This window comes from Runella aurantiaca, from assembly GCF_003339505.1.
GTDB classification, from domain to species: Bacteria; Bacteroidota; Bacteroidia; order Cytophagales; family Spirosomataceae; genus Runella; species Runella aurantiaca.
In genome coordinates this window covers 57,672-103,216 of the sequence record NZ_QPIW01000026.1, presented here as the reverse complement: position 1 = coordinate 103,216, position 45,545 = coordinate 57,672, and the positions used below count along the sequence as shown (strand labels likewise).

Annotated in this window: 40 protein-coding genes (1 of these 40 only partly in view); 21 read left to right on the top strand and 19 right to left on the bottom strand. The window is 44.6% G+C overall.

From position 1 onward, the window contains the following. Positions 1-266 precede the first annotated feature (266 nt). The 5 genes from DVG78_RS23660 to DVG78_RS23630 all read right to left on the bottom strand — a co-directional run bounded on the left by DVG78_RS23660 (position 267) and on the right by DVG78_RS23630 (position 4,328). Positions 267-941, bottom strand: a complete 675-nt coding sequence (locus tag DVG78_RS23660) for a hypothetical protein (RefSeq protein ID WP_114463503.1) — start codon at positions 939-941, stop codon at positions 267-269. A 415-nt stretch (positions 942-1,356) separates the two neighbouring features. Beyond that, positions 1,357-1,959: a hypothetical protein gene (locus tag DVG78_RS23650; protein WP_147277162.1), complete on the bottom strand. Its 603-nt coding sequence runs from the start codon at positions 1,957-1,959 to the stop codon at positions 1,357-1,359. Between the two features lie 323 nt (positions 1,960-2,282). Continuing rightward, positions 2,283-2,819: a DinB family protein gene (locus DVG78_RS23640; RefSeq protein ID WP_114463499.1), complete on the bottom strand. Its 537-nt coding sequence runs from the start codon at positions 2,817-2,819 to the stop codon at positions 2,283-2,285. Between the two features lie 5 nt (positions 2,820-2,824). Next, positions 2,825-3,733, bottom strand: a complete 909-nt coding sequence (locus DVG78_RS23635) for an alpha/beta hydrolase family protein (protein WP_158550082.1) — start codon at positions 3,731-3,733, stop codon at positions 2,825-2,827. Positions 3,734-3,737: 4 nt separating this feature from the next. Further along, positions 3,738-4,328, bottom strand: a complete 591-nt coding sequence (locus tag DVG78_RS23630) for a TetR/AcrR family transcriptional regulator (protein ID WP_114463497.1) — start codon at positions 4,326-4,328, stop codon at positions 3,738-3,740. Positions 4,329-4,488: 160 nt separating this feature from the next. Here DVG78_RS23630 and DVG78_RS23625 point away from each other — a divergent pair, with 160 nt between their 5' ends. Then, positions 4,489-5,805 (top strand): metal-dependent hydrolase family protein, encoded by a 1,317-nt coding sequence (locus tag DVG78_RS23625; protein WP_114463496.1) that lies wholly within the window; start codon positions 4,489-4,491, stop codon positions 5,803-5,805. Positions 5,806-5,993: 188 nt separating this feature from the next. Then, positions 5,994-7,280 carry a citrate synthase gene (locus DVG78_RS23620; protein ID WP_114463495.1) on the top strand — a complete coding sequence of 429 codons (1,287 nt, stop codon included), beginning with the start codon at positions 5,994-5,996 and terminating at the stop codon, positions 7,278-7,280. 71 nt (positions 7,281-7,351) lie between these two features. Here DVG78_RS23620 and DVG78_RS23615 read toward each other — a convergent pair whose 3' ends face one another. Both DVG78_RS23615 and DVG78_RS23610 read right to left on the bottom strand, forming a co-directional pair. After that, entirely contained in the window at positions 7,352-8,173 is an 822-nt protein-coding gene (locus DVG78_RS23615; RefSeq protein ID WP_114463494.1) for an RpnC/YadD family protein, read from the bottom strand. A gap of 170 nt (positions 8,174-8,343) precedes the next feature. After that, the gene (locus tag DVG78_RS23610) at positions 8,344-9,687 is read right to left on the bottom strand and encodes an amidohydrolase (protein ID WP_114463493.1); all 1,344 of its coding nucleotides are present in this window, start codon (positions 9,685-9,687) and stop codon (positions 8,344-8,346) included. 93 nt (positions 9,688-9,780) lie between these two features. Here DVG78_RS23610 and hisB point away from each other — a divergent pair, with 93 nt between their 5' ends. Then, positions 9,781-10,902 carry a bifunctional histidinol-phosphatase/imidazoleglycerol-phosphate dehydratase HisB gene (gene hisB / locus DVG78_RS23605; protein WP_114463492.1) on the top strand — a complete coding sequence of 374 codons (1,122 nt, stop codon included), beginning with the start codon at positions 9,781-9,783 and terminating at the stop codon, positions 10,900-10,902. 342 nt (positions 10,903-11,244) lie between these two features. Then, positions 11,245-11,628, top strand: coding sequence for a DUF3127 domain-containing protein (locus DVG78_RS23600; RefSeq protein ID WP_114463491.1), 384 nt, complete (start codon positions 11,245-11,247; stop codon positions 11,626-11,628). Between the two features lie 88 nt (positions 11,629-11,716). Here the strand turns inward: DVG78_RS23600 and treA are convergent, their stop codons facing one another. Both treA and DVG78_RS23590 read right to left on the bottom strand, forming a co-directional pair. Further along, positions 11,717-13,234 (bottom strand): alpha,alpha-trehalase TreA, encoded by a 1,518-nt coding sequence (gene treA / locus DVG78_RS23595; protein ID WP_114463490.1) that lies wholly within the window; start codon positions 13,232-13,234, stop codon positions 11,717-11,719. Between the two features lie 39 nt (positions 13,235-13,273). Next, positions 13,274-14,530, bottom strand: coding sequence for an MFS transporter (locus DVG78_RS23590; protein WP_114463489.1), 1,257 nt, complete (start codon positions 14,528-14,530; stop codon positions 13,274-13,276). A gap of 255 nt (positions 14,531-14,785) precedes the next feature. On the opposite strand from DVG78_RS23590, the gene DVG78_RS23585 reads away from it, so the two are divergent. Further along, the gene (locus DVG78_RS23585; RefSeq protein ID WP_114463488.1) at positions 14,786-15,637 is read left to right on the top strand and encodes a helix-turn-helix domain-containing protein; all 852 of its coding nucleotides are present in this window, start codon (positions 14,786-14,788) and stop codon (positions 15,635-15,637) included. Positions 15,638-15,658: 21 nt separating this feature from the next. Here the strand turns inward: DVG78_RS23585 and guaB are convergent, their stop codons facing one another. Continuing rightward, positions 15,659-17,131 (bottom strand): IMP dehydrogenase, encoded by a 1,473-nt coding sequence (gene guaB, locus DVG78_RS23580; protein WP_114069659.1) that lies wholly within the window; start codon positions 17,129-17,131, stop codon positions 15,659-15,661. 370 nt (positions 17,132-17,501) lie between these two features. Between guaB and tyrS the strand changes: the two genes are divergently transcribed. The 5 genes from tyrS to DVG78_RS23555 all read left to right on the top strand — a co-directional run bounded on the left by tyrS (position 17,502) and on the right by DVG78_RS23555 (position 22,482). Further along, positions 17,502-18,806 carry a tyrosine--tRNA ligase gene (tyrS, locus tag DVG78_RS23575; RefSeq protein WP_114463487.1) on the top strand — a complete coding sequence of 435 codons (1,305 nt, stop codon included), beginning with the start codon at positions 17,502-17,504 and terminating at the stop codon, positions 18,804-18,806. A 226-nt stretch (positions 18,807-19,032) separates the two neighbouring features. Then, positions 19,033-20,487, top strand: a complete 1,455-nt coding sequence (gene rpoN, locus DVG78_RS23570) for an RNA polymerase factor sigma-54 (protein ID WP_114463486.1) — start codon at positions 19,033-19,035, stop codon at positions 20,485-20,487. A 101-nt stretch (positions 20,488-20,588) separates the two neighbouring features. Beyond that, the gene (locus DVG78_RS23565; protein ID WP_229598304.1) at positions 20,589-21,227 is read left to right on the top strand and encodes a hypothetical protein; all 639 of its coding nucleotides are present in this window, start codon (positions 20,589-20,591) and stop codon (positions 21,225-21,227) included. A 55-nt stretch (positions 21,228-21,282) separates the two neighbouring features. Then, complete coding sequence (locus DVG78_RS23560; protein WP_114463511.1) at positions 21,283-22,065, top strand: enoyl-CoA hydratase/isomerase family protein; 783 nt, start codon at positions 21,283-21,285, stop codon at positions 22,063-22,065. Between the two features lie 123 nt (positions 22,066-22,188). After that, positions 22,189-22,482: a putative quinol monooxygenase gene (locus DVG78_RS23555; protein WP_114463484.1), complete on the top strand. Its 294-nt coding sequence runs from the start codon at positions 22,189-22,191 to the stop codon at positions 22,480-22,482. 4 nt (positions 22,483-22,486) lie between these two features. Here DVG78_RS23555 and DVG78_RS23550 read toward each other — a convergent pair whose 3' ends face one another. Then, on the bottom strand, positions 22,487-23,005 hold the full coding sequence (locus tag DVG78_RS23550; protein ID WP_114463510.1) for an acyl-CoA thioesterase: 519 nt from the start codon (positions 23,003-23,005) through the stop codon (positions 22,487-22,489). A gap of 215 nt (positions 23,006-23,220) precedes the next feature. Here DVG78_RS23550 and DVG78_RS23545 point away from each other — a divergent pair, with 215 nt between their 5' ends. From DVG78_RS23545 to htpG, 3 genes are all read left to right on the top strand, one after another. Next, positions 23,221-23,520, top strand: a complete 300-nt coding sequence (locus tag DVG78_RS23545; protein ID WP_114069652.1) for a muconolactone Delta-isomerase family protein — start codon at positions 23,221-23,223, stop codon at positions 23,518-23,520. 66 nt (positions 23,521-23,586) lie between these two features. Beyond that, the gene (locus DVG78_RS23540) at positions 23,587-25,374 is read left to right on the top strand and encodes a MutS-related protein (RefSeq protein ID WP_229598303.1); all 1,788 of its coding nucleotides are present in this window, start codon (positions 23,587-23,589) and stop codon (positions 25,372-25,374) included. A gap of 129 nt (positions 25,375-25,503) precedes the next feature. Continuing rightward, positions 25,504-27,354, top strand: a complete 1,851-nt coding sequence (gene htpG / locus DVG78_RS23535; RefSeq protein ID WP_114463483.1) for a molecular chaperone HtpG — start codon at positions 25,504-25,506, stop codon at positions 27,352-27,354. Between the two features lie 152 nt (positions 27,355-27,506). Here htpG and DVG78_RS23530 read toward each other — a convergent pair whose 3' ends face one another. From DVG78_RS23530 to DVG78_RS23515, 4 genes are all read right to left on the bottom strand, one after another. Further along, positions 27,507-27,956, bottom strand: coding sequence for a GNAT family N-acetyltransferase (locus tag DVG78_RS23530; protein ID WP_114463482.1), 450 nt, complete (start codon positions 27,954-27,956; stop codon positions 27,507-27,509). 45 nt (positions 27,957-28,001) lie between these two features. Next, entirely contained in the window at positions 28,002-29,060 is a 1,059-nt protein-coding gene (locus tag DVG78_RS23525) for a ferredoxin--NADP reductase (protein WP_114463508.1), read from the bottom strand. Positions 29,061-29,173: 113 nt separating this feature from the next. Then, the gene (locus DVG78_RS23520; RefSeq protein WP_114463481.1) at positions 29,174-31,516 is read right to left on the bottom strand and encodes an ATP-binding protein; all 2,343 of its coding nucleotides are present in this window, start codon (positions 31,514-31,516) and stop codon (positions 29,174-29,176) included. Next, positions 31,492-32,721 (bottom strand): ATP-binding protein, encoded by a 1,230-nt coding sequence (locus DVG78_RS23515; protein WP_114463480.1) that lies wholly within the window; start codon positions 32,719-32,721, stop codon positions 31,492-31,494. Before DVG78_RS23515 ends, DVG78_RS23520 begins: the two co-directional genes overlap by 25 nt. A 208-nt stretch (positions 32,722-32,929) precedes the next feature. Between DVG78_RS23515 and DVG78_RS23510 the strand changes: the two genes are divergently transcribed. Next, positions 32,930-33,256: a HesB/IscA family protein gene (locus DVG78_RS23510; RefSeq protein WP_114463479.1), complete on the top strand. Its 327-nt coding sequence runs from the start codon at positions 32,930-32,932 to the stop codon at positions 33,254-33,256. Positions 33,257-33,369: 113 nt separating this feature from the next. Here DVG78_RS23510 and DVG78_RS23505 read toward each other — a convergent pair whose 3' ends face one another. The 3 genes from DVG78_RS23505 to DVG78_RS23495 all read right to left on the bottom strand — a co-directional run bounded on the left by DVG78_RS23505 (position 33,370) and on the right by DVG78_RS23495 (position 36,036). Beyond that, a complete protein-coding gene (locus tag DVG78_RS23505; protein WP_114463478.1) occupies positions 33,370-34,713 on the bottom strand; it encodes an FAD-binding protein in 1,344 nt (447 codons plus the stop codon). 13 nt (positions 34,714-34,726) lie between these two features. Continuing rightward, positions 34,727-35,368 (bottom strand): 3-keto-disaccharide hydrolase, encoded by a 642-nt coding sequence (locus DVG78_RS23500; protein WP_114463477.1) that lies wholly within the window; start codon positions 35,366-35,368, stop codon positions 34,727-34,729. A gap of 164 nt (positions 35,369-35,532) precedes the next feature. Further along, positions 35,533-36,036: a DUF4231 domain-containing protein gene (locus DVG78_RS23495; RefSeq protein ID WP_114463476.1), complete on the bottom strand. Its 504-nt coding sequence runs from the start codon at positions 36,034-36,036 to the stop codon at positions 35,533-35,535. 478 nt (positions 36,037-36,514) lie between these two features. Here DVG78_RS23495 and DVG78_RS23490 point away from each other — a divergent pair, with 478 nt between their 5' ends. The 7 genes from DVG78_RS23490 to DVG78_RS23460 all read left to right on the top strand — a co-directional run bounded on the left by DVG78_RS23490 (position 36,515) and on the right by DVG78_RS23460 (position 45,373). Beyond that, positions 36,515-39,484: a 3-coathanger stack domain-containing protein gene (locus DVG78_RS23490; RefSeq protein ID WP_158550081.1), complete on the top strand. Its 2,970-nt coding sequence runs from the start codon at positions 36,515-36,517 to the stop codon at positions 39,482-39,484. Positions 39,485-39,780: 296 nt separating this feature from the next. Next, complete coding sequence (locus DVG78_RS23485; RefSeq protein ID WP_114069637.1) at positions 39,781-40,584, top strand: ParA family protein; 804 nt, start codon at positions 39,781-39,783, stop codon at positions 40,582-40,584. A 103-nt stretch (positions 40,585-40,687) separates the two neighbouring features. Beyond that, complete coding sequence (locus DVG78_RS23480) at positions 40,688-41,608, top strand: ParB/RepB/Spo0J family partition protein (RefSeq protein ID WP_114069636.1); 921 nt, start codon at positions 40,688-40,690, stop codon at positions 41,606-41,608. Beyond that, positions 41,605-42,297 (top strand): DUF5683 domain-containing protein, encoded by a 693-nt coding sequence (locus DVG78_RS23475; RefSeq protein WP_147277161.1) that lies wholly within the window; start codon positions 41,605-41,607, stop codon positions 42,295-42,297. The genes DVG78_RS23480 and DVG78_RS23475 overlap by 4 nt, the downstream gene beginning before the upstream one ends. Positions 42,298-42,370: 73 nt before the next feature. Then, positions 42,371-43,090: a 4-hydroxy-tetrahydrodipicolinate reductase gene (dapB, locus tag DVG78_RS23470; RefSeq protein ID WP_114463474.1), complete on the top strand. Its 720-nt coding sequence runs from the start codon at positions 42,371-42,373 to the stop codon at positions 43,088-43,090. 39 nt (positions 43,091-43,129) lie between these two features. Beyond that, a complete protein-coding gene (lepB, locus tag DVG78_RS23465; protein ID WP_114463473.1) occupies positions 43,130-44,269 on the top strand; it encodes a signal peptidase I in 1,140 nt (379 codons plus the stop codon). 552 nt (positions 44,270-44,821) lie between these two features. Further along, a complete protein-coding gene (locus DVG78_RS23460) occupies positions 44,822-45,373 on the top strand; it encodes a hypothetical protein (protein WP_114463472.1) in 552 nt (183 codons plus the stop codon). Positions 45,374-45,438: 65 nt separating this feature from the next. Here the strand turns inward: DVG78_RS23460 and DVG78_RS23455 are convergent, their stop codons facing one another. After that, a protein-coding gene (locus DVG78_RS23455) for a prolyl oligopeptidase family serine peptidase (RefSeq protein ID WP_114463471.1) crosses the window boundary here: on the bottom strand, positions 45,439-45,545 show its 3' portion. The gene runs 2,245 nt beyond the window's last position; the window shows 107 of its 2,352 coding nt (coding positions 2,246-2,352); the start codon falls outside the window, past its right edge — the gene reads right to left on this strand; the stop codon is at positions 45,439-45,441.

The following is a 45,545-nucleotide window of genomic DNA, read 5'->3' as shown; positions in this document are numbered from 1 at the left end:
AGGTATTTAACTGTAAGAACATCCATGCACTCAAACGCGAGCTGCTGCGCTCAATGAATTTAACTTCTCTACCCAATTGCTCTAAAGCGGATGCCTCAAAAAAAGAGGATAAGTCTGAAAAACACGACGAGGATAGGTCGAGGTCTTGAAAATCAATCTTTTGCATCCGACAAATTTATGCCTTTTTTCCTTAGCCTGACGGCTATGGTGATAACACCAACAACGGATAAGAAAACGCACAACGGTTTTACTTTTTTAGGGCTCAATTAAAAATTAAATAAAGATTTTCTAAATGAATCAGCAGCTAATGTCTTAACCATGTGTTTATTTATAGACAGATTTGATTCAGATAAAACAATCTCTGCGGCCTTAAACCATACAATCGGTATATCGTCTAAGGATTTTATAGGTAAAAACTTGAAATCATGGTCAATTTTATCTGACTTTATTTTCTCAATTACCTTATTTGAAAGTAATAGGAACTCAGTTATTTCTTTACTATCTTCTATTTGGGCAATTAATTCAGGTTGATTTATAAATCTTTCCTCTGTTAATTTTAAAATCTTATAAAATGATTCCATTTCATCGTTATTATTGGGGTTCCACCAAATATCTTTTTTAAGTTTATTACCAGCTATATCTTTAGGATATATTTGTAATTCTTCATTTGTTAGTAAATATGATGGCCTTTCATACGACTTTGGAGGTATATCACCCCAAATAGCAGACCATCTGGTACTTTTAGATAAATAATAAGCGCAAGTAAATTTTTCTTCATAATATCTTGAAACTATCATACCTAAGGTTAAAAAATAACCTGTGTTGATTTTTTTAATAAATAACCCGCTAGAGCCCATTATAGAATCCTTAAATTCTACATAATTCATTTTCAACAAATTACCCCTGACAATTTTCATCAACGTTGATTTGGATAATGGCATATAGAATAAGTTTTTGGGGCTAACATATGTAGATAAAGCTGAGGTACCCAGAGTTTAGGCTTTGATGCAGGTCTGAAGGCACTTTATATATTTTCAGTAGGCAGTCTTCCTCTGGAATTCAACTCACAACAGTGTAAATCTAGCTAACGACCTCAAAACTATCAAATCTATTTTGCTAGGCTTTGAGGTTTTACCGTTGTTAAACTATTACCTTGAAGGCTTTTCTGATATTCCACTTCGCGCAGGCGGCCCGTCGAGCCGAGCGAAAACGGGGCTTGACTTTTAACGAAAATTAGGCTACTTTTTTTGTCTTTAACAACAAAAAAACCCGTCAGATATTCTGACGGGCTCTCGCAAAATCGAATTGTCAAGATGGAGTGGTTATAGTAATTTGTTGATGAATGAAGACATTATGTTATTTCACATTAACGAATTGCTTGAAAGATTTATCGGCTACTACAAATTCAAAAGAATACTCGCCGCTTGGCAAATGTCCCAAATTGAAACGTGATGCGGTAGATAAATAACCTTTGTAAACAACTTCTCCCGCACGGTCAGCAATGATTACTTCCATGTCGGCTACGTTCTTCACCACGGTTGATACTTCAAAACGGTTGATTGCAATCATTTCAACTTTAGGAGCCAACGACTCTTTGTAGCTGTTTTCGTTGATTTCAATGTTACCGTTTGAGATCGCAAGTTGCTGAGAAGACCAGAAATTGTTGTTGAAGCAATTCAAGGTATACTCACCGCTTGGCAAAGCGTTCAGGTTAAACTGAGTCGCTACGTTTTCGCCTCCCTTAATTTCGCCTTCGTATATGAGTACTCCTTCTTTGTCTCTTAACTCTACATCCAAAATTCCAACGTTAGGTTGGTTGACGCGAACTTCTACTTTCTTAGCGTCGCGTTTTACGATTTTCACGTCTTTTGTGAAAAGGTGACTCTCGGCCATTGCGTTTCCTGTGCTTACAAAAAACATGGCGGCAAATATTGACAGAAGCATTGTGTTCTTTTTCATTGTTTTATTGTTTTTGTACCATCTTGTCTCACCAGCTGTGATGACTTCGTTTTGACAATGCAAAGGTGTGAGGTTTTAAATTACAAAAAAATAGGGCAAAAACCCCCTCTTGTTAAATTCATATACCCAATTTCAACCTTTTCTCAGAATAGTACAAATCTTAAAATAATACAACCAGAAAATTCAAACCTCGCTGTGTTCCGTCCAATTATTTTTTTTACAAAAATGAAAAGTTCTTTAAATAGTACAACGAAAATAGAAAAAGTACAACTATTTAAAATCCTGTTCACTAACCAAAATGTGCAAAAACGTCATTTTGACAATTAAAATTGATGCACCAAGTTCACCCTGCTCACCATAATTTGGTGATGGTGACGGATATGATGGGCCGTAAAAAAGAGCATCTCCCGCACCGTAAGCGGTCCCATCAAAGGGTGCGGAATCACGTGTTCATCCAATTCTTGCTCGTCCCACTCCGAAAGATGCGCAATGAGGGAGAGATAATCCTGCTTAAATTCAGTCGCCAGCGCCACGGCGTCTGGCGTGGGAGTCAGCGGCGCAAACGCCCCTGCGGCTCCTTGGCGGCCGTTCAATGCCGCATGATAGGCCCCAACAACCTCCTCGTAGGAGCGCGAAAGATGAGCGGCGGGCCCCCATTTTTCTAGAAGATAGGTTTTGGGACGACCAAAGAGGCGATTCAGAGGCTGAACCGATTGTGATAAATGCTGCACATTCTCGGCCGCCGACCAGACATTTTCGGCAGGTTTGAAATAAAAAGCCTCCGCAGGGCTGGCGTGGGCAAAAGCGACAACTTCGTCTATGCCTTCGTTCAGGAAATCAATCAAGGTAGTTTTGTTCATGGCCGTTAAAGAGTAGTTTTTTTGAGCGCGGGATTATTATAGGTAAGTGTCGTGGAGACCATCGCTTCCAAATCTGCCACGACTTTGGTCCAGAATTGGGTTTTTAGTTTTCGGGAAAACAACCCGAAATGCCCGATTTGCTTCAACCCAAAATCAGCGGGACGAATCGCCTCGGTCATAATATCGGCTTTTCGAAAATGGCGAAGCAGAGCAGGCACCGTTACGGCGTTGGCAATCGGGTCGTCGGTAGTCCAGTAGGCCTTGATGGGCAAAGCAAGTTCGTTGTATGCATTATAAGGAATACTTTTGCCCAGAAAATCAAACAGATAGTTTTCGGAATTGCACCATTCGCGCCATTCCAACATCAATGCTCCTGGTAAATCTTCCATAATTTTCATTTTTTTGACTGGGACATACCCCAGAAAAGGAACCGTCAACGTGGGTAGAATATTAAAAAAGAAATACGACTTGAGGCGATACGGAAAAGTATGACGCCACCAAGTGCCCGTCGAAGCCGTAATCATGACCATTCCTTTCAGAACGTGGTGATTGGGCATCAGGCCCACAAGCTGCCCCCCAATGCTGTGGCCTATCATCAGCTTGGGCCAGTCAGGATACCTTGATTCCAGAAAGTCAAGCACGGCCCGCATGTCAATCGCCCAGTCTTGCATGGTAATGGCGGCAAAATCTTCTTTATCCGAGGGGCGCGACTCCCCCATGCCACGGTATTCCCAGAGGCAAACGATGAAGCCATTTTCGGCCAAGTACCGCGCAAAATTTGTGTAAAATCCTTTGCGCATCCCCGTTCCGATGTTCAGCTGCACCACGGCTTTGGGCGCACCGTGGTATTCATACAGGATGCCCGCCAGTTCAAATCCATCGGGCGTGGGGATGTTTATTTTGAGCTCTTTCATTGGTTTATAGTTTTTCAGTAACGTTATTGCTTTCTGCCGCATCAAAACGCGTCATGGCGCGCTCCAGCACATCCTGTAAATAATGGGAGCTGTCGGTCAGCTTCACCATTACCCAAGCACCTTCGTATTCGACCATTGCCTGTTCGGCCATTTGACGCGCTTTTTTGGCGTCATATTTATAAGAATACACGTGCGCGAGCGCATCTAAGTATTCATCAAAAAAAGTACGCATGGCGGGCCGAAATTCATCCGTGACGAGTGCCGTTTCGATGGCCATGTTTCCCATCAAACAGCCACCTTCCGTGCTCGATGCCACCCGGATTTGCTTGGCAAGCATTTTTTCGAGGCGCTCACGCGGCAAAAGCGTTTCATCGTAGGCAATCACAAAGATTTTTGCTTTAAAATACGAATGAACGGCCCCGAGCACTTCTTTCATCAAGGCTTCTTTTCCGCTGAAATAGTGGTAAAAACTTCCTTTCAACAAACCGCAAGCTTCCGCCAGATCGGCCATGCTGGTGCGGTGATAGCCCCTTTTTTTAAACAGCAAAAGCGCTTGGTTAACGACTTCTTCTTTGGTTACTTTTTGAATCGGCATCGTAAGGTGTATTCAGTTTCGAAATACAAAGTTGGAGATAATTTTAATTTTACCAAACAAACGTTTGGTAAAACATTTTCTTCAAACTTTCTTCTTCCATTTCGGTTCAGGATAACGAGTCCTTAAGTACCTTTGCTTACTTAACCCCCTCTTTACGCACTTGAAACAATTACTCGCATTTATTGGATTTTTATTCTTCATTCAGGGGAATGGTTTCACCCAAAAGTTGTATCTGTTAAAACCCGACCGTGTTTTTGACGGAACAGCCATCCACGAAGGTTGGAGTGTATTGGTGGAAGGCGAAAAAATCATCGCCGTAGGCGAACCCAAAAACGTAGAAGAGGCCGCCCAAAAGTTACAAACGTCGGGCAAACCTGCCCCCCAAATCATTGATTTGAAGGGATGTACCTTACTGCCGGGCTTTATCGAAGGACATTCACATTTGTTTTTACATCCTTATAATGAAACCACTTGGGACGACCAAGTGCTGAAAGAGGCGCGTTCATTGCGCACCGTGCGGGCTACCCTACACGCCAAACAAACGCTCATGGCAGGTTTTACCACCGTTCGGGATTTGGGTACAGAAGGTGCTGAATTTGATGATGTAGGACTTAAACAGGCCATCAATCAGGGAATCATCCCTGGTCCACGCATGGTTATTGCCACCAAAGCGCTCATTGCCACGGGCAGCTACGCCCCAAAAGGTTTCAGCCCCGACATTGAAGTACCCCAAGGTGCCGAAGAAGCCGACGGCCACGACCGCCTCATCCAAGCCGTGCGTCGGCAAATCGGGAAAGGTGCCGATGTGGTCAAAATTTACGCTGATTATCGTTGGGGTTTAATGGGCGACGCCCGCCCTACTTTTTTGGTGGACGAAATAAAACTCATTGTCGAAACCGCCCGCAGCAGCGGTCGTCCCACCATCGCCCATGCCGGCAGTACCGAAGGAATGCGACGGGCTATTTTGGGCGGCTGCGAAACCCTCGAACACGGCGACGCAGGCACGCCTGAAATTTTTTCGCTCATGCACGATAAAGGCGTGGCTTTGTGCCCTACCTTAGCGGCAGGCGATGCCGTCAGCCAATACCGAGGCTGGAAAAAAGGCGTTGAACCAGAGCCGGAACGCATTAAGAACAAACGGGTTACCTTTAAGCAGGCACTTGACGCGGGCGTAACGATTTGCTTCGGCGGCGATGTGGGGGTATTTTCGCACGGCGACAACGCCCGAGAAATGGAAATGATGGTCGACTATGGCATGAAGCCCCTTGACGTATTGCGCTCGGCCACGTCCGTCAATGCAAACGTATTTCATTTGAGTCAATTAGGAAACGTCAAAACCAACTTTTGGGCCGATTTGGTAGCGGTAGAAGGCCGTCCAGAAGAGCGCATCAGCGACGTTAGAAAGATAAAATTTGTGATGAAAAATGGAGAGATTTTTCGCAATGAACCCATTCTTAGTCCGAAGTCTTCGAAATAATAGTTATTAAAAAGGGTTAAAAACAATCAAAGCAAGTCTTTTGTTTTCGAGTTGTTTAACCATCGTCTATTTCTTTTTAACAAGAAATTTTGAAATAATTACCCTATAAAGTTTCATAGAAAAAAGTTTTTTATGAAAATTGTACCTTTATCCCAAATCCATCGAATATTTTAACCTACCACCACTGTATGTCAGATAAAGCCCAACTCATAGTAGACGGAAAAACGTACGAATTTCCGACCACCCAAGGAACTGAGCAAGAAAAAGCAATTGATATTAATTCATTAAGGGATTCAACGGGCTATATTACCATTGATAGTGGATACAAAAACACCGGAGCCACCAAAAGTGCCATCACTTTTTTGGACGGTGAAGAAGGCATATTGCGCTATCGTGGCTATTCCATTGAAGAATTGGCCGAAAAAGCTACTTTTTTAGAAGTGGCTTATCTGTTGATTTACGGTGAATTGCCGACCCAATCTCAATACGAAAACTTCGAGCACGAAATCCGAACGCATACGCTGGTCAACGAAGACATGCGCAAGATTTTTGAAGGTTTCCCCGTCAATGCACACCCCATGGGCGTTTTGTCTTCGTTGGTAAGTGCCATGAGCGCCTTCTATCCTGATTCTTACGATGATAAGGCTCCCGACAGCACCGAAACGCACATCATTCGATTGATGGCAAAATTGCCAACGATTGCCACTTGGTCGTTCAAAAAATCACAAGGTCATCCCGTCAATTACCCTAAAAACGACTTGGATTACTGCTCAAACTTCCTTCACATGATGTTTGCGTTGCCAGTTGAAGATTACAAAGTAGACCCGGTGGTTTCTAAGGCCTTGAATAAATTGTTGATTCTTCACGCTGACCACGAGCAAAACTGCTCGACCTCGACCGTCCGTTTGGTAGGCTCGTCAAAAGCCAACATTTATTCTTCCATTTCGGCGGGTATCTGTGCGCTATGGGGACCACTCCACGGCGGTGCCAACCAAGAAGTAATCGAAATGCTGGAAGACATCAAAGCCGACGGTGGCGATGTAGCCAAATACGTAGACATGGCCAAAAATGCCAAAACGAGCGGTTTCCGTTTGTTCGGTTTTGGTCACCGTGTTTACAAGAACTTTGACCCACGGGCCAAAATCATCAAAAAAGCGGCCGACGATGTATTGGCAAAATTAGGGGTTAATGACCCCGTTTTGGAAATTGCCAAAGGATTAGAGGAGGCAGCATTGCACGACGAGTACTTTGTAAGCCGTCGTTTGTATCCAAACGTTGACTTTTATTCAGGAATCATTTACCGAGCCCTCGGTATTCCTACCAATATGTTCACGGTAATGTTTGCCTTAGGTCGTCTGCCGGGCTGGATTGCGCAGTGGAAAGAAATGCGCGAAAACAAAGAGCCTATCGGTCGTCCGCGTCAGATTTACACTGGAGCAACATTGCGGTCTTTTGTTCCGATGAACGAAAGATAAATCATAAACAAGCGTAAACAGCAAGAGCGTCGAGGAAACCCGACGCTCTTGCTGTGTTTATAAGACCAAAGCTATTTTTCGGAACTCAATTTTTGTTTAATAGCTTTTACAAAATCAACGGAGACTCCCGCAATATCTGCAATTTGCTCGATGCTCAGTTCCAATTTATTAAGCAAATTAGAAACGAATTTTGTTTGTTCTTCTTGACGTGCTTTATCTTTTCCTCTCAAATAGAGTACATCCCTCTCCTCACTTATATATTTCGCAATACTTTCCATAGCGGTTTTTAATTGTAATTCCAAATTACGCAATTGTGCCAAAATACGCAACTGCTGAAAATACCTTTTCAACGAAAAGTCACCTTCTGTAGTTTCTTCAATACGGTAAATTATTCTTTTTATGACATTTTCTTGGTCTTCTTCCTTGAAATTTGCCAAAATCCCTAATACAATTTCTTCTGGTTTCGAGGATTTTAGAAAAATTTTGTAGTCTAACTCGGAAAAAGAAATAAGAGAAAAGTTATAGCTCATAAAATGGCTTTTGTACTCTGTAGACATTTTTGGTACGTCAGAGCCAAGAAAAAGAACAAACTGACGAATAGGTAATTTATACTTTCGCGCAAGCATGATATAGTATTCGGCCATACGATATACCATTTCCTGTTCGTCAAGGACTTGAAATTCAATTTGCAGGATAAATATGTTTCCATGCAAATCAGTTATTTGTTTCAAAGCGTCTGGTTTCCGTTCTTTTGTGTGCTGTATATCGTCAGGTAATTCCTCTGATGAGACTACCGTAATTCCCAACACATTTTGTATCAAGTTGGGAATTACAGCTTCAATATTTTCTTTTAAAATCTTATCGTATTGGTTGCTTTGGTATTTTTTTTCCATGCCATGAAGCCGGCTAGAAGGTGATTATTTAAAAAAATAACTTTTAAAATTTTATAAATGACTCGAAAAAGACAATAAGTAACTTATTTCACATTGGTCTTATAACAGCAAGAGCGTCGGGAAAACCCCGACGCTCTTGCTGTTATAAGACCAATAAAACTAACTAGAAGCTACTTGCTTACTTTCTTCGCCTTAGCGCTTGTGGGTGTGGGTTTTGAGTTCATTTCCATATAATCCACCACCAAATGACTCAGGGCTTTCACGCCCAAAGTAAAGCCACTTTCGTCAATGTAAAAATCAGGGGTGTGGTGAGGGGCTACGTCGTAAGGACTTTTGCCTTTGGCCATACCGCCCAGAAAAAAGAAGAAGCCTGGGATTTTCTTTTGGAAATAACTAAAATCCTCCGCTCCTGTTGCCACGGGAGAGATTATCACATTTTCCTTTCCCGCGAGAGCCTCAAGCGTCGGAATCATCTTGTCGGTCAGCGCTGGGTCATTGACCGTGGCGGGATAACCGATGCCGATTTCTACGTCGGCTTTCGCACCCGCACTTTCCGCAATGTGCGTAGAAACTTCTTTAATACGACGATGAACCAACGCCTGTTGGGCATCCCCGAATGTCCGAATCGTGCCAATCATTTCCAGAGATTCAGGAATAATGTTGTAGCGAATTCCGCCGTGAATAGCTCCCACGGTGACCACGGCCGGGTTTTCGGTAATATCCACATTCCGACTTACGATGGTTTGCAATCCCATCACAATCTGAGAAGCCGTCACGATGGGGTCAACGCCCGACCACGGCGACGCGCCGTGCGTTTGTTTGCCTTTGAGCTTAATCGTCAACTGGTCCACGGCGGCCATCGTGGCACCCGGACGATAGCGAATCTTACCTACTTCCGTTTGCGAATTGATGTGCAACCCAAAAATAGCGTCCACTTTTGGGTTTTCCAGCGCTCCTTCTTCAATCATTCGGTTGGCACCAAAGGTTCCCCCCGTGTAAACGCCTTCTTCCGCTGGTTGAAAAATAAGTTTAACGGTGCCTGCCAAATCCTTTTGCATTGACGCAAACACTTCCGCAACTCCCATCAAAATCGCGACGTGGCTATCGTGGCCGCACGCGTGCATCACACCCGTTTTTTGGTTATTGAATTCCGTCATCACTTTCGATTTAAACGGCACATCCACCCTTTCGGTCACGGGCAGGCCGTCCATATCGGCCCTTAAAGCTACTACTGGGCCGGGCTTTCCTCCTTTAAGAACCGCCACAACGCCCGTTACCGCTACTTTTTCGCGGACTTCATAGCCCAATTTACGCAGATGTTCGGCCACAATATTGGCCGTTCTGAACTCTTGATTCCCCAATTCGGGGTGCTCGTGCAAATCGCGACGCCACGCAATGACTTTACTTTCGATGGCATCGGCCGATTGATTAATAACGGGTTTGAGGCCGCTTTGGGCAAAGCCTGTCGAGAGGCTCAATCCCGCCACAAGGCCATACAGGATAGGTCTGTTCATGAAGTGATTAGTTGAGGTTAACAAAATTTTTAGGCAATTTATAAAAATTCGGGATGGGATGTTCGATATTCGCGGTTTAAACCATTGAGAGTAATGCAAAAACTTCTTTTTATAGACCGCGACGGAACCATCATTGTGGAACCTCCCGTCGATTTTCAAGTGGATTCATTAGAAAAACTGGCATTTTTACCCAAAGCGATTTCCAATTTACGGCGTTTGGCCGAGGAAACCGACTTCGGTTTTGTCATGGTCACCAATCAGGATGGCTTAGGAACAGATTCTTTTCCCGAAGATACTTTTTGGCCCGCCCAAAATAAAATGCTCCAAACGCTGGAGGGCGAAGGAGTATCGTTTCAAAAAATCCACATTGACCGCAGTTTCCCGCACGAAAACGCCCCCACGCGCAAACCCGGCACGGCACTATTGACCGAATATTTCAGTGAAACATACGATTTGGCCAACAGCTACGTCATTGGCGACCGCCTGACGGATGTACAGTTAGCGGTGAATTTGGGCGCAAAAGCGATTTTTCTGGCCGCTGAATGGCCCAAAGATTTGCCCAAAGAACTGAACGACGCCATTACACTCGTCAGCACCGATTGGGATAAAATTTACGAACACTTGCGCTTGCCCGCCCGCATCGCTTCGGTAGAGCGCAACACCCGCGAAACCCAAATCAAAATTGAATTAAATCTCGACGGCAACGGTCATTCTGCCATCCACACGGGCATCGGTTTTTTTGACCACATGCTCGACCAGCTCGCCAAACACTCGGGCGCAGATTTAAAAATAACGGTCGAAGGTGACCTCCACATCGACGAGCACCACACCATCGAAGATACCGCACTTGCCCTTGGCGACGCCTACCGCAAGGCAATCGGCGACAAACGGGGCATCAGTCGATACGGTTTTTTGTTGCCGATGGACGAAGCGTTGGCGCAAGTTGCCATTGATTTTTCTGGGCGCCCGTGGCTGGTATGGGATGCCGAATTTAAACGGGAAAAAATCGGAGAGATGCCCACGGAGATGTTTTATCACTTCTTCAAGTCTTTTTCCGACACGGCACTGTGCAATCTCAACATCCAATGCAGCGGCTCCAACGAGCACCATAAAATCGAGGCCATCTTTAAAGGATGGGCCAAAGCCATCAAAATGGCGGTAAAACGTGACTTAAAAGCGCTGGATGTATTGCCCTCCACCAAAGGTGTTTTATAATTCATAAAAAAAACGCATTATGTTTGGGGCGAAAGCCCTTACATTCTTACTTTTGTAGGGAATACAAAAAAGGTTTCACTAATTTAAATTCAACATAATGGACTTAAGAACGATTGGTACAATTATATTTTACGTTGTGTTGCTTGGAATCGCGTTTTGGGTTGGAAGTCTTTTGGAAGGCCAAGAGCGCAACTACAAGAAATTCTTCAAAGACTAGGTACATTCGTACAAAGCTGAAAATGCTCATTGTACGTTGAAAAGAGCGAGCGATTGGAAACATCCAATGGCTCGCATTTTTTTATAAGCAACTTTAAATCGCATCGGCGTTCCGATATACTAATCATGGACATTAAAGGAAGAGTCATTCAGCTATTGGCCTTACAGACGGGTGAAGGCAAAAACGGCACGTGGAAAAAGCAGGATTTTGTGATTGAAACCGACGGACAGTATCCCAAAAAGATATGTATTTCGGCGTGGGGCGACAAAATCAACGAAAGTGCTTTGCAGGTGGGCAACGAAGTGAACGTTTCGTTTGACGTGGAAAGCCGCGAATACAACGGTCGTTGGTACACTGACGTAAAAGCGTGGAAAATTGACGCACTCGGTGCGGGTGGTTATGAATCGGCTCCAGTTGCTTCTGGCACGGGTAGCACTTCTTCTACACGCCCACCAACGGAACTCCCTTCTACGTTCCAAAGCGGCGACGAAGATAATTTGCCGTTCTAATCAACAGTACAAAGCCTTGGCAAGTTTGTCTTTTAAATTTGCCAAGGCAAAAAAAATCAGCGAAAAAATCTTCTCCGCTGATTCGTCATCACTCCTTCATTTTTAAATATACGCCGTTCGTCCAACCAAAACCATCTTGGTTGGGGTACTCGCCGTCCTGGGCAGAAACATCATCTGTCAGCACGTTGTATTTTTCCATCATTTTGCCCGTTTTGGCATAATAAGTCTCATTATTGCTCATCCAGTTGCTTTTGACTCTGGTGGCCAAGGCATCAAGTTGATAATTTTTAAGTCCCTGATAAGCAATCCATTGTAGCGGTGCCCAGCCGTTGGGCGCGTCCCACTGCTCATGTGTAAATTGGAGCGTGGTCAGCAAACCGTTTTTCTGCAAAAACTTTTCTTCCAATACCTGTGCCACCCGTCCCGCTTGCGCTGAGCTGGAGAGGGAGAAAAACAAAGGGAAGGCGGCCGCCAGAGTATAGTTATCTTTTTGCTGGTTTAGTTTCCAATCATAATCGAAGTAAAACCCCGCCGCTTCGTTCCAACAAACGCTTTGAATGGCCGTGTGCCGCTGCGCTGCTTTTTCCCCATACGTGTTGGCTAAAAGCACATTTCCCCCTAATTCATAGGCGCGTTGTAATCTTTTTTCAAGAAACCACAGCAGGCAATTCAAATCGACCGGAATCAGGTCAGTAGTATGGATGGTTTGCATGGTTTGGCTATCCTTAAACCATCGACTGCTAAAATCCCAGCCCGACTCGGCAGCCGCCCGGAGGTGGCGATACACTTCTTCGGGAGATTGGTCATGCACCTGCGCGGCCAATGCCACGTCTTCTTTGTAGGCTTCGGGCCGAGGCAACGAAATATCGTCCCAATACCGATTCAAAATGCTCCCGTCGGGCAGCCTCACCACACGATTTTGTACCGTTAGTGTAGGCGATAATTGTTCGCAGCCACGCATCCAAAACGCGTATTCTTTTTCCAATTGGGGCAAATAATGTTGCCAAATTTGTTCTCCTTTGCTTTCGGCCAACAGATTGACCATCAAGGCAAAAAAGGGCGGTTGCGACCGACCCAAATAATAGGTGCGGTTTCCGTTGGGGATAAACCCTATCGTATCAATCAAATGCGCAAAGTTGTTGACCATGCTTTCGACCAATGCGTCCCGCCCCGAAACCTGCAAGCCCAACATTGTGAAATACGAATCCCAGTAATAAATTTCCCGAAAACGCCCCCCTGGCACCACATAACTAAAAGGAAGCGGAATGAGCGAGCCTTGCGCTTCTGAGGTAGACGGTTGACGGGTCAATACCTCCCACAAATCATCCAAATGCTGTTGAATCGGCTTATTGAGGTCACTTTGATATTCGGTGACTTGTTCGGCAGGAAGGATAAAGTTTTGTTCAATGAAGGCTTTTAAATCAAAATTCGCTTCATTTTTTCGCCGATGATAACTATCCAAAATCTGAGCCAACGGCTCTTTGGCAATGGCATCCGAAAACGTCTTGGAGTCGGGAAATAAAGAACTGCGCTGCACCGTATCAAACAACGTCTGAAAGTTTTCCGCAAGGTTACGGTCTGCCATTTGAGTTTCGGGTAAAGTCATTCTTAATCAACGGTTTTAACAAAAACAATCCATGTTTGCTCAATGTCCACCCACCGAGCTGATTTCGACCGTGGCGTTTTTCCCCTGCAAACGGCTGAATAAAATCAATGCTAGAATCAACAATCCGATAGGAATCAGCGAAAAGTAAAAGGCCGTTTGCCCGCCGTAATGTTCAAATACATAGCCCGTAATCAGCGACCCAGTGGTGCCTCCCAAGGCCGAAAAAATCACAATCAAGCCCGACATCAGCCCGTGTTTTTTCACGGGCAACGAACTCAATATCAACGAATTAATAGCAGGATAAATAGGCGCTAAGAACAAACCTATCATGGGAAAAATAAAAGCCGCCAACGGCGCATTCCCCCATCCAGTTACCCCACTTGTGGCGGCATTTTGGGCCAAAGGCAGTGCGACCAACACCAAAGCAGCCGAAACGACAAGACAACCCGTTAAAACAAATAGCCAATTGAGTTTTTTCAATAACACTCCCGCCAAAAATCGCCCCAAGGCCGTGGCAATGGCCAACAGGCTTGCCATTTGAATACTCAATGCGTTGGGCAAATGAAGCACTTTGCTATTGAACGTTGGCAACCAACTCATGATGCTCTGTTCAATCAAAACATACGTAAACGCACAAATGACAAATACCAATACCAAAGGCAGAATCATCAGGCGAAACATCTCGGCAAAATCGTCGGTAAAAGGCTTGGCGGTATCTATTTTCAACGATGATTCATCCAGCGGAGTCGACAATAACAAAACAAAAGCAACCAAGGCAATTCCTCCTAGAAGATAATACACTTTCAGCCAAGCCGTTGGGGTAGAATCATCAATAAACCCACTGAATAAGAAATATCCAGCCAAAATCCCCACCATAAAGAACGATTCGATAAAATTCATGAGGCTGATGTGCTCTTTTTTGTCGGCCGTAACCAATCCGATGGTGCCATATACCGAAACCTTAATGAGCGCAAAGCCTGCTCCCGCAACCGCAAAAACCACTTTGGTCATCCCAAAAGAATGAATGGATGGCATAAGCAAACAGATAAGCGCATTGAAGCCCAATGCCACGAGCATTGCGTTTTTATATCCCAATCGGTTGATGTAAGAAGCGATTAAAAAAGACACCCCTGCAATGCTTAAATCCTTGAATGCCTCCAGAATAGAAGCCGAAGTTTCGGAGACGTTGTAGGTACTCTGGACTTGTAAAATAACGGTGCCGACACTATTGAGCAGAATGGCAAAAACAAAATAATTCAGAAATATCGAAAGCTTTACTTTCCAATACGATTGCATAGGGTTTAGGTTAAAACGATGGAAGTGGAAATTGGGAATCAAGGAACGAAACGGGTTGTCGGTGGCTTATAAAAAAAAGAAGCGGGACAAAGCCCGCTCTTCAATCATCATAGGGAAGCGAGATAAAGCCAAGACAATTTTTTCATGACAAAGTTCTACTTTTATCTCAAAAAAAAATAGGCTTCTATTGCGCACTTTTTATCCTACATTAAGATTTTTTACCCTATTTTTGGTACAAATAGCTTAACACAGGCGATGAAAACCGAATTTGAAGTCATTCGTCCCGACGAAGGGAGCTCGTTTCGCATCCTTCACAACGTTGTTTTGCCGGAGCTTTTCCGGTGGCAATTTCATTATCACCCCGAATACGAAATTGTCTGTGTCTTCCACGGCTCTGGGCGCCGGCACGTTGGAATGCATTTGAGCCACTATGAAGACGGCGATTTGGTGTTTATCGGCCCCAACGTCCCGCATTCGGGCTTTGGTCAGGAAGCCGTAGGGCCGCACGAAGAAATCGTGGTGCAATTGAAGGAAAATTTATTGGGCGAACATTTTTTGGAAATGCCCGAAATGAAAGCCGTTAAAAGGCTTTTTGAGCGTTCTCATTTTGGGGTATGCTTTCACGGAGAAACCAAAATTCACGTCAAACAAAGGCTCAAAAAACTACTTGGCCTACCACCGTTTGAACGGTTGATGGAGTTGGTCAATATTCTTCAAATATTGGCCACAACTTCTGAGTCTACCCTATTAAATACCGAAGGAATCAAACTCGAAGTAAGTCCTAAAGATGAGCTTCGTCTGAATAAAATCTTAAAATACGTTGAAGAAAACTACCAAAAACCCATTGATATTCAAGAGATTGCCTCTATTACCCATTTAACCGTCCCTTCTTTTTGTCATTATTTCAAAAAGATGATGAACATAACTTTTACCGACTTTGTCAATCGCTACCGTGTCAACCAAGCGTGTCGGCTACTTTCGACCGGCAAAAGCATTACGGATATTGGCTACGAAAGTGGTTTTGGAAACGTGGCCTACTTTAATCGTGTTTTTAAAGCCCATAAACAGCAAAACCCTTCGGAATACCGAAAGGCTTTGCAGAAATAATGGTTTTGAAAAATTACGACCCTACTTAGTTGTATAGTTGGGAGCTTCTTTCGCAATTTGAATATCGTGCGGGTGGCTTTCGCGCATCCCTGCCGCGCTGATTCTGACAAATTGGGCTTGCTTGAGTGCATCAATGTCGGGGGCACCGCAATATCCCATTCCCGCTTTCAGTCCGCCTACCAATTGGTAGACGATGTCTGACACTTTGCCCTTAAACGGTACCCGACCCACAATTCCTTCAGGAACCAGCTTTTTGATGTCATCTTCTGCATCTTGGAAATAACGGTCTTTAGACCCATCTTCCATCGCTTCTACCGAGCCCATGCCCCGATAAGATTTAAAGCGACGTCCTTCGTATAAGATTTCTTCACCGGGTGCTTCGTCCGTACCAGCGAGTAGCGAGCCAATCATCACGGTACTTGCGCCGCCCGCGATGGCCTTCACAACGTCGCCAGAATACCGAATACCGCCATCGGCAATGACTGGAACGCCCGTGCCTTCAATCGCCTTCGCGGCCTCATAAACGGCCGAAAGTTGCGGCATCCCGATTCCCGCAATGATCCGGGTTGTACAAATACTGCCCGGCCCTACGCCTACTTTGACGGCATCGGCACCTGCATCTACCAATGCTTTGGCCGCCGCTCCCGTAGCGATATTTCCGACAATTACGTCCAATTTAGGGAATTGTGCTTTTACACCTTTCAGCGCCTCAATCACCCCGAGCGAATGGCCGTGGGCGGTATCGATGCTTACTACATCTACGCCCGCTTTAAGCAGCGCTTCCACCCGGCGAATCAGGTCGGCCGTGACGCCCACCGCTGCCCCTACGCGCAAACGTCCAAGGGCATCCTTGCAAGCATTAGGGTGGTCTTTGCGCTTGATAATGTCGCGGTACGTGACCAATCCTACCAGTTTATTGTCTTTGTCAACAATCGGTAATTTTTCAATTTTATATTCCTGAAGTGTGCTTTCAGCTTCTTCTAAGCTGATGCCTTCGCGGGCCGTAATGAGGTTTTCCTTCGTCATTATTTGGGCAACCCCTTTTGCCATATCCTTCTGAAAACGTAAATCACGGTTGGTGACAATTCCGATGAGTTTACTGTTTTTGTCAACCACGGGAATACCGCCGATTTTGAATTCGGCCATGATGCGCATTGCATCCCTAAGGGTAGCATCTTCGTTGAGGGTGATTGGGTCAACAATCATTCCGCTTTCAGAACGCTTCACTTTACGAACCTGAGCGGCCTGATCTTCAACGCTCATGTTTTTGTGAATCATTCCGATTCCTCCCTCCTGCGCCATGGCAATGGCTAACTGGAATTCAGTGACGGTATCCATCGCTGCTGAAATCAGCGGCACGTTGAGACGGATGTGACGGGTAAGTTGTGATTGCGTGTTGGTATCGCGCGGGAGTACTTCGGAGTAGGCAGGTACGAGGAGTACGTCGTCGTACGTTAGAGCTTCGTAAAGGAACTTAGTTGTGTCTGAGAGCATAGCAAATAAACGATTCGTTATTTGCCGCGTAAAATTATGAGAAATTTTCGGGATTGTAAAATCTGGATTGTTTTTAACAAAAAAATAAAATAGCGAATTAGGGATATAAAAAAGCAATTAGCTATTTGTTCAAGCCTACTTTGTGGTATATATTCTTCATAACAATCTCAAAATCATCAATTTTAACCTTGCTTTCTAGGTCGTCATAATCATCGTTAAAACACGAAGCGGAAATAAACACCACTTGTTCTTCATCCAAACGCCCACCAATGCTTTCGCTCAAATTTGCTACGCTGAACGCTACGACTTGATTTTTAAGTAAAGATAGTAAAATACCATTATTTTTGCGGCTTCAATGGTAAAGACAACAATGCAAAAGAATTTTATTGAAGAACTTCGTTGGCGCGGAATGCTCAACGACATGATGCCCGGGACGGAAGAGCAATTGCAAAAAGAAATTACGGCTGCCTATATTGGTTTTGACCCGACTGCCTCGTCGTTGCACATCGGGAATTTAGCTACTATTATGTTGCTGAAACATTTCCAGCTGTGCGGCCACAAGCCCTATGCCCTCGTGGGTGGTGCCACTGGTATGGTCGGCGACCCTTCGGGCAAAGCCGCCGAACGGTCGTTTTTGTCGGAAGAAACCTTACGTCACAACGAGTCGTGTATCAAAAAACAACTGGAAAAATTCCTCGACTTTGATGGCGGTTCAAATTCGGCCGAAATCGTAAATAACTACGACTGGTTTAAAGGCATTAGCTTTTTGGATTTTTTACGGGATGCGGGAAAATACATTACCGTCAATTATATGTCGGCCAAAGATTCGGTCAAAAAACGCCTTGAAACAGGAATTTCTTTTACTGAATTCAGCTACCAATTATTACAGGGCTACGATTTTTATTGGTTATACAAAAACAAGCACGTTCGTCTGCAAATGGGCGGATCCGATCAGTGGGGCAACATCACCACGGGGACGGAGCTTATTCGTCGCAAAGAATCCAACAACGACGAAACCTCCGAGCACCGGGCGTTTGCGCTTACTACGCCGCTTGTAACCAAAGCCGACGGCACTAAATTCGGAAAAAGCGAGGGTGGCAACGTGTGGTTGGATGCATCCATGACGTCCCCTTTCCAGTTTTACCAGTTTTGGATTAACTGCACCGATGCCGATTGTCCGCGTTTATTGCGGGTGTTTACGCTTTATTCAAAAGAAGAAATCGAAACCTTTGAACAGCAACATGCCGAAGCGCCACATTTACGAATTATGCAGAAAGCCTTGGCCAAAGATGTTACGATACGTGTGCACTCGCTACACGACTATGAGATGGCCATTGCGGCCTCAGAAGTGCTGTTCGGAAAAGGCACCCTTGAAACGCTCCAACGAATGGATGCGGCCACCTTTACATCCGTTTTTGAGGGCGTTCCTCAAACCATTATCAAACGTACTGAATTAGAAAATTGCGCGACCGTTACCGATTTATTGTCCACTTCGACCCACAATGAGATTTATCCTTCCAAAAGTGAAGCTCGTCGTGCCATTCAGGGAAATGCAGTGGGGATTAACAAAACCAAAGTAACCGACGAAAACGCTCAACCCGACTTCGTGTTGCTCCAAGACAAATATTTACTGGTTTCAAAAGGAAAGAAAAACCACCTCATTTTAGTAGAGTAAAAGAGTACCAAAAAAAATATTTTCTAAAAAACGCCTCTTCGAGGCGTTTTTTTTGTCACTTTTTTGAAAAGTAACGTCAAAAGTCAACAAAAAATGAGCGTATTCTTTTTTTGCAAAAAATATTTTCGACATTTATAAAAATTTGGCACGACTATTGAGAACGTCACTTTGTTGGTAAATCATCTTCTAAACAAACGCATGGCAAATCTCTATAACCTTTAGTATCATGCAGAAATTAAGCCTAAACCAAACGCTACAGCAAAAGCTGTCGCCTCAGCAGATACAGTTCATTAAGTTATTGCAAATTCCCACGGCAGAGTTGGAAACGCGCATTGAAGAGGAGCTAGAGATTAATCCAGCGTTGGAAGAAGGGATGGAAGATGATATTCTCCCGAAAGATGAATACAATAATGACTCGGAAGATGATTACGCTGATGATTATAACCATCGCGACGACATCAGTCTAGATGATTATCTTCATCATGATGAATACGCAGGTTATAAAATGTACAGCGACGGCAACCACCCAGACGAAGACCGGGATATGCCGATTGCTACCATGAGTACACTTCATGATGCTTTGATTCAACAATTCGGTTTTTTACGACTCAATGACCGCCAAACCGTTATTGGCCTGCAATTGTTGGGAAGCATTGAAAACGACGGCTACATCCGACGATCACTGCAAGCTATCGTCAATGATTTGGCGTTTTCACAAGGTTTTAATTCTACCATTGAAGAAGTTGAAACCGTTTTAAAGAAAATCCAGACGTTTGATCCTCCCGGCATTGGGGCCCGTAATTTACAGGAATGCTTGCTACTTCAACTAGACCGCAAAGACCCTTTAGACCCCAACGTAACGTTTGCCATTAAGATAATCGAAGACTTTTTTGAAGAGTTTTCGAAAAAACACTACGAAAAAATCCAGAAACGACTTGGCATCAATGATGAGCAAATGAAAAATGTGATTTGTCTCATCACCAAGCTGAATCCCAAACCAGGCTCGGTTGAGGGCGAAGATGGTTTGGCGCATTATTTATTGCCTGACTTTTGGGTGAGCAATACAAATGGTAAGTTGGAAGTGCATCTTAATTCCAAAAATGCCCCTGAACTGCGCATCAGCCGTTCGTTTGCCGATATGCTTGACACCTACGATAAAAGCGACAAAACAAACCGTCATATCCGCGAAACGGTGACCTTCGTCAAACAAAAATTAGATGCTGCCAAATGGTTTATTGATGCCATCAAGCAACGTCAGAATACGCTTCAGCGGACGATGAACGCCATTGTCAATTACCAATATGAATTCTTTGTTGATGGTGACGAAACCCGCCTAAAGCCCATGATTCTGAAGGACATAGCCAATCGAATTGAAATGGATGTTTCGACCGTATCTCGCGTGGCAAACAGCAAATCCGTCCAAACAGAGTTTGGGGTTTATCCCCTGAAATATTTCTTTTCCGAAGGGATTTCAACCGATTACGGCGAAGATGCCAGCAGCCGGGAAGTAAAATCTATATTGAAAGAATTTATCGAAAATGAGCCCAAAAGCAATCCGCTTTCGGATGATAAATTAGAAAAACTCCTCAACGACCGTGGGTACAACATTGCCCGCCGAACCGTGGCTAAATACCGCGAACAACTCAACATTCCGGTAGCCCGATTGAGAAAGCAACTTTAGCGATTTAGTAGTAGTTATCTGTTAATAATGTAATTTTACGCCCTGATAGGTTTGGCAGTGCCCAAACAGTAACCAGTAACAGATAACCACCTACGCTACCCTTGAATACACGCCTTGCACAGGTCATTTCTGTCCTGTTTCACCCATTGTTGATGCCCACTTTCTTGTTGGGCCTGTTGTTTTTTTTCGCGCCTGATGTTTTGGGTATCGACGTACTCGCCCCCTCTGTCCGTATCACACTGTTGGGGTTTGTCAGCATGACTACCTTTGTGATACCCTCCTTGGGAATTTACTATCTCTACCGCGCCAAATACATCAAAAGTCTACACTTGGATGACTTGGCAGACCGTCGACTCCCGTATTTCCTTTCGACACTTTTTTATGCTTTTGCTACTTATTTTTTCAGTTTCAGCCTCCCCCCCTTGTCAGAAATTGCCCCCGAAATCGGTATTGTATTGGGAAGTATCACCGTCTCGATTGGGATGGTGGGACTGATTAGTCTTTATTGGAAAATCAGCGCCCATTCCGTCGGTATAGGCGGGATGTTGGGAGCGGTGTTGGGTATTATTGTAAAATTTGGTCATACCAATCTCATGTATTCGTTCATTGCGCTCATTTTGATGACTGGCTTTTTAATCAGCGCTCGCCTCAAACTCAACGCCCATACCCCTGCGCAAGTGGCGGCTGGGCTTTTTTTGGGCGTTTCTATAAGTTTGGTTACAGTTTGGTGGTTTGTATAACAAACACCTCATTGCCAACGTTTTACTATTGCTTTATTTTGTAAATAACCTATCGATGAACTTCGACAATATTTTGTTTGAACCCTTCGGCGGCGTAGCACGCATCACGCTCAACCGCCCCCAAGTCTACAATGCCCTCAGTCCGGGTTTATTGCAGGATATTACGGCCGCAATCAATGCCGCCGCCGAAGACGATGCCGTTCGGGTGGTGGTCATTACAGGAGCGGGAGAAAAAGCCTTTTGTTCAGGAGCCGATTTGAAAGAAGGGATGGTAGGGGCTAAAAGTTTAGGCGACTCACTCCGTGCCAACTACAATCCCATGATTCTGGCCATTCGTTCCATTCCCAAGCCCGTTATTTGCCGATTGAACGGGGTAGCGGCGGGGGCTGGATGCTCCTTAGCGCTCGCCTGCGACGTGGTCATTGCCGCAGAAGACGCTTATTTAAGTCAAATTTTTGTCAACATCGGCCTAATGCCCGATGCTGGCTCAACATTCTTTTTACCGCGATTGGTCGGGATGCAACGCGCCTTTGAGTTGGCAAGTACCGGGCGCAAAGTTTCGGCATTAGAAGCCGTTCAGATGGGGCTTATTTCCCGGGCGGTTCCTTCAAGTGAGTTAGATTTGGTCGTTAGCGAAGTCGTAAGTTATTACCGAAATGCGCCCACCAAGGCGATTGGGGCCATGAAACAGGTACTTAATCAGTCACTCAATTCCAATCTGGAGCAAATGCTTGAACTCGAAGCCGAGCGTCAAGATGAACTAAGCCGCACCTACGATGCATCCGAAGGAATTATGGCATTTTTACAGAAAAGAAAAGCCGTTTATCGGGGAAAGTAAATTCAGGAAAAAGGAGTGCGAAACGAGAAGATAGAAGTTTAAAAAGTTGCTTTTAGCATTTGTTATATTTCATTTTACACGCTTTGCTCCCTAAACACTGCCCCTTCAAACCCTCCTCACAACATGCTTATCCGAATTGTCCGTATGACTTTTCAACCCGAAAAAGTCGATGAATTTTTAGACATTTTTGACCGCTCAAAACACAAGATTCGCGCCATGCCTGGCTGCCAGCACCTTGAATTGTTGTGCGATTACGATCATCCCAACATTTTCATCACCAACAGTCATTGGGACGATGCTACCGCTTTGAACAACTACCGTAATTCGGAATTATTCAAAGAAACATGGGCAAAGACCAAGGTGCTTTTTTCTGAAAAACCCCTTGCCTTTTCGTCCCGAAAAATAGGAACGATTTAATGGCTTATTCGCCAAAAAGTGCTTTCAACTCGGTAGCTTCTGATGGCTTCATACGCCCCGCCAATACCAAACGCAACTGACGGCGGCGCAAAGCACTTTGAAACAGTTCTTTTTCTTCTTCGGTTTCGGTAATTACCGGCGCTACTTCAATCGGGCGACCACTTTGGTCAACAGCCACAAAGGTGTAGAAAGCGGCGTTGGTATGAATGGCTTTTTCGCCCGCTGAAAGATTCTGCGCGCTTACTTTGATATGTACTTCCATCGAAGACGTAAAAGCGCGCGTTACCTGCGCCTCAAACGTTACAATATTTCCCAGTTTAATGGGTTCAGCAAACGACACATTATCTACCGAAGCGGTAACGACCGTTCTGTGGGCGTGTTTTTGGGCGGTAATGGCCGCGCAAATATCCATCCAATGCAGCAAGCGCCCGCCCATTAGGTTGTTGAGGGTATTGGTATCGTTGGGCAATACCATTTCGGTCATAATAGTGTGAGATTCGCTGGCTTTTCTGGGCAGTGGCATGAAAAAATCAATGGTTTTAATGGTTGACAACGCAAAACAACAAAAAAATAAATGATTATTTCGGTCTGCGAACGTAATTCTGACGAAGCAAATACAGTCTTACGAACCATTTCATTCGTACGGCTGTTACGTTGAAGTCCACGTATTCTTGCCCTAAACAATACAAGGTGGATTAATAAGGCAGTTTATAATTCACCCCCAAACTTGCATCCAATATGAGCCAATTTATGGTTGAGTTTATTCTTCCTGAGGAAACAACGGAGGAATTTATCGCAAAAATCCCTCGTCAACGATTGAAAATCAACAAGTTGATGGAAAAGGGGAAAATAACATCGTATTCACTCGCTTCCGACCGCTCCAAGTTGTGGTGCGTTATCAAAGCTGAAAACGACATAGAAGTGATGGAGATTATTGCCGAGTTTCCGCTGATTGGCTATATGCAGGCGACTATTAGCGAATTGATGTTTAACAATACCGCTACCGCCGTAAAACTCCCTCTTTATTCGCTGAATTAAGCCATTTTATCGCCAGAGTTCTGATAATCCGAAAGGGTATTGCTACCTTTGCGGGCAAAAACAGCCGTGACCCCTTCCGAAATTTTCCTCCATCGTCAAGCCCAATTTAAAGAGCAGGCTGACGTTTTTCAGAAAACCTATAATCAACTCTCGACCATCCGCCTCATTGTATTCGTTGGGGCAATCGTTGCCGTTTGGCAATCACTCACTTTTTCTTTGTGGATTCCCGTCACGGCGGGGGTTGTGGGTTTGGTCATTTTTGCCTTTATTCTACGTAAGCATCAAGCCACTAGACATCAACTGAAGCTGCACCGCGCCTTGGCCGCCCTCAACGCCGACGAAACAGAGCGCCTTTCTCTGCGTTTTTCCCGCCCGCAGACGGGTGAAGAGTTTGCCATCAAAAACCACATTTATAGCAACGACCTCGATATTTTTGGGCCTCATTCTTTGTTTAGGCTGCTCAACCGAGCACACACGCGGGTAGGGATGCAAACTTTAGCCAATTGGCTACTCGCCCCTGCCGACCCCATCGAAATTGCGGTACGGCAGGTAGCGATAAAAGAGCTTACACCCTTGTTGGATTGGCGTCAGGAGCTGGAAGCAAATGCCCGGCTGGAAAAACAAATTGCCGAGCCAACTGATTTTTTGGAACATTGGCTTCATGCTGGTGAAAATGAGTCTATACTGAGATGGAAAAAACTCCGTTGGCTGCCGTTGCTCACCATCGGCTTTATTATCGGGGCATTTACAGGTTTTATCCCTTGGTCGGTCGTACTGCTTTTGTTAGGTTTCCACAGCTTTATTTTGAGTAAATTAAACCCTTCGGTCAAAGCCTATGCGGAGCAATCACAGGGGATTGTAGACACCCTGAAAACCCTTGGTGTGTTACTCAAAAAGATTGAAAATCAACCTTTTCAGTCGGTAAAACTCAAACAACTTCAGTATCAGTTACAATCGGGAAGCACCACCGCATCTAAGCAAATAGACACCCTCGCCTCTGTCACCGAAAGCCTCAACTTTCGACTTAACCCCTATTTTATGCTGGCCATTGGATTGCCGTCTTTATGGGATTTGCAATGGATGACGAAGCTAGAAGCTTGGAAAAAAACGCACCGCCACGACCTTGCCAAGTGGCTCTCGGTGGCAGGTGAGATGGAGACCTTGTGCAGTTTGGCGGGTTTTTCCTACGCTAATCCGCAATATCCGTTTGCGGAAATTTCTCCCGAATCCTTTGAATTTAAAGCACAACAGGCGGGGCATCCGCTGATACACCCCGACAAAAGGGTTTGTAATGATTTTGAGCTTAGCCACGTGGGGCAAACGGCCATCATCACGGGGTCCAACATGTCGGGGAAAAGTACTTTTTTACGAACATTAAGCCTCAACACGGTACTTGCGCTGGCAGGCTCAACGGTTTGCGCAGCGGCGTTTACGTGTTCACCCGTTCGGGTATTTACGAGTATGCGAACGCAGGATTCACTCGAAGAAAATACCTCTTCTTTTTATGCCGAACTCAAACGGTTGGAAGCGTTGCTGCAACTTGCCAAATCATCCCACATTCCCGTTTTTTACTTTTTAGACGAAATCCTGAAAGGCACCAATTCGGTCGACCGCCACAAAGGAGCGGAAGCCTTGATTCGGCAACTGCATTTACTGCACTGCTCAGGGTTTGTTTCCACGCATGATTTAGAACTGGGAATGATGTCGTCGGTGCATGATTACATCCACAATTACAGCTTTTATTCAACATTTGCCAACGGTCAGCTTCACTTCGATTATCGCCTGCAAGAGGGCGTTTGTCGGGAGTTCAACGCCACGGCTTTGATGCGACAAATTGGGATTGAGATTCAGTAATCCATCCCTTTATGACTGCTTATTTCTGTATAATAACTAATTTCTGACAATCTGTCAGAAATCCACGCCTTGGAATAAAAATTGACCGGTTGTCAATCGTCATAACATTTAATCACTTAAACATTGATTATGGAAGCAACTACATCAGCGGCCGAAAAAGGTCAATTGTCGATTCATACCGACAATATTTTCCCAATTATCAAAAAATTCCTCTATTCTGATCACGAAATATTTTTGCGTGAGTTGGTTTCTAACGCCGTAGACGCCACCCAAAAACTCAAAAAACTGGCAGGTTTCGGTGAATTCAATGGTGAATTGGGCGAGCTGAAAGTAACGGTAAAACTGGATGAAGAAGCCAAAACCATTACCATCAGCGACCGGGGTATCGGGATGACGGCCGACGAAATCAAGAAATACATCAATCAGATTGCGTTTTCGGGAGCCGCCGAATTTGTGGAGAAATACAAAGAAAAAGAAGACACACGCGGCAACATCATCGGAAACTTCGGACTTGGATTCTATTCTTCGTTCATGGTGGCGCGAGAAGTAGAAATCATCACAAAATCGTTTCAGGAAGGGGCCGAAGCAGTTCGCTGGACCTGCGATGGCTCAACAGAGTTTAGCATCGAACCCGCCCAAAAAGAAGACCGAGGCACCGACATCATTCTGCACATTGCCGAAGATTCAGAAGAATTTTTGATGAAATACCGCCTCAACGAGATTTTAGAAAAATACGGCAAATTCTTGCCCGTTGAGATTGAATTTGACGAAAAAATCATCAACAACCCCAACCCAATCTGGACCAAGCAACCTTCTGAACTGAAAGACGAAGATTACATTGCGTTCTACAAGGAATTGCACCCGATGAGCGAAGATCCTTTGTTCTGGATTCACCTCAACGTAGATTATCCGTTCAACCTTACGGGTGTTTTGTATTTCCCAAAACTCAAAAACGACTTCTCCATTAAGAAGGAAAAAATCCAACTCTATAGCCGTCAGGTGTTTATCACGGATGAGGTGAAAGATGTGGTACCCGATTTTTTACAATTGCTCCACGGCGTGATTGATTCACCGGATATTCCGCTCAACGTGTCGCGCAGTTATTTGCAGTCGGATTCAAACGTCAAGAAAATCAACGGCTACATTACGCGTAAGGTAGCCGACAAGCTTTCTGAAATCTTCCGTAACGACCGTGAAGGCTTCCAGAAGAAGTTTGACGACATCGGACTGTTTGTAAAATACGGTATGATTTCAGACGAAAAATTTGGCGAAAAAGCCAAAGAATTCTGCCTCGTTAAAAACCTCGCGGGCAAGCACTTTACGTTTGAAGAATACACCGAAAAAGTCAAAGAAAATCAAACCGATAAAGGCGAAACCGTAGTATGGCTATACGCAAGCGACGTGCAAAAGCAAGATACGTACATTCAATCTGCGCAAAAACGCGGCTACGATGTGCTGATTTTTGACAGCGTCATTGACCCACACTTTATCAACGGGATTGAGTACAAAATCGAGAAAACCAGCATCAAGCGCGTCGATGCCGATACGTTAGATAAATTGATTGAGAAAGAAATCAAGCTCGAAAGTGTACTTTCAAAAGACGACGAAGAGCGCGCCAAAAAGCTGTTTGAAGAAACCCTCGGCGGAGCGCCTAAGCTCACGATTACGGTTGAGGCTATGCCAACGGACGAAATGCCCGTGGTCATTACGATTCCCGAGTTTATTCGTCGGATGAACGATATGGCAGCTACTTCTGGACAAAAATCAATGTTTGGCGATATGCCAACGATGCTCAATTTAGCCATCAACGCAAACCACCCTGTTACGCAGAAAATCCTGAACGCTGCGTCCGACGGTTCTGAACCGTCAGACGCCTCTGCGCTGATTCGTCACGCTTACAACTTGGCGCTGTTGTCGCAGGGAATGTTGTCGGGCAGCGACCTGACGGCTTTCGTTCAGCAAGCCGTTTCGAGATTGTAATTCTAAACGCCAACGCTTCTTTATCGTCTGACGGTTCGGAACCGTTGGACGATAAAGAAGTCTTCTGCCAAAAAAAGCCGCGTTGCACCCATTGTGCGTCGCGGCTTTTTCTGTATTGATAGAAATTTGTTAATGACTTAATCTGAGCATATCTACTCCAATTCCAGCACCGCTGAGTACAAATCAATGCCCGGAGCCCAATAGTCGGGCTGTTGAGAAAGGAGTTTAAACCCGAGTTTTTCGTAAAACCCAAAGGAATGTTGCGAAGTCTCCACCAAAATCATTTTGGCTTCACCCGAAGCTTTAATCTGTTCAATTCGATAAACGGCAAGGGCTTTCCCTACGCCAGTTCCCTGAAAATCAGGACGTAAAAACGCCCACGAAAGCCCTCCCTGATGGTCGGAAGAGCGAATCCAGTATCCGCCACCGCCCACGATTCGGCCGTCCACTACTGCCACCACATAATCGTCGCCGAATATATCGAGGTATTCCAAAAAATCCCCTAATTCTTCGGGAGCGAAATACTTTGGGGTGTTCTGTAAAAAAATTTCTTCCAACTCGGTGCGGTCACTGAGTTCGTAGGTGCGAAACGTAATATCCATCTTTAAAACAGTTAATTCATGTATTAGGGCAAAAAAAGTGCCGGGTTACTCGATTTCCACCACCACATCTTTCGACAACGGATGCGCCACGCAGGTAAGAATATACCCCGCCGCTAACTCTGACTTGGTCAGGCCGTCGTCCTCGTCCAAGTGCACCTTGCCCGACGTGCATTTGCCCATGCAGGCCGTACACATCCCCGCCTGACACGAATAGGGCAAATCAATGTCCAATTCCAGCGCCGCTTCCAGAATCGTTTGGTGCGGCTCTACCATAAATTTATACTCACTCCCTTCGTACAAAACGGTGATTTCCTGCGCTTTGAGGCTACCGTCATCGTCCTGCTCCACTACCTCTCCCACCGTATGAGCCGTTCCGAAACTTTCTTTATGCACTTTTTCGTCGGGCACTTTCAGCAACGACAATGCCTCCTTTGCTTCCACCATCATCCCCTCTGGACCACAAAGATAATACTCCGCGGCCGTGGGAACAAAGCCTTCTACTTCTTCCAATAACTTCAAAATATGCGGTCGGTTCAACCTCCCTTCATGCCCTTCCCAACCATTTAGCGGCTGACTGAGGGTATATTTTAACACAAACCGAGTACCAAACTGCTGCGCCATTTCGGCTAGTTGCGCCTTAAAGATAATCGAAGATTCATCGCGGTTGCCGTACAAGAGTATTACGCGACTTTCGGTTTCTATTTTCAAGAGAGATTTAGCAATCGACATCAACGGCGTAATACCACTCCCCGCGCCTATCAGCACCACAGTGCGGGCGTTGCGGGCATCTGGCTCCACCATAAAATGCCCCATGGGTTCTATCACTTCAATGAAATCATCGACTTTTACGTGGTCGATGAGCCAATTAGACACCAAGCCACCCGGTACTCTTTTGACCGTTACGGCGGGGGCCGTGTCGGTGTGAGGTGAGCTACTCATGGAGTACGAACGTCGTACTTTCTGCCCGTCGACGGTCACCAACAAGGTCAGAAACTGCCCCGGCTTATACTTTATCATTTCACTCAACGGATGCCAAAACGCAATCGTAACGGCTTCTGCTGTCTCTTTTATGACTTCTTTTACTTTCAGATGATAATACTTCATTACAAGTTTGTCTAAATCACTACAGTTTGGTTGAGCCATCAAGCCTCCCCAATTTTTATTCAATTAAACGCAAAATTACGGGATAGGTTTTCAGTAACAGCATTTCGCGGTGATTATTCCTTCACAATTTCCCGTAAAAAGAATTCTCTCTGCTCCTTGGGTAGCTCATAAATGGCTCGTTTATCCTTCTCCAACACATAACGGCGGTAGGTTTGCAGCATTAGATAGGAGATTTTTAGGGCATCGGGAAGGCCATAGCCTTCTTCTATTAGTTTTTCAAAGTGTAGGATTTTTTCTTTAGTTATTTTTTTTTCATTCTGAAGAATAAATACAATCGCATCTGAAATTCTATCCAGTTCTACTTTTAGCTGATTTTCATGAGAATTTAAGAAAATAGTACCTGTTTCTATAGCTTTTCGATAGTATTCAACCGCTTTTTCAAAATCTTCTTTTTCTTCATGAATTACTCCTAAGTTATGCCATGCCTGATGAAAATTAGGTTTAATATCAATTGATTTGTGATAATAGATTAAAGCTTCATCATAGTCTTCTTTTTTGTAATAGGCATTTCCTATGTTAAAAAATGTCCAATAATCATCAGGTTTAATAACAGTTACCCTTTGATAGCTCTCTATTGCTTTGTCATAATCCCCATTCTCGCGATATGCTTTACCTAAGTTATAAAATGCCTGATAAAAATCAGGTTTAATCGCAATTGCTTTTTGATAGCTCTTAATTGCATTATCGAACTCTAGTTTAGCAGAATATGCATTCCCGATATTATAAAAAGGCTCCGATAAATCCGGTGTAATCTCAATAACTTTTTGAAAATTTTCTATTGCTTTCACATAATTGCCTGTTTTAGAATATAATACGCCCACATAATGTAGTAATTCGTAATCATTAGGCTCTATTTCAATGACTTTTTGATAAGATAAAATCGCATTGTCATATTCATGATTGGCATCGTAAGCAATACCTAAATTATAAAATGCCTCATAGTCATCAGGCCTGACCTTAGTTACTTTCTTATAATATTCTATTGCATTCTTGTAATCTCCTTTATTATAAAATTCATTTCCTACCTCAAAAAGATAATTTATATCTTCATCTCCAATTTTCCCCTCTTTTAGTTTAATTGCAATAGCTCTTGCCCTCGCCTGATAATCATACAAATAATCCTGTTTCAACTTTTCATTACTTTCCTCTAAATGCAATTTCCAGAAACGTTCTTTTTGACCTTCCAACTCATTGATGTTGTACCAATTAGCTAAAAAATCAATAAACAAAGGGGTAATTCCTTCGGTATGCTCGCCAATGGCTAAGCTAATACGTAACAGTGGTTCGCTGAGGTCGTAGAGTTTATTTCGACCATCAGCAGGGTCGGTATAAGCTTCCAGCAGATGAGAGCGTTGGAGGTCAGAAAGCTGTTTGGAAAGAGATTTTTGGTCAATAAAACAATCCTTGGAGATGTCAGTGCCATTGCGGGGCGTTACGGCCAAGGCCAAATAATGCACAATCTTTTGCTGTTGCGGCGGCAAATAGCGAATATACGTTTCGTAATAAGGTTTGAGGTCGTTGAGGGTCTTCAAGAAAATATCTGAGAGTTTTGCCAACGTATCAGCTTTCAGAAACTCATAAAAAGTCACCAGTAAGCGGTGATTACCTTTGACTAACTCATGAATGGCGCGTACCTGTCCAATGCCTTTTCCATTTAAGTGGTCAATCACGGCTTGATTATGCTCCGTTTGCGCAAGGGTACGCAATAGTTCGAGTGAGTCTTCGTAGGTAAGTCGTTTGAGGTAAATAGTGGTAAAAAACTGATAAAAAGGACGGTCTTCGCGTCCCAAATCAGGGCTGAGGGCCTGCGCCGTAGCCATGATGCTAATGCGGTTGTGGCGATACAACCACGAACGCAATTTGGCTTGCCCCGTTTTATTTAATGCCTCCAAAATGGCATCAAAATTCTCGGTTAAAATCAGTAAAGGTTTATCCGCCACATAGTCAGCTACGATTTGCTCCGCCAATTCTTCCTGTCGAACCGAGGGAGTTTCGCGTAGAATCGAAAGTTTTTGCTGCAATAGTTCCGCATCTGCTGCATACCAACGAATAAAATCTTTGATGATACGGACCAGAAAATCCAAATAGCTCGCTACATCATAAGCTTCCTCTACAAAATACGCCACCACGATTTTACGGTTTTGCACCAACGGCTGAATACGGTGATATAACACACGCAGCACGTGCGTTTTTCCCATGCCTCGATTGCCAATGAGCATGAGTTGGACATTGATACCGTGTTCGGCAATGTCGGTGGCTTGCTGCGTGAGCATATCGACCGTTTTCTGCCGGCCAATCAGTAATTTCTCTAAAATTTCGGGCTTTACGCTCTTCGCTCCAAACGACAAAAACGTACTGATACCTGTTTGAGCTAAGCTTTGTTGAGTTTCCACCATTGTTGGATGAGTTTGTACTTGAAACGATAAGAACGTGTTTCATTCTCGATGACTCGACGTAAATATTGGTCTTTAGTAAGCAATCTAAGCACCTCTTGAATGGCTTTGTCATCGGCTTCAAGGCTTTCTTTAATTTCGTCTTCGCTCGTAATTGTTCCTTTTTTTGACAGATAATTTAAGACCTTGAACATAATATCTGCCTGTTTGGGATAGTAGGTCGAGATACGCGTATCCAACTGCTCAAAAGTAGAATCTTGGTCAACATTGGTTAAAAGTTCATCAAATGCCTGATAAACAGTATTACGACTGATTTTCGAGTCAAACGAATTTTGTAGTATTGCAAAGAGTTTGTTGATGTAAAAAGGTAAGTTTTCGGTCACTTGGCAAATGGCATTGATAGCCTCCTCCTTATTCTCTGTAAATGTAAAACCCGATAATGCCAAGCATTCACTCAAAAAAACAGCATCGCTGTCGTTCATTGCTTCCAATGAATATTTTGCGGCATCATTGAAAGGTTCGGCGGTGTAGCGAAATTCTGTTCGTAAGTGATTGAGAACGACTTCCAATCCTACAGAACCACAGATAACAAACCTGATTCTGCCTTTGTCCTGCAAACTTTGCCGAAGGCTTCTTAGTAGACTTAACAATTCTATAGCATCTTGGGCTTTTCCATTCAAAATCCATTGCCAAAGCATATACGGCATTTCGTCCAAAATCAAGGTGAGACTTTCGTTTTCCTGATGATTTCGGTCAGCTAAATCTTCAATGCAAGCCGATAAAGCCTTCTTCCATTCCGTTTTAAACTCAGGCAGCTTGAATGAAAGCTCAGGTAATTGAGGCAGTTTTACGTCAATTTTTTCGGGTTTGAATTTATTGTAAAGCAATCGACAACGCTCCAATTGCACTTTGAGCCAACCATAATTTTCTTTACTGCGAAGTTTATCTAAAAGATTGTCTGTCAACTCCGTCACATCAACAACCTGCATCAAATCAAAGTGAATAGCCTTATTTAGGCGATTTTCTTTGACGGTGACATAGGCGAATTTTTGAAGAAAAAGCGTTTTTCCCATTCGCCGTATTTCCGACAAAACCACGCTTTGAGATTCTGTCAATTTATACAATTCTTCGATTTCAGTAAGCCGTCCAACTACTTTATCTGGAGGGATTGTCCCAACTGTTGGAGCCAATTTATAATGCTTTTGCATTTCTATATATTTTTATTGAAATGCAATTGTACGATAAATTTATCGTACGACAAAAATATCTTACAACAAATTTGTCGTACGATAAAAAATGGCTATTTCTGGAGAAAGCGTCACAATAAAAGCAATTCCTAATTTGAAACTTTTAGCCGTACAGTTTGGTTTTTAGGGGTAGACAACGCATTTTGAATCAACTGAAATATAAGACACAATGGTCACGGTAACGGATAAAGCAAAAGATAAAATCTTTGAATTGCGTAAAGAAGAAGGGCGTCCCGACGATAGCCACATCCGGGTGGGTGTGCAGGGTGGCGGCTGCTCAGGCTTGATGTACAACCTCGAATTTGATTCTGAAAAACAACCCACCGATATGGAGTTTGTCGACAAAGGCATCAAAATTGTGGTCGATAAAAAAAGCATTCTGTACTTGGCGGGTACCGTATTGGACTTTTCGGACGGACTCAACGGAAAAGGTTTTCAGTTTGTCAATCCCAACGCCAGCCGTACTTGTGGCTGTGGCGAAAGTTTTGCCGTATAGCTTTTTCTGATTTTAATATCTCTTTCAACAAAAAAGACGTCGATAACTCGACGTCTTTTTTGTTGATGTTCAAAAGCGATCGGTGACCGCAACGACCATACCCCTATGTTCCCTTAACTCGCTCCAAACAAATTCATTTCAACAAACTCATTCCTGAACTTTCCATCAGGGTCATGCTTGGCCATCAAAGCTTTGAATTCAGGCAATTTTTCAATTCTGGACTGCAACACTGAAGGCTTCAACGTAAATAGTTTTCCCCAATGCGGCCGTGGATTGAACGGCGCAAGCGCTTCTTCGATGAGCGGCAACAATTGCATCACTTCTGGAATCTCTTGTTTCCACGTAAAGTGAAACGCCACGCAAGTCTTTTTATAAAACGGACTCATAAATAAATCATCGGCAGCAATGGCCCGTACTTCTGTAATCATCAGATGAGGCGATACCTTTTCATTCAATTTTTCAATGGCCATAAAGCCTTCGTAGGCGTGCTCAAAAGCCACAAAATACTCCGACTGCAATTCTTTACCACTGCTGGGGGTAAAGCCCATTTTGAAATGCGGCATCCGCTCGTACCACGGGCCTTCTACGCCCATTTGGTCGGTGCAATTGATGGGGTCGAGGGCTTCGATGGGGTGGAGGTTTTTGGTAGCTAAGGTTGCGCCGAAATACGCGGGTGCTATGTCTTTCATGTCTTCGGCTTTGCTTTTTATCCACACTTCACTGACATTCTTTTTGGTCCAATCCGTAAACAAACTCACACTGTACCCACCCGACATAATCGCCTCAAAGTTTTTCTCTAACTCCGACATTGGTAAATTTTGGTAAACAACCTGCTTCATTTTGAAGGTCGGTTGCAGGTCAAGCGTCATTTTGGTCACGATGCCAATCGCGCCCAAGCCAACCACTGCGGTCAAAAATTCATCACCGTCTTTTTCGCGGGACAAATTCACCACTTCACCCTTGCCATTGACCATTTCCATGGCTGAAACCGCCGTGGCTAAACTGCCGTTTTTGATTCCCGAACCGTGCGTAGACGTAGCACACGCCCCCGCCACTGAAATATGCGGAAGCGACGCCAGATTGGGCAAGGCGTAGCCATTGTCATCTAGGTATTTACACAATTCTCCGTACTTGATACCCGCCTCTACCGTCACGGTGTTCTTCTCTTTGTCCAACGAAATAATTTTGTTGAATTCTGCCGTGGAAATTTGATTTTCGGTACTGTCCGCAATTTTATTAAAACAGTGTTTGGTACCTAAAGCCCTTACTTTTTTACAGCTTTTGATGGCTTCTTGCAATTCAGCCACCGTTTTTGGCGTATGCAAATTGTCGGTGCTGTAAGTCAGGTTACCCGCCCAATTGGTACGAGCTTCGGCTTTTTTACACGAAATTAAGTGATTCAACATGGTCCCAGTAAGTAGCACAGAGGAGGTTTTCAGGAAAGTACGTTTGTTCATGGTAGAGGTTAGGTTAAGGTAGTTCTTGGATAATTATATCCTTATACGCCACTTCCGCTTTTCCGCCCCCATGGATTTGCAAGCCAATCAGGCCCGATTGCGGAATGCTCTCGTCGGGTTCGGTATAATCTACGGTCTGCTGACCATTTAAAAGGATACGAATCCTGCGATTTTCAGCCCGAACTTCAAAGTCATTCCAAGCCCCGGGCTTCAATATTTTTTTAACGAGCGCCGCGTCGGGGCCAATCAAGGTTTTATTTCTTCTTGATTCGTCGTACAAACTTGCCCAGTAATTATCTCCCAAATCGGCCTGATAACCAATCATTTCGTAGGCAGGATTGGTCAATCGTTTGCTGCGAAACTGTACTCCAGAATTGATAAAACCCTCCGTACCCGCCAATTTGAATTTGAGTTTCAAGATAAAATTTGAAAAGCTACGTTGGGTACAAAGAAAGTCATTGTGCGGCACTTTGGTCACGAGCGAGCCACCCACAAGCGCCCCGTTTTCGATCCGCCAAGTAGTGACGGTATCGCCTTCCCAGCCCTTAAAACTTTTACCATCAAACAGCCGAACCGCTTTTTGGGAGGGAATCAGAAAAAGGTTAGTAAGGGTAAGGATACCCGCCAGTGAAAAAATCAGAAGATGCTTTGCCATGAGAGATGCCTTGTTTTATCTACTGTTTTAAAGGCAATTTGGGCTTTATCTACTATCTCTGAAAAAACCACAAGACGCTCCAGCAGTTCACTACACTTCATCGGTGATTAACTTCCTCACTACAACGAGAATGGCCCAATCGTAGGAGACAAAAGACAAAGCCATTAGGCTTTTTTGGGGGTAAATGAGGCAATAAAATTGCTACCGTATAGGCCAAAATATTTGCTTGATTGCTCGTTTTCGAGTTCGTTGGTTTTTTGGGTAAGCGTCTCGTGCAGTTTTTGAAAATCTTCGGGCGTTTTACACTTCAACAACTCGCTGTTTCCGAAATTCACAAGATTGTGAAACGAAATCCGGCCCTCTTCCCGTAACCTCCAGGTTTCAAAAACTTTAAATTGTAAAACGATGGTAGATGCTAACGAGCCAATCAACGGAATGACGGCGCAAATGAGCTTAATGTTAGGAGTCCAGGTGGCTTTGGTTTGAAAGGCGACAAAAATAGAGGTTAAAAATCCGCATAATAATGATACCAGTTGAAGCATGTACCAAACTCGATGATTTCGCTTGGCAACTTTGGCGTACCAAATTTCATATACCTGATGAATCTTGTCAATAAACGCAACCAGCGACTCTCGGTCATTGTGCTCTTCTTCAGTCATGTTAGGCATTTGTTTAGGGGTAGAATGTTTATGAGGGTAATAGAAATAAAATCCGTCTAACTATTCATTTCTAACGCATTTTTTGGGCATTATCCGCCCACTGCTCCACCATTCATTTTATACCAAAAAGGCTTTTGTATTCTTTTCAAAAATAGAAAATATTCCTAAATAACCGTTCTCCTCCCTGTACTTTTCCGCCAAAAAAATCGTAATCTCAATTTCTTTTTTGAGGGGGTATCAGCTGCCATTGTTTTCGATTAAACGGTTGGGAAATTAACACAAACTATCTATACCTTTGCTTAGCAGTCCGTTTCTACGATTTCAGCGCCTGAAACCTGCGATTTATTTCCGAATACCTCCCCTACTTTTTGCCCAAGGCAAACGCATTTAAAGCCACGCTCTCCAGCGATTATCGGCCACAATACTCATTTTTTCATTGCGCTTTTTCTTACCTGTCCTCTTTATGTTTTTTAACCATTGTTCAGCCATGAAAACACATTTCCTTTTAGCGGCATTCTCCCTTTCTTCCCTCTTACTCCGCGCCCAAACCTTGCCCAATCCCATTCTGTTTTGTACCCAAGTGCCTCAACCATTTGGGTTTGCCACCAGCTTAGAAACCTTCGGCAATCATCAGGCAAGCACCTTTTCGGCTCCGCGAGGCGGCGACCTTTACATTCGCTATCCCGACGGCTCGTTGAAGAATCTGACCCAAACGGCAGGTTACGGCCAAACGGGAATGCAGGGCGCTACGTCTATCGCAGTGCGTGACCCGTCTGTGCATTGGAGTGGCACCAAAGCATTGTTCAGCATGGTCATCGGCTCGGCTACGGCCCGTTATCAGGTTCAGAGCTACCGTTGGAAGTTATACGAGATTACAGGATTAGGTAAAAATGATACCCCTGTGATTACGCTCGTGCCCAACCAACCGGTGGGCTACAACAACATTCAGCCGATTTATGGCACCGACGACCGCATTCTTTTTACGACCGATATGCCCCTTGGCGGGGCTGCGCACCTGTACCCACAGCACGACGAATACGAATCTTCCCCTATCGTGTCGGGGATTTGGCGGCTCGACCCCAACGCTTGTTCGATGGCCGACGGGCTCGAAATGTTGACCCATTCGCCATCGGGAGATTTTACGCCAACCATTGACCACGCTGGGCGCGTCATCTTCACCCGATGGGACCACCTTCAGCGCGACCAACAGGCCGATGCGGACATCATCGACAACACAGGTTACGGCACTTTTAACTACGCCGATGAAACCGCCAACGCCACCAAATCGTCCATTTTACCCGACGTAGAAATCTTTCCTGAGCCGCGTCCTGGCCGAACCGATTTACTTTCGCTGCCGCAGTGGGCCAATACCAATCCCCAAAACTTCAATATTTTTAATCCTTGGATGATGAACGAAGACGGCACCGAAATGGAAATGCTCAACCACTTGGGCCGGCACGAAATGGGGAATTATATGACGCAAAATTTTACCAATGACCCCAATCTCCACGATTTCTACACGCCCATCAGTCCGACCCCAATTCGGGCGATGTTTCATATTCGCGAATCCCCCGTCACGCCAGGTCTTTATTACGGAATCGAAGCCCCCGAGTTTGGTACACACGCCTCAGGAATGGTGGTAAAAGTAAACGCACCGCCCGGAATGCACCCCGAACAAATTACTTTTACCTACATTACGCACCCCGACACGCGCTCTCCCGACGAAACGCCCAGCGCAAACCACAGCGGCATGTATCGCACTCCCCTGCCGCTTTCGGATGGACAGGTCATTGTTTCGCACTCACACGCAACCGATTATGATGAAAATATAGGCACTTCTGGCGCTCCGCTCAGCAAATACGATTATCGCATTCGTCTTTTGGAAGCCGCTGGGGGCTATTTTAAAGCCTCAGCCACGGCTTTGACGGGAGCTGGCATCACCAAAACCGTATCTTGGTGGAGTCCCGATGAGTTATTGACGTATTCTGGCATACTGTGGGAAACCTATCCCGTAGAAGTAAAAGTCACCCCGCGTCCTACCACGCCTACCCTCAATTTGCAAACCGTTGCGCCTTCTGAGCAGGCACTTTTTGCGGCGGCGGGCGTGAATTTGCACGATTTTCAAAAATTTCTCCGCCGCAATAACCTATCCGTCCTTGCCATCCGGGATGTCACCAGCCGGGACGATGCCGACCAACAACAACCGTTTAATTTAAAGGTGTCGGGCAGCGCCCACCAAACCATCAATCCAGTTAGCCCCTCTCCTGTTTATGAGGTAAAACACCTCCAATTTTTACAAAACGATTTGTTGCGCGGTATCGGCGGAATGGCGACGCCCAAACCCGGACGAAGAGGCATTGCCAAGTTTTTGCATGACCCCGCGGCCGTCGTTTATAATCCGCCAACCACTGGTGCCCAAGGCAGTGCCAATATCCATCCAGACGGCTCCGCCGCGATGATTGTACCCGCCAAACGCGCCCTGACTTGGCAACTAACCGACGCCAATAATAAAGGAATTGTACGGGAAAGATTATGGATAAGCACCAAAGCAGGTGAGGTACGAACCTGCACGTCATGTCACGGCGAAAGCACGTTGAACCAAGCTGGCTCACCCTCGCCCGCCAATGCCCCGCAGGCTTTGACTACGCTACTGAATTACGTAAAAGGAATCGACCGCGACAACGACGGCATCAAAGATATTTACGATGCTTTTCCTACCGACGCGGCACGGCATATTGCCGAGCCTGTAAATGAGCAGTTTGTTGCCAACTTAACCCATTGGATTAACCAAAACCTTGACAATGATGCCGTTGGGTGGACTACAGAAAGCAACACCTGTCATGCCAACGCCGCCGTAATCAATAACCGAGCCACCGATAATACTGGAAAAATAGACCAGCTCAGGCGTTTTGTTGACCTTTCCAACATGGATTCTGCCAGCCTTACTTTTGACGTAGCCTATGCCCGTTATGATGCCGTAAAATTCGACAAACTTAGGGTTTGGGGCATTTCGTGCGACGGAAACCAACAACTCCTTTATGATAAATCAGGAAGTACGCTGGCCACGGCTCCCGACCAAACGGGGCTTTTTACCCCAGCAGATTGCAGTCAATGGCGGAAAGAAACCATTAATTTATCGGGCTATGCCGGCAAAACCCTAGAGTTGGTCTTTGAAGATGTGGGCGGATGGGGCAATCGTTTGTTTTTGGACAACATTCTCATTCAGGAAACGGGCGCTTCTCCTCCCTGCCCCGATACCCGCCTTGTGTCAGGAACCATCACCACTGGAAAATACGACGCAGCCACAACAATTGTCACCCAAAACGGTGGGCCAACAGCGGTTTCGGCGGGCACAAACGTACTGCTGAACGCGGGAAAATCAGTCACCCTTCAACCAGGTTTTGAAGCCCAAAGTGGCAGTATTTTTAAAGCATATATTGGCGGATGCGGCTATTAAAGGTTAAATCATCCTTGAAAGCAGGCACAAAATGCGCCCCATAAGGGAGTATTAAATGATTGTTAAAATTTACACGTTTCCAAATGAGCCTCACTACCACTCGTTTAGGCCATTCTTTCATTTATAATGTTTAATTGGGAAGTAAGTCCCTTCAAAAAATCAAAATCGTTGCTTTGCTAAGGGTTAACTGCCAACTCCTTACTACTAAATCGTGAAACATTTAACATTTTTTACGTGGAACAGTTTGGCAGAGTCCGAATAAAGATGGATATTTGAAGGCGGTAAACCTAACAACAATGGGCAAAATTATAGCAATAGCCAACCAAAAAGGTGGCGTCGGTAAAACGACCACTGCCATCAATCTGGCAGCAAGTTTAGCAGTACTGGATTTTAAAACCTTAATCGTAGACGCTGACCCTCAGGCCAACTCTACGTCGGGCTTGGGTTTTAACCCCAAAGAAATCGAATACAGCATTTACGAATGTATGGTAGAAGGTGTCATTCCTCAGGAAGCCATCGTAGAAACCAACTTCGAGAATCTGTACCTTTTGCCTTCCCACATCGACCTTGTAGGAGCGGAGATTGAAATGATTAATCTCAAAAACCGCGAGGAAAAAATGAAGGAAGCTTTGTGGCCCATCAAAGAAGACTACGATTTTGTCATCATTGACTGCTCTCCCTCGCTGGGTTTGATTACCATCAACAGCCTCACGGCCGCCGATTCGGTGATTGTACCCGTGCAGTGCGAATATTTTGCGTTGGAAGGTTTGGGTAAATTGCTCAATACCATTAAGATTATCCAAACCCGACTCAATACCAATTTGGCCATCGAAGGCATTTTGCTGACCATGTATGACATGCGCGTGCGCCTTTCCAACCAAGTCGTCAATGAGGTAACGGCGCATTTCAAACACATGGTTTTCAATACCATCATTCCCCGAAATATCCGTCTCAGTGAATCTCCAAGCTACGGTGTTCCTACCATTGCGCAAGATTCCGACAGCAAGGGCGCGGTCAGTTATCTTAACCTTGCCCGCGAAATTTTAAGTAAGAATGGGCTGCTTGAACAGGACGAACAAACCGTACGAAAAGCCAATTAATCTCCCGGCGGGCCGTTTTGTCCCGCTTCATTGGCATGCGTAACGGTTTTACAAAAAGTTACGTCTTTCATTCAACCCAACATTTATAAAAAATCTTCTACACATGGAAAATATTGGAAAAGCGGCTCCTAAAAAAATGACAGGACTCGGACGTGGCTTGGGTGCATTACTCCATGACAGCGATAACGTCAACCGTTCAACTCGCCCTCTGCCTTACGACAACGTGAGCATGATGAGCGAAATTCACGTTGAGCAGATTGATGTAAACCCTTTTCAACCTCGTACGCGTTTTGATGAAGAAGCCCTCAATGAATTAGCGGAATCCATTCGTATTCAAGGCATTATCCAACCCATCACCGTACGTCAGATTGGTCGGGACCGCTACCAGTTGATTTCAGGAGAGCGACGTTTACAGGCTTCCAAGCTGGCAGGTCTGACCCACATTCCTTCGTATATCCGAACGGCCAACGACCAGCAAATGCTGGAAATGGCCTTGATTGAAAACATACAACGCGAAAACCTCAACGCCATCGAAATTGCCCTGAGCTATCAGCGACTGATTTCCGATTGTGGCCTCAAGCAAGACGAATTGGGGGAGCGCGTCGGCAAAAACCGCACAACGGTCAACAATTACATTCGTTTGCTCAAACTCCCGCCCATGATTCAGGCCGCCCTGCGCGACGACCAAATCACGATGGGCCACGCCCGAGCCATCATCAACATTGACAATCCAGACGTACAACTTAAACTGTTTCGTAAAACCATCGAAGAAGCGTGGTCGGTACGCAAAGTAGAAGATGCCGTGCGCAGTCTCCAAATAGAAACGCCCGACCCTAACTCCCATGACCGTCGCCCGAGCGTGGTAAAGCAAGAAATGCGGTCGTTGCAGTTTAAACTTTCTTCTTATTTTGGCTCAAAGGTTTCTATTAAAACCGACGATAAACAAAAAGGAGAAATAAAAATTCCTTTTACTTCGCAGGATGAGTTGGAACGGATTTTAAAGGTTTTAAAATTTGAATCGTGATACGGTCGGGATTATTGCTCATTTGCTGGTGTGTGGTGGGGTTGTCAGGAGTAATGAGCCAGCAAGTTAAAACAGACTCCCTGCAAAAGCGCTTTGCCCGTTTGGCAACCCTTGCCGATACCCTGCGCCCTGATTCACTCAAAAACGCTCAGGGCCTGAAAGATACCCTGGCCAAAATCGTGGCCCCAGCCAAGCCTGCGGCCAAGCACAGCCCCCGCAAAGCGGCTATGTATTCGCTCGTGGTGCCAAGCCTCGGACAGGCGTACAACAAACAGTATTGGAAAATGCCTTTTGTGTACGCGGGTTTTGGAACGGTCATTTATTTTATCCGCTATTTTAATATTCGGTACCACGACTATCTAACGCCCTACATCGACAGTTATAATCCTGTAACAGGGGCGGCATTACGGACAGAAGCACCCGTATACATTCGGGGTCAAAAAATAACGCGGACCCTAACGATTGAGCAGATTACGAAAGGGAAAGATTTTTATCGTCGCTACCGGGATTTGAATTTTGTGATGCTAACGGCCGTTTGGACGCTTAATATCATCGAAGCCAACGTAGCGGCTCACTTAAAAACCTTTGATATGTCGGAAGATATATCGTTTCGGGTTCAGCCCGATGCTGGCTATAATTCATTTACGGGCGGTATCATCGGGGCTAAAATAGTAATACCGATTAAATAATAATTTGCTGATTGCTCATTCATTCACCTTTAACGCATACCAGTGCTTTGGCACATAATAAATTTTCAAATTAATGAATATTCTTCTTCTGGGCTACGGCAAAATGGGCAAAGTAATCGAACAAATCGCCCTGAGTCGCGGTCACCAAATTGTCGGAAAAATTGACGTTACCAATCGCCACGAGCTGGATACTTTCAGCCGCGACAATGTAGATGCCGTCATTGAATTTAGCGCCCCCGAAGCCGCCTACGAAAACCTCAAATGGTGCATGAACAAAGGCTTGCCTACCGTATGCGGCACCACGGGCTGGCTACATCACCGCCCCGAAATCGAACAACTTTGCCAAGCGCACGGAGCTGCTTTTTTCTACGCCTCCAATTACAGCATCGGCGTCAACTTATTTTTTAGATTGAACAAGTACTTGGCCAAGCTCATTGCGCCCTATTCACAGTACAGCGTTCATACCACCGAAATTCACCACATCCATAAGCTAGATGCGCCCAGTGGCACGGCCATTACGCTCGCCGAAGGCCTGATAGAGCACCTCGCCGCCAAAACGGAATGGGCCAATCAAGCCGATGTTGCCGAAAATCAAATCCCGATTGTATCTTTGCGCGAAGGTGAGGTGCCTGGCACTCACGTTATCCGCTATGACTCCGCCGTTGATAGCATCGAGATTCAACACGTGGCCCATAGCCGTCAAGGATTTGCTTTAGGGGCCGTCGTCGCCGCTGAATGGCTCTCCCCTCGCCAGGGAGTCTACGGCATGGACGATTTGCTCGGCGAAGACTAAGTTTTTCATTCACCAAAATTGCATTCAATACTACCGGAAATGTCAAAACCCAACCCCAAAAAATCTGCCTTTAGAGAGTGGCTTGATTCCATTGTTTTTGCCGTCGTGGCAGCTACCTTAATCCGTTGGTTATTTTTAGAAGCCTACACCATTCCTTCGTCTTCGATGGAGAAGAGCCTGTTGATTGGCGACTTCCTGTTTGTGAGTAAACTTCATTACGGTGCCCGCACCCCGGGAACGCCCTTGCAAGTGCCACTGACCCACCAAACCATCTGGGGAACCAATATTCCGTCATTTTCAACCCTGATTCAACTTCCGATGTACCGCCTGCCGGGCTTTTCGGACGTAAAACGCAACGATGTGGTGGTATTCAACTACCCCGGCGACCCCGATGAGCCGTTTGAAGATCCTGCACAGGGCAACGGCGGCTACAAAGCATTCCCCGTTGATTTGCGCACCAACTTCATCAAACGCTGTATTGCCGTGGGTGGCGACTTGGTTGATATTAAAGGCGCTGATGTGTATGTAAACGGTAAACCCGCAGAAGTTCCCGCTAAAGCACAGTTTTACTACCGCATGTGGTCTACGGACTTATTGGATGACCGTTTCTTTGAGAACGAAGATATTCAAGATTACAGCTCGTATCCCAGTGATTCTTTGGCTCCCAACAAGTTTTTATACCAGATTCGCACAACCCCACAAATTGTGGAAGGTTTGTTGAAACACCCCTTTATTAAGGACGTAAAACACGAATATCGCTACGCCCCCACAAGCACCGAAATGGGGCTATTTCCAGCGGGTGCTAAGCAAAACCCTGACTTTTGGGGTCCAATTCAAGTTCCCAAAACAGGGCTGACCATTCAACTCGACTCGGCAAACGTATCAAAATACGGCCATGTGATTAAGTTCTTTGACCACAATGACGCGTCAAAAATAGTCGTGGACAAAAACACCATCAGCATCGACGGCAAAGCCATCACAAGTTATACTTTCAAGCAGGATTATTACTTTATGATGGGCGATAACCGCTATGAATCCGCCGATTCACGCTTTTGGGGCTTTGTGCCCGCCGACCACATCGTCGGCAAAGCGGTCTTCATCTGGATGTCCATTGACCCCAATCCAAAGTCAATTCTGAACAAAATTCGTTGGAATCGTTTGTTTAGAATCATTGATTAAGATTTTCTGTTTATACGAAGAGCCGCAACGTGTTGCGGCTCTTTTTTTATGCCGTACATTGGGTTGTGACTCACCTCGTTTACACAAAATGCTCGTGCATAAATCAGGTTTTTAAGATTTATTAGTTTTCACTGTTATTGATTTCCTCTTTTCTATTATTCTGGAGATAATCTGCCATTGTATTTTCATTGCTAATATCAACAACTGCTACATTATAAACTTTATATTCAGTTTCAGCGTTATATATTTTTAACATATAATTGCATATATTTGTATGCAATTACTGAAGAAGTAAACACTTTAACTTTGTAAGTAACAGTATTACCTGTATCACTGGGAGTAGTATCTGAATTAAGGTATTTAAGACAAAAACTCAAATACTATGGACACATTAGTAAAAAAGACACGGCTATCAAAAGGAGAAAGACTTAATTGGGCTAAAGTTCAGACAGTAGAGCATGTAAAAATAACACCCGACTTAGTAGTTGGTAAACTTGTATCTGAAAGTGAACATGCAAAAAGAAGTAGGAACAGTAATGCATTTTTAGTGCCTTGACATTTGATTACCCTGGATACGATATAAAGTTTATCCAAAAAGAGCCTTGTAAAGATATTACTTCTCATGAATACACACTAGTATTCAAATTCTTTTCCCCAGTTACTAAACTTCACTATATTATCCGCGCTGATTATCATAAGGGCGATGTCTTTGCTATCAAATTTTATTGCAAGCAACATCGTCGCAGCGATCGTAAGTATAGTATAATTATCAATAAAGGTGATATTGGTAATATTTTTGTTACCTGTATTAAGGTAATCCCTTACATTTTGATATATTACCCCAATGCATCTTTTGGAATTTCTGGAGCTAGAACTCTCGACAAAAAAGGAATGGTTGAAGATTATAAGAATAATCAAAGATATAGAATTTACAAAGAACTTATCCCTACAAAAATTGGACGTCTTACATTCGAACATATTGAATATGAACATGTTAGTTCATATTTACTAGTAAATAGAAATTGTACTGATATTCAAAAGACAGAGAAAGAAATTAAGCAAATGTTTTGCAATTCATATACTGATTTATTTGATGTAGTGTAGAGTGCAAGAGGCCGTCACAAAGTTACCTTTAGAACGGCCTTTTGCACTCTCTAACTGTCTGATTATCATTTCTTCAACTTCTCCTGAAACAACTTCAGAATACGTTTATATTCATCCATCCAACTGGTTGGCTCCACAAAACCGTGGTCTTCCATGGGGTAAGACGCCATTT

Excerpts from the sequence above, each read along its gene's own strand:
- DVG78_RS23650 (WP_147277162.1), bottom strand. The coding sequence starts at position 1,959 with ATGAAAAAGAACACAATGCTTCTGTCAATATTTGCCGCCATGTTTTTT.
- DVG78_RS23660 (WP_114463503.1), bottom strand. The coding sequence starts at position 941 with ATGCCATTATCCAAATCAACGTTGATGAAAATTGTCAGGGGTAATTTG.
- DVG78_RS23620 (WP_114463495.1), top strand. The coding sequence starts at position 5,994 with ATGTCAGATAAAGCCCAACTCATAGTAGACGGAAAAACGTACGAATTT.
- DVG78_RS23510 (WP_114463479.1), top strand. The coding sequence starts at position 32,930 with ATGGTCACGGTAACGGATAAAGCAAAAGATAAAATCTTTGAATTGCGT.
- DVG78_RS23530 (WP_114463482.1), bottom strand. The coding sequence starts at position 27,956 with ATGGATATTACGTTTCGCACCTACGAACTCAGTGACCGCACCGAGTTG.
- DVG78_RS23545 (WP_114069652.1), top strand. The coding sequence starts at position 23,221 with ATGAGCCAATTTATGGTTGAGTTTATTCTTCCTGAGGAAACAACGGAG.
- DVG78_RS23585 (WP_114463488.1), top strand. The coding sequence starts at position 14,786 with ATGAAAACCGAATTTGAAGTCATTCGTCCCGACGAAGGGAGCTCGTTT.
- DVG78_RS23485 (WP_114069637.1), top strand. The coding sequence starts at position 39,781 with ATGGGCAAAATTATAGCAATAGCCAACCAAAAAGGTGGCGTCGGTAAA.
- dapB (WP_114463474.1), top strand. The coding sequence starts at position 42,371 with ATGAATATTCTTCTTCTGGGCTACGGCAAAATGGGCAAAGTAATCGAA.
- DVG78_RS23515 (WP_114463480.1), bottom strand. The coding sequence starts at position 32,721 with ATGCAAAAGCATTATAAATTGGCTCCAACAGTTGGGACAATCCCTCCA.
- DVG78_RS23590 (WP_114463489.1), bottom strand. The coding sequence starts at position 14,530 with ATGCAATCGTATTGGAAAGTAAAGCTTTCGATATTTCTGAATTATTTT.
- DVG78_RS23630 (WP_114463497.1), bottom strand. The coding sequence starts at position 4,328 with ATGCCGATTCAAAAAGTAACCAAAGAAGAAGTCGTTAACCAAGCGCTT.
- DVG78_RS23480 (WP_114069636.1), top strand. The coding sequence starts at position 40,688 with ATGGAAAATATTGGAAAAGCGGCTCCTAAAAAAATGACAGGACTCGGA.
- guaB (WP_114069659.1), bottom strand. The coding sequence starts at position 17,131 with ATGCTCTCAGACACAACTAAGTTCCTTTACGAAGCTCTAACGTACGAC.
- hisB (WP_114463492.1), top strand. The coding sequence starts at position 9,781 with ATGCAAAAACTTCTTTTTATAGACCGCGACGGAACCATCATTGTGGAA.
- DVG78_RS23500 (WP_114463477.1), bottom strand. The coding sequence starts at position 35,368 with ATGGCAAAGCATCTTCTGATTTTTTCACTGGCGGGTATCCTTACCCTT.
- DVG78_RS23550 (WP_114463510.1), bottom strand. The coding sequence starts at position 23,005 with ATGCCACTGCCCAGAAAAGCCAGCGAATCTCACACTATTATGACCGAA.
- DVG78_RS23640 (WP_114463499.1), bottom strand. The coding sequence starts at position 2,819 with ATGAACAAAACTACCTTGATTGATTTCCTGAACGAAGGCATAGACGAA.
- DVG78_RS23520 (WP_114463481.1), bottom strand. The coding sequence starts at position 31,516 with ATGGTGGAAACTCAACAAAGCTTAGCTCAAACAGGTATCAGTACGTTT.
- lepB (WP_114463473.1), top strand. The coding sequence starts at position 43,130 with ATGTCAAAACCCAACCCCAAAAAATCTGCCTTTAGAGAGTGGCTTGAT.
- DVG78_RS23635 (WP_158550082.1), bottom strand. The coding sequence starts at position 3,733 with ATGAAAGAGCTCAAAATAAACATCCCCACGCCCGATGGATTTGAACTG.
- DVG78_RS23490 (WP_158550081.1), top strand. The coding sequence starts at position 36,515 with ATGAAAACACATTTCCTTTTAGCGGCATTCTCCCTTTCTTCCCTCTTA.
- DVG78_RS23555 (WP_114463484.1), top strand. The coding sequence starts at position 22,189 with ATGCTTATCCGAATTGTCCGTATGACTTTTCAACCCGAAAAAGTCGAT.
- DVG78_RS23505 (WP_114463478.1), bottom strand. The coding sequence starts at position 34,713 with ATGAACAAACGTACTTTCCTGAAAACCTCCTCTGTGCTACTTACTGGG.
- DVG78_RS23560 (WP_114463511.1), top strand. The coding sequence starts at position 21,283 with ATGAACTTCGACAATATTTTGTTTGAACCCTTCGGCGGCGTAGCACGC.
- DVG78_RS23525 (WP_114463508.1), bottom strand. The coding sequence starts at position 29,060 with ATGAAGTATTATCATCTGAAAGTAAAAGAAGTCATAAAAGAGACAGCA.
- htpG (WP_114463483.1), top strand. The coding sequence starts at position 25,504 with ATGGAAGCAACTACATCAGCGGCCGAAAAAGGTCAATTGTCGATTCAT.
- treA (WP_114463490.1), bottom strand. The coding sequence starts at position 13,234 with ATGACTTTACCCGAAACTCAAATGGCAGACCGTAACCTTGCGGAAAAC.
- DVG78_RS23600 (WP_114463491.1), top strand. The coding sequence starts at position 11,245 with ATGGACATTAAAGGAAGAGTCATTCAGCTATTGGCCTTACAGACGGGT.
- DVG78_RS23495 (WP_114463476.1), bottom strand. The coding sequence starts at position 36,036 with ATGCCTAACATGACTGAAGAAGAGCACAATGACCGAGAGTCGCTGGTT.
- tyrS (WP_114463487.1), top strand. The coding sequence starts at position 17,502 with ATGCAAAAGAATTTTATTGAAGAACTTCGTTGGCGCGGAATGCTCAAC.
- rpoN (WP_114463486.1), top strand. The coding sequence starts at position 19,033 with ATGCAGAAATTAAGCCTAAACCAAACGCTACAGCAAAAGCTGTCGCCT.
- DVG78_RS23610 (WP_114463493.1), bottom strand. The coding sequence starts at position 9,687 with ATGAACAGACCTATCCTGTATGGCCTTGTGGCGGGATTGAGCCTCTCG.
- DVG78_RS23615 (WP_114463494.1), bottom strand. The coding sequence starts at position 8,173 with ATGGAAAAAAAATACCAAAGCAACCAATACGATAAGATTTTAAAAGAA.